Origin of the sequence: Rhodococcus marinonascens NBRC 14363 (genome assembly GCF_001894885.1) — a bacterium.
GTDB lineage: Bacteria > Actinomycetota > Actinomycetes > Mycobacteriales > Mycobacteriaceae > Rhodococcus_F > Rhodococcus_F marinonascens.
On sequence record NZ_BCXB01000021.1, the window covers coordinates 1 to 57,671 of the forward strand.

The window sequence follows — 57,671 nt, forward strand, 5'->3', positions numbered from 1 at the left end:
AGCACCGGATTCGGCGACACCTGCAGTTCGGTCGCGGTATCGGCGGTGACGTCGATGGTCTGCGGCGCGGACGTCGAGCCGTAGAATCCCCCGTCAGCGAGGAACACCGCGGTCACCTCCCGCATACCCGCGACATCGAACGTGTGCGTCAGGTTTGCCTCCTCGCCCACCACATCGACCGGGGCACCGATATCGTTCCCGCCGTCCTTGAACTGAATCCGACCGGACGCAGCGGCAGGATCAACCGTCGCAACCAACTTGATCGGAACACCGACCTCGGCGGCCGCCGGCGCGTGCAGGCTGGTCGACGTCCTCACAACCGGATCGTCCACCCGGACGAACACCCCGAAGTTCTTGCTACCCCGGTCGCCGGACCAGGTCCTGATCTCGACCAGCGCGCCGCTGTCGTACTCCCCGAAGGCCGTGTCGTCAGGGATCCGATACGTCGCCTCGAGCGTGATCACCTCGTTGTCGTTGAGGTCGAACCCGCCGACGACGAAGGTGCAGTCACTCTTGCACCTCGCGGTCACCCCGCCATCGGAGTTGTAGCTGAGATCCGCCTTGTTCCAGGAATTGTCGTACCTGACCCTGACGCTGTCACGGATCAACTCGAACCCGGCCGGCGGAACGTCCCGGATCTTGGGGACCGACAACCGGATCCCGCCGCCGCGGTGCTTGACCGTGGTCTTGTACGTGACGGTGTCACCGGGATTCACGACATTGCTGCCGACCACCTCTTTCGTCAGCTGCAGCCGACCGTCGTTGAGGGTGTTACTCGATGCCGGCGGCGGCGCCTCGGCGCCGGCCGTGCCGGAACCGACCATGATCAGTCCCGCCGCGGCGATGCCCGCAACCAGCGGTGCCGCGAATTTGCGCAGGGTTGACGAACGCAAGGGTCCTCCTCGGATTTTCGCCCCTGCGAACTTGGCAGGGCTGACGTCGATCGCGTCGCCAGGGAGAGTAATCGCTCCGAGGTCACCACCGCAGCGCTTCTGGTCGATGGTCCAGAAAAGCACTGGTCAACCGTCCAGAAATGGTTTCTCCACACATACCAAAGCCCGATTCCACCCACTCCTCGAGTGGAATCGGGCCCTGGTCCGAAAGTGCTGTGAAGACTCCCTCAGATCAACGCTGCGGTGCCGTGGTCGGCACGATCGGCGCGGGCAGCGCCGTCGAGCCCTCGAGGAACGCGTCGACAGCGGCGGCCGCAGAACGGCCCTCGGCGATCGCCCACACGATCAGAGACTGTCCACGTCCCATGTCTCCGGCCACGAATACGCCGTCGATATTGGTGGCCCACTCCGATGTTCGGGAGACGTTGCCGCGCTCGCCTAGATCGACGCCGAGATCGGTGAGCAGGCCAGGCTTCTCAGGACCGACGAAGCCCATCGCCAGCAGCACGAGATCGGCTTCGATTTCGAAGTCCGAGCCTTCCACCTTCTCGAAGCGACCTGACTTCATCTCGACCTCGTGGGCCGCGAGCGCAGTCACTTTGCCGTCAACCCCGTTGAACTGCTCCGTGTTGACGGAGAACAGTCGTTCGCCGCCTTCCTCGTGGGCAGAGGCAACGCGATACATCAGCGGGTACGTCGGCCACGGCGTCTGCTCGGCGCGGGTCTCGGGAGGCCGGGGCATGATCTCGAATTGGTGAACGCTCACCGCACCCTGACGGTGCGAGGTGCCCAGGCAGTCCGCACCGGTGTCGCCTCCGCCGATGATGACGACCTTCTTGCCCTCTGCGGTGATCGTGGGTTCCTCGAGGTCGCCGAACTGCACTCGGTTGGCGATCGGAAGGAACTCCATCGCCTGATGAATGCCGTCCAATTCGCGGCCGGGGATCGGGAGGTCACGGGCGGCGGTGGCACCGCCGGCCAGAACCACGGCGTCGAACTGCTCCCGCAATGCGTCGGCGGTGATGTCGACGCCCACGTTCACACCCGTCCGGAAGACCGTCCCCTCGGCCTCCATCTGGTCCAGACGGCGATCGATGTGGCGCTTCTCCATCTTGAACTCGGGGATGCCGTAGCGCAGCAGTCCGCCGATCCTGTCGGCACGTTCGAAGACGGTGACTATGTGGCCCGCTCGGGTAAGTTGCTGCGCTGCAGCGAGACCCGCGGGACCGGAACCGACGACGGCCACCTTCTTGCCCGTCGAGCGGGTGGGGTGCACCGGCTTGACCCAGCCCTCGTCGAAGGCGCGGTCGATCAGCTCGACCTCAACCTGCTTGATCGTGACCGGGTCCTGGTTGATACCCAGGACGCATGACGCCTCACAGGGCGCCGGACACAGACGCCCGGTGAACTCCGGGAAGTTGTTCGTGGCATGCAGACGCTCGATGCCGTCGTGCCAACGGTCCCGGTACACCAGGTCGTTCCACTCGGGAATCAGATTCCCCAGTGGACAGCCGTTGTGGCAGAAGGGGATACCGCAGTCCATGCACCGGCTGGCCTGGGCCTTCAGGGAATCCGATGGGAAATCCTCGTAGACCTCCTTCCAGTCGAGCAGGCGCAGCGGCACCGGCCGGCGAACCGGAAGTTCGCGTGACGTGTGCTTCAGAAAGCCGCTTGGATCACCCACGAGCTGCCTCCATCACTGCTTCGTCCACGTTCTTTCCATCCTTCTTCGCGGCCTCGATGGCCAAGAGCACCTTCTTGTAATCGCGGGGCATCACCTTCACGAAGTGAGTGACCTGCTGCGACCAGTCGGAGAGGATGCGCGCGGCAACCTCGGAGCCCGTCTCGTCGCGGTGACGCTCGATGGCGGACTTCAGCCAGGTGAAATCATCACCCGTGAGGTCCTCGAGATCCACCAGTTCCGTGTTGAGATTATCCTCGAACACCTTGTCCGGGTTGTAGACGTACGCGACGCCACCGGACATGCCGGCGCCGAAGTTACGTCCCGTCGCACCGAGGATGACGACCTTGCCACCCGTCATGTACTCACATCCGTGGTCGCCGACTCCCTCGACGACCGCGGTGGCGCCTGAGTTGCGAACGGCGAACCGCTCCCCCACGACACCGCGGAGCAGTGCCTCGCCGCTCGTGGCACCGAACAGGATCACGTTGCCGCCGACGATGTTGTCCTCAGCGACGAAACCAGGCGCGGTCACCAGCGGCGGACGTACCACGAGGCGCCCACCGGATAGCCCCTTGCCGACGAAGTCGTTGGCGTCGCCGTTCAGGCGAAGGGTGATGCCCTTGGGAACGAACGCACCGAAGCTGTTACCCGCCGAACCGGTGAACGTGATGTCGATCGTGTTGTCGGGCAAGCCCGCACCACCGAACGCCTTGGTCACCTCGTGGCCGAGCATGGCGCCGACCGTGCGGTTGACGTTGGTGATCGGCGACTCGAACGTGACCTTCTCGCCCTTGTCCAGAGCATTGCGGCTCGCGACGATCAGTTGCTGGTCGAGGGCCTTGTCGAGTCCGTGATCCTGAGTGCCCGTGCAGTGCAGGTCCTGATTCATGAACGCAGACTCAGGCTGGTGCAGGATCGGCGACAAGTCGAGGTTGCCCGCCTTGCTGCCCTTCCAGTGCTCGAACGCCTTCGTCGTATCGAGGACATCGGCCTGCCCGACGGCCTCGACGAGGGTGCGGAAACCCAACTCGGCCAGGAGTTCGCGGACCTCTTCGGCGATGAATAGGAAAAAGTTCTCGACGAACTCCGGCTTGCCGCTGAACCGCTTGCGCAGAACCGGGTTCTGCGTGGCGACACCCACGGGGCAGGTGTCGAGGTGGCAAACCCGCATCATGATGCAGCCCGACACGACCAGAGGGGCGGTCGCGAATCCGAACTCCTCACCACCGAGCAGTGCGGCGATGATGACATCACGACCGGTCTTGAGCTGTCCGTCCACCTGAACGACGATGCGGTCGCGCAGACCGTTGAGCAGCAGCGTCTGCTGGGTCTCGGCCAAACCGAGCTCCCAGGGAGCGCCCGCGTGCTTCATCGAGGTCAGCGGGGTGGCGCCGGTGCCGCCATCGTGACCGGAGATCAACACGACGTCGGCGTGCGCCTTGGAGACACCCGCGGCAACCGTGCCGACACCCACCTCGGAGACCAGCTTCACGTGAATGCGAGCCTCCGGATTGGCGTTCTTGAGGTCGTAGATCAGCTGCGCGAGATCCTCGATCGAGTAGATGTCGTGGTGCGGCGGCGGCGAGATCAGACCGACGCCGGGCGTGGAGTGCCGGACCTCGGCGACCCACGGGTACACCTTGTGCGCCGGCAGCTGGCCGCCCTCACCTGGCTTGGCTCCCTGCGCCATCTTGATCTGGATGTCGGTGCAGTTGGTCAGGTAGTGCGATGTGACACCGAAGCGTCCGGAGGCCACCTGCTTGATCGCCGACCGACGCCAGTCGCCATTCTCGTCCGGAGTGAAGCGTGCCGGATCCTCGCCGCCCTCACCGGAGTTGGATCGACCGCCGAGACGGTTCATGGCAATGGCGAGGGTCTCGTGCGCCTCGGCAGAGATGGAGCCGTAGCTCATCGCACCAGTCGAGAAACGCTTGACGATCTCGGTGGCAGGCTCGACTTCCTCCAGCGGGACGGGCTCGCGGACGCCCTTCCTGAACTCGAAGAGGCCGCGCAATGCTGCGAGGCGCTCGGACTGGTCGTCGACCAGCTTCGTGTACTCCTTGAACACCTCGTACTGCCCGGTGCGCGTGGAATGTTGCAGCTTGAACACCGTGTCCGGGTTGAACAGGTGGTACTCGCCCTCACGTCGCCACTGGTACTCACCGCCCACCTCCAGCTCGCGGTGCGCGCGCTCCTCGGGACGGTCCAGGTACGCGTTGGAGTGACGGACTGCGACGTCGGCGGCGATCTCGTCGAGACCGATACCGCCCAGGCTCGAGTTGAGTCCGGTGAAGTACTCGTCCACCAGTTCCTGCGACAGACCGATGACCTGGAACAGCTGTGCGCCGGTGTAGGACGCCAGGGTGGAGATGCCCATCTTGGACATCACCTTGAGCACGCCCTTGCCTGCTGCCTTGATGTAGTTCTGGATGGCCTTGTCGAGGGTGACGCCCTGCAACTCGTCGTTGCGGACGGCCTCGTCCAAGGTCTCGAACGCCATGTACGGGTTGACCGCTGCCGCACCGAAACCGATGAGGAGCGCCATGTGATGCACCTCGCGGGCATCGCCGGACTCCACGATGAGACCGACCTTGGTTCGCGTCTTCTCGCGCACCAAGTGGTGGTGCACCGCCGAGGTCAACAGCAGCGACGGGATCGGCGCGTACCTCTCGTTCGACTCACGGTCGGACAGGACGATGATGCGCGCACCGCCGGCGATGGCCTCGGACACTTGGTAACGGACGTCGTCGAGGGCCTTGCGCAGGCCCGCTCCACCCTCTGCCACCGGGTACAGACCCCGGATGATGACGCTGCGGAAGTTCGGGAATTCACCGTCGTCATTGACGTGAATGAGCTTCGACAGGTCGTCGTTGTGCAGGATCGGCTGCGGCAGGAAGATCTGCCGGCAGGATTCCGCTGAGGGTTGCAGTAGGTCGTGCTCGGGTCCGATGGTCCCGCCGAGGCTGGTGACGACCTCCTCGCGGATGGCGTCGAGCGGCGGGTTCGTGACCTGAGCGAACAGCTGGGAGAAGTAATCGAACAGCATCCGCGACCGCGCGGACAGCACGGCGATCGGGGTGTCGGTACCCATCGAACCCAGGGCCTCGGCACCGGAAGCCGCCATCGGCTTCACGAGGAGGTTGACCTCTTCGCTGGTGTACCCGAACATCTGCTGACGCAGAACGACACGTTCATGCGACATGTAGGTATACGGGCGGTCCGGCAGGTCGTCCATGTGTGTCAGCCCCTGCTCGAGCCACTCCTGGTAGGGGTGCTCGGCAGCCAACTCCGACTTGATCTCGTCGTCGCTGATGATGCGACCCTTCTCGGTGTCGACGAGGAACATGCGGCCGGGCTGCAGCCGGATCTTCCTGACGACGCTGGCCGGGTCGATCGGCAGGACGCCGACCTCGGAGGCCATGACGACGAGGCCGTCGTCGGTCACCCAGAGACGCGAAGGGCGCAGGCCGTTGCGGTCGAGTACTGCGCCGATGACGGTGCCGTCGGTGAAGCACACCGAGGCAGGTCCGTCCCACGGCTCAATGAGCGACGAGTGATACTGATAGAACGCCCGTCGCGCGGGGTCCATGCCCTCGTGACGCTCCCAAGCTTCCGGGATCATCATCAAGACTGCATGCGGCAGGCTGCGGCCGCCGAGGTGGAGCATCTCGAGCACCTCGTCGAAGCGCGCGGTGTCGCTGGCACCGTTGGTGCAGATCGGGAAGATCTTCTCCAGCCGACTGCGCCCGGGTCCACCGAAGATGTCGCTGTCGATGAGTGCTTCGCGGGCATGCATCCAGTTCTCGTTGCCGGCGGCCGTGTTGATCTCACCGTTGTGGGCCACGCGGCGGAACGGGTGGGCCAGCGGCCACGACGGGAACGTGTTGGTGGAGAAGCGTGAGTGCACCAGTCCGAGGGCCGACTCGACTCGCTCGTCCTGTAGATCCAGGTAGAAAGCCTTGAGCTGCGGGGTCGTGAGCATCCCCTTGTAGACGAAGGTCTGGCTCGACAGACTCGGGAAGTACACGGTCTCGCGACCGGGGCCGTCCTGGCCGGCACCTTCGCTGCCCAGTTCGTGCTCGGTGCGCTTACGAATGACGTAGGCGCGACGCTCGAGTTCGAGTCCGGTGAGAGCGTCGTTCTCGCTGCCGATGAAGATTTGCCGGAACGTGGGCATGGCGTCGCGAGCGAGAGCACCCAGCGACGAATCGTCGGTTCCCACCTCACGCCAACCGAGAACCTTCAGTCCCTCGTTCTCGACGATCTTCTCCACTGCGTCCGCGGCACGCTGCGAGTCGGCCTTGCTCTGCGGGAGGAACGCGATGCCGGTGACGTACGTTCCTGCAGCGGGCAGCGGGAAGTCCACCACGGCGCGGAAGAACTTGTCCGGGACCTGGAGGAGGATGCCGGCACCGTCACCCGTATTGGGTTCGGAGCCTGCGGCACCACGGTGCTCGAGGTTCACCAAAGCGGTGATCGCCTTCTCGACGATGTCTCTGCTGCTTCGGCCCTTCATGTCCACGACGAACGCGACACCACAAGAGTCGTGCTCGTTTGCGGGGTGATATAGACCCTGAGGGCCTGGAAGTTGCTTCATACCTAGCCTTCGTATGCCAAGAGATGCACCGACGACCAGCAGCGCTGATGGCCATCAACTTGCAATACAAGCACCGTCACGACGTGATCGGTACCACCGATCGGCTGTCGCCTTTTGCGACACGCTGGGTGTGGTCTCGCGCCGGGCGACGTGGCTTTTCGGTTGGGTCGGACTTTCGTGGGTCCAACGTATAGAGAAAACGATAAGTCAGAACCCCCGTGAGAACACAATTTAGGTTAACCTATCCATCTTCTGGATTGTGCAAACTCGGGCGCGGACCTCGGCCGACTTCAGTGTGTAAATGGCGAACGAGTGCGCCGAACACCGCGCTGAATCCGGAAGCCGGATCGAAGTGCTTGTCAGGCATGGCCGGTTGGCGAAGGACCACTCCGTCCAGGTAATCGGTGATTGCCGCTGCGCCGGCTGCCGGATTCCTCGATCCCACCAGTTCCAGCATGTCCGCCCCCCGCTCGACGAGCCCGGACCGGATCGAGCGGATGATCGTCTCCAGCCCGGGCGTCGACGCAACCTCCACGAAGAGTGCATACCGGGCGGTCGTCCGCACGCGGTCGAGGCCAGCACGAAAGCAACCAGTGCGTTCACCAGCTCATCTCTGTTCGCCGGCGGCGTTTTCGCCAAGATCCGCCAGTCGTCCCGGTCACGTTCACCCAATCGAGTGATCATCCGTTCATGAAACGTGTAGAAGCGTTCCCTGAGCCGGAATCTCACGGTCCCGACAGTGGGTCACCAGGGTGACCCTTCCCGTGGCGGCACCCGGTGCCCACAGTGCGGGACTGACATGGGTTTCCATCGGGCTCGTTTACCGTCACCCCGCAACTCGGGGAAGACGTTTCGACCAGCGCCGCCAGAATCCGGGCAGCACCTCGGTCGCGGTCCATGTTCAGACCGCACCCACAATCAAAGGTGCGTTCGGACAGGCGCAATTTGATTTTCACCACACCACATGCCGAACACGTTTTCGAGCGGGCCTGGCCTGACCGGAATCACCGGTGCGCGGAGATCGCGATGGCCCCGACCCGTCTGGTACTTTCCGCGGTAGTGGGACTGGAAAGACCGGGGGCGATCGTGGGGCGATCAACGATGACTGCGCCATTGCGCGGCAGAACCGACTGACCAGTGCCCCGAGTTCGGGCAGGTGGTTGGGGTGATCGCATCGCTGCAGGTGTGATTTGAATCCCTCGCGTGAGGCCAGGCCGGGGGTCGGCTCTGCGCGAGGGAGCGACGTGTGGAGGATTCAGCTGTGACAGAACCGCCGAACAGAAACGACGACAGCGCTCCCCTCGATCGCTTCTCACACTGGTTCCCACCTTTTGCTCCGGCTGCGGCACCGACGCGAGAAGCCGTGCAACACGACCTCCCGGCCACCGCGCCCCCGGTGGAAGGCCAACACGACCTCCCGGCCGCCGCGCCCCCGGCGGAACGCTACCGCGGCCTTCCGCCTCCACCAGCCCCTACATGGCTGTCGGCAGAGGACGAACCCTCTCCCGCACCACCCGTCCGCCGCGGCCGCGGCAAGAGGAAAATCGCCGTCGCCGTCGCGGCGTTCGCGGCAATCGCCCTGACCGGCGGTGGCGTCGCCTTGTTCGTTACGCAGTCTGGTAACGCGCCGTCCCCGTCCGCTGTTGCGCAGTCCACCGACGCGCAGTCCACCGACACGCCATCCACCTACGCGCCTGATGAGCCGCCCGCTGATGAAAACGCCGGTTGGTGCGTCGGGGCACGAGACGGCGCAACGGTCGTCGGAAACGGACCCGGTGGAACCACCGACGGCAGTGATGCGATCCTGGCCTTCGACTATGCGTACTACGTCGAACGAGACGGCGCGAAGGCCCGTGAAATCGCGGCGCCCGATGCACTCTTGGGGTCTGCCGAGGACATCCAGGATGGCATCGACACGCTCCCCGATGGCACCGAACACTGCCTCGAAATCACCGAGACCGAAACCGGCCGCTATGCCGTGACACTGTCGGAATTGCGACCCGGCGGGTTGAAGCAGAGATACGAGCAGGTCGTGACCACAGCCGACGTCGGCGGCCGGACCTACATCACATCCATTGGAGCCTCGAATTGACGAATGAACCGCTGCTGCAACCCCTTCCCGTGTCAACGCTCGTCCTCGGGGCCTGCGGTGGGGCGGGAGCAACCACGACAACGCTCGGCCTCGCGAATACCACTGCGGCCAGCGGAGGATCTGTCATCGCCGTCGACGCGACACCTGCCGGCGGCGATATCGCCGAACGCGGCGCCGACGACGTTCTCTCCATGAGCGGTCTCGAGCAGTTGGTGGCGTCCGCGGCAACAGGCTCGGTCGAGCCCGACATGTTCGGCGGTTTCTGCTCTCGCACGAGCGTCGGGGCCCGCATTCTGAATCGCATCGGCAATTACAGCGCCGTGGATGGCGAATACCACACTCTTGCAAGCGTCTTGCAAGCCCGCGGCGGGAGCGCCGTCCACGACATCGGTCACCGATTGCGCGCCGCCTACCTGGCACCGCTGTTATCCGCGCCGTCGCCGATCATCCTCGTGGTGCCATGCCGGGCGGACGCGTTCAACCGCCTGCGTTCCGCGCTGCAGTCGATCGGCGACACCCTCGGCCAGTCGGGCGTCGCGCGGACGGTGGTCACGGTGTCGAATCAGGATGCCACCGGTTGGCAGGTGGACGTCGATCTTCTGCGTGAGTACCTAGGCGCACAGGTGTGGGGAATCGAAACCATCCCCTATGACGAACACCTCGGCGCGGGGGTCGTCATCAGTCACGATCTGCTGGCACCGGAGACCCGAGCCGCGTACGAGCGACTCTCCGCCGCTGCAACGGCGGTCGGCGAGGGTCGGTCGGAACTGGTCTGAGCCCTGCGCCGCAGCACGATGCGCGCAAGTCCTCTGTGCAGTGCCCACGCGGGGGGTATGGACAGGACGGTGGTGACGATGAACACGCCCACCGCGGAACCCTGGAATATCCCGTAGCCGAGCATCTCCATGACGAACTCCATGACGACGAGATGCACGAGGAAGAACTCGTACGAGATCTCGCCGAGCCACACCATGGGCGCCCACGAGCACAGAGAGCCCATCGGTCCGTTTTGTGAGCCGATGACCAGCGGAGCCAGCAGGAACATCGCGAACGCGAGGTAGAGGAACGCCTTGGTGATCGCTGCCCCGCCGTCCTCAGGGACGATCGTCGCCTCACCTGCCGCCGGTGTGATGGCCAGTAGGAAGCAGACGAGGGCTCCGCCACCCGCTGCGTAGGGGTTGAAGCGACGAAGCGTCGTCGCGGCCACGGCTAGGACCATCCCACCGACGAACCACGCGAAGAAACCGGGAAACCACAGACGCGCGGTGATCGAAATCTGGGTGTCGGCGTGCGTGAACACGATCCACAGCGGGGTGGTCAACGCCAGAACGCACAACGCCGCCACCAGTCGGCCAGGTCGCCAACGCCTGCCACACACCGCGACCACCAGCCCCCAGGCGATCAACGGCAGGAGCATGTAGAAGACGACCTCCACAGCCAGAGTCCACGTCTGCGTCAGGCCGTCGTGGAGATGACCGAAGCCATAGATCTGCGTGAAGGTCATGTTCCGCAGAAACCCATCCATCCCGAGTCCGGTGTCACCGGAATCGCGGAACAGGTAGATCGTGTACGTCGCAATTACAACGATCCAATATGCGGGCAGGATTCGCCGTGCCCGATGCCGGAGGTACATGCCCACAGCCGGGCCCTCACGCCCTTCGGCCAGAGCCTTCACCCACGGTCGGAACAACAGATACCCCGACAGGACGAAGAAGATGGCCACTCCGATCTCGAGACGCGAGTACACCGCGCCCACAAGATCCGGGGTGTATTTACCGGTCCAGAAGCCTGCGTGCGCCCCCACCACGAGGAGCATCGCGAAAGCCCGCACTCCGGTGAGCGAACTGATCGTGGACCGCCGCGCACTCTTCTCGACGGAATCTGCATCCACTGCGACTGCTCCTCACTGCCGAGCGTCACGAGACGCTCGCACAGAATAGCTGTCCCAAGAAGGCTTCCAAATCATCAGCTAGGGCTCCTTGGGCGAAATAGTGCGTATGTCCCATTTTGGAGATTGCCCACAAGGTCCGATTCACCGAGGATCACGACACATCGTCTTTGGGGATTTAGCCGTTCTCGAAATTGTGTAGTTCCGTGTCTTCTTGCGGAAGATCTGCATACGAGGCGGAAGGAGTGGGCACACGGGTTTCGTACCGCACGGTGTTGAACTGGTCCGCGCCGGGAACGCTGCCGGTGCCCACCCGTCGGATTCCTCCCCGCACGATCCTGGCCGGCCCGCCGAGACGGCGTTGGCACACCTGTGGCGTACTGGCGGGTGTCTTCCTCGGATCGGGGAGCCGACCCGGAACGGCGGGCGGGCCGGGTCGCCGAGGAGGGTGCGGTAGGCCGGGGCATCACGCTGGCCCGACGGTGACCGTGGTTGGTTCGCGTTCGGAAAGGGGCACCACCCCGGGCATGCGGTTCCTCTCCGATCCGGGGGGTGACCCTCACACAGTGGATGCGTGTCAAAACTGAGGCCTGCCTCGTCGAAACATCGTCTTTATGGAATCAACTTGTGAGACATTGCGGCCTGCGGTGATCTCTGCGCTGTGGCCTGCGCCGGAGACCGTCTCATCTCCAAGGAGGTACGAAGATCCAATGCTGCCGCGCAGATACCGCGAGCGCCCGCGCCGCGCCCTAACTCGGAGGCACGTCGCGAGCGCTCATAGTTCACGACCCTGTTCGCGTCAACTGCCGAAGAGGGATCCGATTGAACCTCCGCTCGAACCGGAGCCACAAGGGTCAGGGGACGAGTCCTTTTCGATCGCCATCGAGTAGCGCCATCCTGCGGCGATGGCGGTGACGGTCTTACCTGTAAGTGCTTGGGGGACATCAACCTGCCCGTTGCCGTTGCTACCCCAGGCATGGATGACACCGTCATCGGTGAGAGCCATGGCATGCTCGGCACCTGCGGCGATAGAGACAACCTTCTTTCCTGTCAGTTCCTGCGGCACATCGGTTTGTCCGAAGTTGTTCAGGCCCCACGCATGGACGGCTCCGTCGTCGGTGAGAGCCATTCCATAACGGTCGGCGGCATCGATCGCAGTGACGGTTTTACCGTCCAACGCCTGCGGGTTGCTTGGACTCTCCCCCGAGCCGGTCCAGGAAATCACGGACCCATCGCTGGTGAGGGCCACCCACTCGCGCGTATTTGCGGCAATGGCAGTGACCGTCTTTCCCTGCAACTCGCTGGGCGTGGATCGCATGTAGCTGTAGGGGTGCCACAAATGAATGGCCCCGTCCTCGGTCAGGGCAGCCCACCGCATTCCGTACGCCGTGATGGCAGTGACTCTCTTCCCGGTCAATTCCTCGGGGATGTCGGTTTCCCCACTGCCGTTGGCTCCCCACGCATGGATGACGCCCTCGTCGGTCAGAGCAAGGAAGTAGTCGCCGGCAACATTGCCGGTGGCGATGGCGATAACCCTCTTGCCATCGAGCTCCCCTGGAGGGCTACTCGACGCCAAGACCGGGTTGTCGGTCGGCCATACATGAACGACACCGTCGTCCGTGAGCGCCATCGAGTGGCGAGAGCCCGTGGCGATGGCGGTAACGGTCCTGTCGGCCAACGTCTGCGGGATCTCGGTTCGCCCAGATGCTGCGTCATATCCCCAAGCGTGAACGGTTCCACCGTCTGATATCGCAACACCAACCGGCGCAGCAATGCCCGGAGTAGCAACGGAGGCAGCCAGCCCCAGCGCCGCGGTGAATGCGAGGAGGAGCTTGGCTACCGTCCTGTGGCGGTGTCGTCTGGTTCGTGTACTGGTCAACGCGGTTCTGCCCTATCTTCCTGTTTTGTTGAGGCGATGGCTTTACCCGAACACAGACGGCTTGCCTGTCCTGACGAAGAGTGACGTCCGGTCCCGAACGATCTATGCGAGTAAGCCGACAATCTATCTGGTCTCGACGGCGACTGTGGCGACCCGCTTGCGGTTCCGGCGTGTCACCGTCTGCGACCCGCACACGCGGGATCATCCGGCTAGGCGCCCCTTCCGAAGGAACACCTAAGTCCTGCTCCCCCGCCACCACGCGGGGATCATCCCGATAACATGCTCATCTACACGTTTCATGAGCGGTCATCGCTTGACAGATCAGGCCACACCTCCGGGGCAGTACCCTCCGGGCGGCTTTCCCCAGCACCACCGAAGGCCGGGCGAGCGCGCGAGGTCCTCGGTGGTGCTCGAGGTGGAACGCAGTGCCACGGTGACGCACCCGCCGCGGAGCCGTCACTTCCCCGGCACGGCTTCGCCGAGATGAAGGTCCGGTTCCCAGTCGTAGACGACGGCGGTCCGCAGCAGGATGTCCTGAACCGAGCGGCGTCGACGGTCGACGGCAGCCCACAGCAGCCCGAACCAGAGCATTACGCACAACACGGCGCGCAGGAAGGCCCGCAGCCAGCCGATCAACTCGCCGTTGCGGCTTACCACCCGCAACCCCATCGTCACCGCTCCGACTGTGCGTCCGCTGAGGGCCCAGCATGCAGTGAGATACAGCACCGCCACAGCGTGGAACGTGGTCACAGAGTGCAATGCATGGATGGCGGGAGCCGAAAATTCCTGCGGTGAGAACAACAACGTGGCGAGCAACACACCCACATAGATAAAGCCCATCATTGCCAATGCGACCAACAGGTCGATGCCGGCGGCAAACCCTCGGGTTATGATGCCCGCGGAATGATGTGTGGGTCCGCTCATCCTTCACCCCGTTCCACCGACTGTTCCTGAGAGCGCCCGAACAACTTGCCGACGAACCCTGATACGGCGTCGTCGGCTTGCATTCCCTGGCTCCGCACGCCGAGCACCGCCTCGCTGGACATCGACCCGGTGGACTCACGGATGATGCGCGGCAAATCCACACCCTCGATCACGGTGTCAGCGAGATCGATGAGGTCGATGCCTTCGGCGACGACGTCGAGATCGACGTGATCGCGGACGATCGCGGTGATGTCCACTTCGAGCAGCCCAACCTGCACGACCTTCCGTAGCACCGCGTGCAGCACCCGATCCGCGAGTTCGTCCGCGGTGTGCAGTGTCTCGGTGCCGCGGTCTTCAAGGGTTGCCAGCACGGGATCGACACCTGGCACACGCCGCGCCACATCGAGGCCGAACCCGATCGCGCCACGCAATCCCGCGCCCGCGGTGGCGGCGGCACCGATCACGAGGCGTACCGGATCAGAGGACTTCGCGCCGTCCATACCCTTATCCAAAACGGTTGAAGCCGCCTACGCACCAGTTTTTCGATTTTCGCCACCGGGAGGTCCACGTCGAAGTCGTTGGTCGCGCACGACCAAGGACGACCGGTTCGGTACAAACACAAAGGCCACGAACTCAACAGAGCTCGTGGCCTCGAGTCGTGACTCCTGAGAATCATTGCTGGTGGGCGAAGGGGGACTTGAACCCCCACGTCCCGAAGGACACTGGCACCTGAAGCCAGCGCGTCTGCCATTCCGCCACTCGCCCGAGCGACTGCAGAACATTATCACGGGATCCCCGAGAATTACGATTCGTACAGCTCAGACCCAAAAAGGCCACGGTCGTACCCCTCCGGGCGAAGACCGATATCATGCTGTTGCGCGGACCGGTGTCGTGACGGGTCGCAATGACAGTACCGTGGGATACACGCACGGCGGTGTCACGACACGACAGTGTCACCACGCTTAGCCGTCCGCAATACAGACATGTTTTCGACACGAACAACGCCACGACACTGGGCGTACCACACCACGACACTGGGCGTACCACACCACGGCACTGGAAGGAGGTTCCGATCGGATGGGAATTGTTCAACGCTTCGAGCGGAAGCTCCAAGGAGCCGTCGGTGATGCGTTTGCGCGGGTCTTCGGTGGCGGCGTCGTGCCGCATGAGGTGGAAGCCGCCCTGCAGCAGGAAGCCGCCGACCAGATCCAGCAGTTGGAGGGTGGCCATCTGCTCGCTCCCAACAGCTACTTGATCGCGATCAACAACTCGGACCACGATGAACTTGCCGCTGACAGAGACCTGACGGTCAGGGCCTTCGCCCGTCACCTCGAAGACTTCATTCGCGAGCAGGGATGGCAGACGTTTGGTCCCATCCAAGTCGCGTTCGAACCGTCGCCGTCAATGCACACCGGGCAGTTCCGCACCCGGGGTTCGGTGGATCCGGACGCAGGTCGCGCCGGTGCCACCACGTCGGGGCGACCCGAACCGCCACGCGGTCCCTTACCGCGACCACAGGCACCATCTGTACCCGTCACGTCGAATCCAGGAGCTGGCCCCATGACGCAGAATTCAGGCTACGACCCCAGCCGCGAACCGGCGGGCAACCGCAAGCCGAACCCACAGGACGCGCGCAACGGTCACGCCCACCCCGGCCAGGATCAGCGGTATCCCCAGGGCAACCAGAATGGCTACGACCGTGGCGGGTACCCGCCGGAGGATGCGTACCCGCAGGAGCAGGCGTACGGCCAAGCATACGACCAGGGGTCCACGGCTCGCGGTTACGACCAGCAGGGCGGGTACGACCAGCAGGGCGGGTACGACCAGCAGGGCGGGTACGACCAGCAGGGCGGGTACGACCAGCAAGCGGACGGCGGCTACCAGCAGCAGGACTACCAGGGCGGGTACGACCAGCAGGGCGGGTACGACCAGCAGGGCGGGTACGACCAGCAAGCGGCCCCCGCCCGCTACCCGGACGGCTCCTACGCCGACGGCGGCTACCAGCAGCAGGGCTACAACCAGCAGGGCGGGTACGACCAGCAGGGCGGGTACGACCAGCAGGCCTACGCCGACTACGACCAGGGCGGCTACCAGCAGCAGGGCTACAACCAGCAGGGCGGGTACGACCAGCAGGGCGGGTACGACCAGCAGGCCTACGCCGACTACGACCAGGGCGGCTACCAGCAGCCATACCCGCGCGCCGGCCAGACGTTCACCGCCACGTTGCAGCTCGAGGACGGCAGCGGGCGGCACTTCCAGCTGCGCGAGGGCAACAACGTCATAGGCCGCGGCCAGGAGGCACAATTCCGACTTCCGGACACAGGCGTGTCGCGTCGCCACATCGACATCCGCTGGGACGGGCAGGTCGCGATGCTCTCTGACCTCGGCTCCACCAACGGAACCACGGTCAACGGCGCACCCGTCCAGGATTGGCAACTTGCCGACGGAGATATCGTCCGGGCAGGTCATTCGGAGATCCTTGTCCGAATCCTTTAAGGCTCGCCCCACCAGAGGAGCCACTGGGATCAGCCACTGATTTCCCGGCCGAGACATAACCGAGACAGCTTCGGTACTGGCCGACATCGCGTCGGACGCGGAGTCGGCCGTAACCCGGTGCGGACTGAGTATCGTGGTGGGCTGCCCGTATCCTGATCGCAGGGTGCGGGTTGCCCATATAATGCTGCCAGAAACAGACCCGGGAACCTCGGATGTTCCGGCCATGAATGGAAGGAGGCGGAACTGCTGTGCAAGGTTTGATTCTGCAGCTCACACGAGCAGGCTTCCTGCTTCTGCTGTGGCTGTTCGTGTGGGCCGTCCTGCGGACATTGCGTGGCGACATCTACGCCGGCTCCGGTGTACGCGTGCCGCCTCGATATTCCCGCGGTGGCAACGTCCTGCCGTCCTTGGGTAAGGCGAAGACCGCGAAGTATCTGGTGGTCACGCAGGGCGGTCTGGCCGGTACCCGCATCACGCTCGCAACGCAGCCCGTCCTCATCGGCCGCGCCGATGACTCCACCCTCGTCCTTACTGACGACTACGCCTCCACCCGCCACGCTCGGCTCTCTCCACGAGGGGCCGACTGGTATGTCGAAGACCTCGGCTCGACCAACGGCACCTACCTGGATCGTGCCAAGGTCACCACATCTGTCCGCGTGCCGCTCGGTACTCCCGTACGCGTCGGCAAAACGGTAATCGAGTTGCGCCCGTGACCCTGGTACTCCGCTATGCCGCTCGCAGCGACCGCGGCCTCGTTCGTTCCAACAACGAAGATTCTGTCTACGCCGGTGCCCGCCTCCTGGCGCTCGCGGACGGAATGGGCGGTCACGCTGCCGGTGAGGTCGCGTCACAGTTGATGATCGCCGCACTGGCGCATCTCGACGACGACGAACCCGGCGAAGACCTCCTGGGCAAGTTGGAGGCTGCCACCCGCGAGGGCAACGACTCCATCGGCGACCACGTCGAGGAAGATCCCGAGCTCGACGGAATGGGCACCACGCTCACGGCAATCCTGTTCTCGGGCAGCAAACTCGGGCTCGTCCACATCGGCGACTCCCGTGCCTATCTGTTGCGTGACGACTCCCTCACCCAAATCACCCGGGACGATACGTTCGTGCAGTCGCTCGTCGACGAGGGACGGATCACGGCCGAGCAGGCCCACACGCATCCGCAGCGCTCGCTCATTATGCGCGCCCTCACCGGCAACGAGATCGAGCCGACGCTGACGGTCCGCGAGGCCCGCGCCGGGGATCGCTACCTGTTGTGCTCCGACGGACTGTCGGACGTGGTCAGCGACGAGACCATCGAAAACACCATGCGTGAGAGTTCTCAGGATGAATGCGCCGACCGGCTCATCGAGCTCGCCCTCCGTAGCGGCGGTCCGGACAACGTCACGGTCGTCGTCGCCGATGTCATCGACCTCGACTACGGGCAGAGCCACCCCATCGTGGCCGGCGCCGCCTCCACCGACGACGAGGAGGACGCCCCTCCACCCAACACGTCCGCCGGTCGTGCCGCCGCGATGCGTCCGCCGCGTGCCACCCCGAAACGAGTGGTTCCGCAGGCCGCGGAACCACCAACGAAGAAGCGCCATCGCATGTGGTGGGCCGCCCTCACCCTCGGCTTGATCGTCGTGGTCGCCGTCGCTGCATTCGTCGGGCAGGCTCTGATCCGCAACAACTACTACGTCGGCGCAGACAGTGAGCGCGTCACCGTGTTGCGTGGGGTTCCCGGCTCGGTGTTGGGCTACTCGCTGCAAGAGGCGAATCTCCTCGGCTGCGTCAGCGACACGGGCGACCTGAGGTTGATGTCGCCCAACGAATCAGCGAGCGGTTGCACCGTTCTCGAGGTCGATGATCTCAGGCCGTCCGCGCGCGAGCAGGTCCGTGCCGGACTGCCCTCAGGCAACCTCGACGACGCCCGCAACCAGATGGCACGGCTCGCCGAGAACGACCTGCTTCCGATCTGCGAGCCGGAATCGTCCGACGTTCCCGCGACCACTCTGGCACCCACCCCGGAGACAACGCCGCCGTTGGCACCCGTTCCCCCAGCCGAGGTGGCACCGCTACCAGCCGAGGTGGCACCGCTACCAGCCGAGGAGATACCGGCACCTGCGCAAGAGATACCCGCACCGCCCACCGACACCCCGATGCCTCCCATGACCCAGGTTCCTGGTCAGAACTGCAGGACGGCCAACTGATGTCGGTTGCCAGCCCATCACCGGGGGCGCAGTTTCCCAGTCCGCCAGGCGGGTTCGCGCCGGCTCCCGCCCAACCGACCCGACGCAACACCGAGCTGATCCTGATCGGTTTCGCAATCCTGATCACGACGATCTCGCTGGTGCTGGTCGAGGCCAGCCAGGAACAGAATCTGCGCTGGGACCTCGCAAAGTACGCTGCCGCCTACTCTGCGCTGTTCCTGATCGCGCATCTCGCAGTGCGTCGGTTCGCACCCTTCGCCGACCCACTGATCCTTCCGATCGTCGCGTTACTCAACGGGCTGGGTCTGGTACTGATCCACCGACTCGATCTCGCCGACGAGCAGTCCGCCGTCTACTTCGGCCTTCCCACCCCGTCGCCGGACGCGAACCAGCAAGTTCTGTGGACCACGCTGGCAATCGCGGGATTCGTGGCCGTACTGGTGTTGCTGAATGACTACCGTCTCCTGGCCCGCTACAGCTACACGCTGGGTCTCGCCGGGTTGGTGTTCCTCGCGATCCCTGCGGTCCTGCCGGCGAACCTCTCCGAAGTCAACGGGGCGAAAATCTGGATCAGGCTCCCCGGATTCAGCATTCAGCCCGGCGAGTTCTCGAAGATCCTGCTGATCATCTTCTTCGCTTCGATCCTCGTTGCGAAACGAGACCTGTTCACCACTGCCGGCAAGCACGTATTCGGCATCGACCTGCCCCGGGCCCGCGACCTCGGCCCGATCATCGTCGCCTGGATGGTGTCGGTGGGCGTGCTCGTGTTGGAAAAGGAACTCGGAACGTCGCTGCTGCTGTTCAGCACCGTACTGGTAATGCTCTACATCGCCACCGAACGCGTCGGATGGTTGCTGATCGGCCTGGGACTGCTGACCATCGGCTTCTTCTTCGCCTACCAAATGTTCGGCCACGTCCGCGTCCGTGTGAGCACCTGGCTCGACCCGTTGGCCGACTACAACGACACCGGCTACCAGATCTCGCAGTCGCTGTTCGGCCTCGCGACCGGCGGTGTCGCCGGCACGGGACTCGGCGGGGGCAGGCCCTCACAGGTGCCGTTCGCGAAGACCGACTTCATCGTCGCCACCGTCGGCGAGGAACTCGGGCTGATCGGTCTCGCCGCCGTGCTGATGCTCTTCCTGGTGCTCGTCATCCGCGGGTTGCGCACGGCATTGGCCGTGCGCGACAGCTTCGGCAAACTCCTCGCGGCCGGCCTGTCCTTCACCATCGCCGTCCAGGTGTTCGTGGTGGTCGGCGGCGTCACCAAGCTGATCCCCCTCACAGGTCTGACGACACCGTTCATGTCGTACGGTGGATCATCGCTGCTCGCCAACTACCTTCTGCTCGCGATCTTGATCAAGATCTCCCACGCCGCACGTGAGCCGGCCGTCCCGAAGAAGAAGGGCCCCGGGCCCATCGCCGACGCCCCAACCGAGATGATGCCTCGCTCATGAACACACCTCTGCGCCGCGTCGCGATCGCCGTCATGGCGATGGTGGTTGCCCTCCTCGCCAACGCCACCTACGTCCAGGTCATCAAGGCCGACGACTTGCGGGCCGATCCGCGGAACTCCCGCGTGCTACTCGACGAATACTCGCGTCAGCGCGGTCAGATCTCGGCGGCCGGTCAAGTGTTGGCGGCGTCCGTTCCTACCAACGACCGCTACCGGTACCTGCGTACCTACCCCGCCGGCCAGGGGACGCCGTCGAGCCCAGAGGCCAACGCGCCGGTCACGGGTTTCTATTCGATGCAATACGGCAGCACTGGGCTCGAGCGCGCCGAGGACCAGGTTCTCAACGGTTCCGACAGTCGCCTGTTCGGACGGCGATTCTTCGACCTCGTGGCCGGGCGTGACCCGCGCGGCGGCAACGTGGTGACCACCATCAATCCGGTCATGCAGCAGGTGGCCTACGACCAGTTGACGGCGAAGGGCTACACGGGTTCGGTCGTGGCGATCGAACCGAGCACCGGGCACATCCTGACGATGGTCAGTACACCGAGCTACGACCCCAATTCACTTTCCGGCCACGACGGTACCGAAACCACCCAGGCCTGGGAGATGCTGAACGACGACCCGGGAAAACCCTTGATCAACCGTGCGGTGTCGCAGACATACCCGCCCGGTTCCACCTTCAAGGTCGTGGTGGCCGCAGCCGCGCTCGCCGCCGGAACCACCCCTGACACCCAACTGACGGCGGCCCCCCAGATCACCCTTCCCGGCACGTCGACGACCCTCGAGAATTACAACGGTTCGACGTGTGGCGACGCACCCACCGCGTCGTTGCGCGAGGCCTTCGCACGGTCCTGCAACACGGCGTTCGTCGAACTGGGTATCGAAACCGGCGCCGACGCGATCCGTGACCAGTCCAGCGAACTCGGCATCGGCGGACAAATGCCCGGCGTCCCTTTCCCCGTGGCAGACAGCACTATCGGGATGATCCCCGACGAGGCAGCACTCGGCCAGAGCAGCATCGGCCAACGCGACGTCGCGCTCACTCCGCTGCAAAACGCGATGATCGCGGCCACCGTCGCGAACGGTGGAGTTCGGATGCAACCACAACTGGTATCAGACTTGCAGGCCCCAGACCTTTCCGACCTTGCCACCACCAACCCCGTGTCTGAAGGCCAGGCGATATCTCCTGAGGTAGCAGACACCCTGACCGACCTGATGATCGGTTCCGAAAACGAAACCAGCGGCGAAGGCAAGATCCCCGGCGTCCAGATTGCCTCCAAGACAGGCACCGCCGAACACGGGACCGATCCGCAGAACACGCCGCCACACGCCTGGTACATCGCATTCGCGCCCGCCGAGAACCCGACCGTGGCCATTGCAGTCATCGTCGAGAACGGCGGAGATCGTTCACTGGCCGCAACCGGCGGCTCGGTAGCCGCACCAATCGCTCGTGCCGTCATCGCAGCCGGACTCCAGGGGGGCTGAACATGGCACTGAACAACGGCGCTCTGATTGCCGATCGATACCGTCTGATCCGGCTCATCGCTACCGGCGGAATGGGACAGGTCTGGGAGGCGAACGACAGTCGACTCAACCGTCATGTCGCGGTAAAGGTACTGAAATCCGAGTTCTCGTCGGATCCAGAATTTCTCGAGCGTTTCCGGTCCGAGGCACGTACCACCGCGCAGTTGAACCACTCTGGTATCGCCGGGATCTACGACTACGGTGAGGTACGCGACAGCGACGGCGAGTCCACCGCCTACCTGGTGATGGAACTCGTCAACGGTGAACCATTGAACGCCGTTCTCGCGCGCGTGGGGCGACTCACGGTTCCGCACGCTCTGGATATGCTCGAGCAGACAGGCCGGGCGTTGCAGGTGGCGCACGACGCCGGGGTGGTGCACCGCGACGTGAAGCCGGGCAACATATTGATTACCCCCACCGGTCAGGTGAAAATCACCGACTTCGGCATCGCCAAGGCTGTGGAGAGCTCACCCATCACTCGCACCGGCATGGTAATGGGCACCGCTCAATACATCGCCCCGGAACAAGCACTGGGACAAGATGCCACCGCGGCCAGCGACGTCTACTCGCTCGGAATCGTCGGCTACGAGGCGCTGTCGGGGCGCCGCCCGTTCCTCGGCGACGGCGCGATCACCGTCGCGATGAAACACGTACAGGAGGCTCCGGCACCCTTACCTGACGACCTGCCGTCGAACATCCGCGAACTCATCGACATCACCATTTCGAAGGATCCGACCGTGCGTTATGCCAGTGGCGGAGATTTCGCCGAGGCTGTCGCAGCGGTCCGGTCCGGGCGGCGTCCACCGCCTCCCGGTCGGCCGACTGGCGGGGCGCCCCGCGTGCTGCCTCCGCCGATGGCGGGACCCACCCAGATGACGCAAAACGCATACGCGGGGCCGGTCACCGGGCCGACCCCTCCCGAAGGCTCCGATGAGGACGACGACCACAAACAGGGCGGCCTGACCAGTGGCCAGATGGCGGTGGCCTGGGGTGCAGGCGGCCTGCTCCTGCTGGCGGCGATCATCGGTGTGGCGCTCGTCCTGTTCGGCCAGAGCGATACGAATAGTCCGACGGTGCCCGTGGTGACGTCGTCGCTTCGGACGATCACGACGACACCGCACCCAACCACGGTCTTCACATTCGAGCAGCAACCCACGACGATCACCGCGCCGCCAACGATCATCGTGCCGCCAACGATCATCGAACCGCCAACGATCATCGAACCGCCACCCACCACCGAGCCGCCACCCACGACGACCACCGAGCCGCCACCCACGACGACCACCGAGCCGCCACCCACGACGACGACCGAGCCGCCACCCACGACGACCACGCCGGAGGAACCAGCTCCTCCGGCCCCACAAGGACAGCCATGACCACACCCCGTAACCTCTCCGCACGCTACGAACTGGGTGAGATTCTCGGCTTCGGTGGCATGTCCGAGGTCCATCTCGCCCGCGACGTCCGACTCAGCCGTGACGTGGCAATCAAGGTCTTGCGAGCCGATCTTGCCCGCGACCCCACGTTCTACCTGCGCTTCCGCCGCGAAGCGCAGAACGCGGCAGCACTCAACCACCCAGCGATCGTGGCCGTCTACGACACCGGCGAGGCGGAAACCGACGCCGGGCCCTTGCCCTACATTGTGATGGAGTACGTCGACGGCGACACATTGCGCGACATCGTGCGCGCAGAGGGTCCGATGTCGCCACGCCACGCGATGGAAGTCATCTCGGATGTGTGTGCAGCGCTGGACTTCAGTCATCGCAACGGCATCGTGCACCGCGATGTGAAGCCCGCCAATGTGATGATCAACCGTGCGGGCGCGGTGAAGGTGATGGACTTCGGCATCGCACGTGCGATCTCCGATGCGTCCAGCCCGATGACACAGACTGCTGCCGTAATCGGCACCGCCCAGTATCTGTCGCCCGAGCAGGCTCGTGGCGAACAGGTCGACGCCCGGTCCGACGTGTATTCGCTCGGGTGTGTGCTGTTCGAGATCCTCACCGGCCAGCCGCCGTTCAAGGGCGACTCGCCGGTTGCGGTCGCGTATCAGCACGTGCGGGAGGATCCGCAGACACCGTCCGACGTCAACCCGGATATTCCGCGCGAACTCGACTCCGTGATCCTCAAGGCAATGAGTAAGAACCCTGCCAACCGTTACCAGACCGCCGCCGACATGCGCAGCGACCTGGTCCGGGTTCTCGGTGGGCAGCGACCCGTCGCGCCGATGGTGATGAGCGACGAGGACCGCACCACCATCCTCGGGGCCGTTGACTCCGGGGCTGGGAACTACCGTCCGCCGACACCCACCAAGACCCCGGCAGAAGAAACGGACGCAACCGAACCGAACCGGAAGCGAAGTCCGATACTGATGGCATTGATGGCGCTGGGCGCCCTCATCGTCGTCGGTATCGTCACTGCGTTCCTGATTACCGCCTTGGGATTGGGGTCCGGGGCCGACCAGGTGACCCTGCCCGATGTCACGAACCAGGGCGCCGACGCCGCCGCGACCAGGCTGGAAGGCGAAGGTTTCCAAGTCGCCCGGCAGCAGAAACCCGATGTCGTCGTGGCGGCCGGTAACGTGATCACCACCCGGCCCCTCGGGGGCGTCGAGGTGGACAGGGGCAGCACCGTCACCCTCGAGGTGTCCTCGGGCCCTGCTCAAGTGAAGATTCCCCGGCTCGCCGGTCTGAACCAGCAGGAAGCCCAGCAGGAGTTGAACGCGGCCGGTCTGCGGCTCGATAGCTCCATCGAACGCGCACCTTCGGACGAGTCCGACATCGACAAGGTGATCGCACAACGGCCGTCGTCGGGTTCGAGCATCTCACCCGACTCCGAGGTCGCGATCACCTTGGGAAGCGGTCCCGAGCAGGTCCGTGTTCCGGACGTTGCGGGCCAGACGGTGGAGGTCGCCCAAGCCAACATCGAGGGCGCCGGCTTCGAGGTGACGGTCGAGAACGTCGACTCCGGCATGCAAGAGGGTCAGGTGGTCTCCACCGACCCCGCCGGAGGGTCGACCGCCGCAGAGGGTGACACCATCACGATCAAGGTCTCGAACGGCAACAACATCCAGATGCCCGACCTGACCGAAAAGACGGTGTCGCAAGCGCTCGCGTTGCTGCGCAGCGCCGGGTGGACCGGGTCTTCGAGTTCGTTGAATCAGTCCCAGACGGCCACGCTCGATCCGGACCAGGTCGGAAGGATCATCAGTCAGGAACAACCGGCGGGATCGGAAATCACCAAGACAAGCGTCATCTCGATCCGGGTCGGAACGCTGGGCATCCCGAGGTAGGCAATTGCGCTGCCGGTGAGTAGTCGACTACTCACCGGCACTACCCGCTCAATGCGATCGCCACCTCGGCCTCGAGAGTGGCTACGAGGGACTCCCGCGGGGCGTCGCCACAAATCGCGAGCCAGTTGGCGAGCACCCGGTGGCCCCCCTCGGTAAGCACGGACTCCGGATGGAACTGGACGCCGTGTATCGGGAGTTCACGGTGCCGCATCGCCATGACGATGCCGCTGTCGGTGTGGGCCGTGACCTCGAGTTCATCCGGAATAGTGTCCTCGAGCACGGTCAACGAGTGGTACCGCGTTGCAGTGAACGGTTCGGGTAGGCCCGCGAGCACACCGGCATTGTCGTGGTGGACGATGCTGGTCTTTCCGTGTAGCAGTTCGGGCGCGCGGTCGACCGTCGCGCCGAATGCAGCGCCGATCGCCTGATGTCCGAGGCACACTCCGAGCAGCGGTGTCTTCGCATCGGCAGATGCATTGACCAAGTCCATCGTCGCACCGGCGCGCGCCGGGGTGCCGGGGCCGGGGCTCAGCAGGATGCCGTCAAAATCGGCCGCGGCCGCGGCGATCGCCGCCGGCCCGGTGAGATTCGGATCGTCGTTTCGCCAGACCACCGCCTGCGTCCCCAACTGTCCGAGATACTGGACCAGGTTGAACACGAAGCTGTCGTAGTTGTCGACGACGAGAATCCTCATGGGGCCAGGATATTCTGCCGTCACAGTGTCCCGCGCGGCCGGGGACCCACCGACTCGTGTCCCGCGCGGCCGGGGACCCACCGACTCGTGTCCCGCGCGGCCGGGGACCCACCGACTCGTGTCCCGCGCGGCCGGGGACCCACCGACTCGTGTCCCGCGCGGCCGGGGACCCACCGACTCGTGTCCCGCGCGGCCGGGGACCGATCAATTCAGCCCGCGTAGCCGGGCACCCTCAATCGGGTAGATGCGGCTTCTTCGTATCCAAGTCCGAAGCGCGTTGCGTACTGCTTGAAGACCCGGATTCCGGGCTCATTGGCGAGCGCTGCTGCGAGGCGCTTGGGATCCCCGATCGCCGACATCACGTACGGCGGGCTGTAGGTGCGGCCGTGCAACAGCAGTGTGTTGCCGACGCAGCGCGGCGCCGAGGTATTGACGATCCGCTGGTCCTGCATGCTGATCGCCTCAGCACCGCCCACCCACAACGCGTTCAGCACGCTCTGGACATCCTGCTGATGGACGATGAGATCGTCCGGTGCTGCATCGACCGGATACTTGCCGTCCGCGTTGCGCGAGGCGTCGGTGAGCGTCACGGTGACCCCTGCCCCCGCCATCGGCGTGAGACCAGCGTCCGCGGCAACCGCCTTCGCGGCGGCGAGAGCCTGTGCGACTCCGCTGTCAGTTGTGGCGGCCGCCTCCTGGAGCGTTTCGACCTGGGCCGCGAGTTGATCGCGAGTATCGGAGGCCGCTTCGGTCTTGGCCTGCGCGTTGCGTACGAGGTCGGACAACCGGGTGGAGTCGCCGGCGCGAAGTTCGTTGCCGTGCGACGCCACACCTGTGGTGGACACCAGCAGTCCGGCTGCGAGACACACTCCCAGAACTGCGATCTTCCACGGGATGGATCTCGTCACCGGCGTTTCCATCCCCTCGTGCTCGCCCTGCGAATCTCACCTACGTTAGCGTGTACCCACGCAGGTATTTCGAATCTACCTGCCCACATTCCTGTAGAAACGCACGAACGAGGACGTCATGCCGAAATCGAAGATCCGAAAGAAGACCGACTACACGATCAATCCCGCAAGCCGCACCCGTGGAAGGGCGCAGGCAGGGCCCTCGAGCACCCTGTATATCTCTGTGATGCTCGGGTTCATGCTGATCGGTTTGGTATGGCTGCTCATCTACTACCTCGCCGCCGACCAGCTCGACTGGTTGAATACTCTCGGCGCCTACAATTTCCTCATCGGATTCGGCTTCATGGTGGTCGGTCTGATAATGACGATGCGCTGGCGTTGATCACCCCGGTGCGTCGACGTGGAGCGTCGCAGTCGAACCGAGGGGTATTGCACCGGTGCGGAGCGTCGCAATTACACCGATGTCATTCATCCCCATTGTTAACAACCCCTGTGGACAACTGCGGTTCGGATACTCGTGTCTGCTGACCAAGCACCACTGGAATGGTCAACGCCCCTCGGAGCCATAGTCGCTCTCACGGCAGGGGGCGTGGCGCTAGGTGTGATGGGACTCGTGATATCGACCGATCCCGCGGGTCGTGTGCTCGTCGGCGTTGCCGCCCTCGGGCTGCTCCTCACGGCGGCCTCGGCCGGCAGGCAACGCCCGCGACTAGCCGTCGACAAGGAGGCCGGGGGCATCGTCGTCAACCGTCTGACCGGTCGCCACGCGTATGCCCGGTCAGACATCGACCGAGCCCGCGTCGTTCGCTATCCTCGGTTCGGGCGCCGGGTACCGATGCTCGAGATCGACGTTCGTACCGAGGATGGCGCCGAACGCCTCCTCATCTTCGGCCGGTGGGATCTGGGCACCAACCCCGAGGATGTGTACGACGCCCTCTCGGTGCACGACCTGGTGGGTCCGAATCAGTAGCCCGGGATCAGTAGCCGATGCTCGCTCGTAACTGCAGGATCCTGACCGCGATGACGGCCAGGGGCACGAGCGCGACAACGCCGAGACAGACCCAGCCGACGGTAACGGCCTTCTCCCTATTGTTGCCGGAACCCAGCAGTTGGGGACCGTAGAGAATTCCCGCGGTCGCGGCGGCCCCGGTGACCAGACCACCGAGGTGTCCCCACAACGAGATGCCGGGAATCGTGATGCTGATGAACACATTGATGGCGATCACCGATATGACCGGGGCGGGGCTGCGGCGCAGCCGGAGAAGGATGATCGCCTGGGCGCCCATCAGCCCGAAGACGGCGCCCGACGCGCCGGCCGTGACTGCACCGAGCTGCAACAGCATCACCGCGGCGGAACCGCCAAGGATCGACGCGAGGTAGACCACGAAATAGCGGGCACGCCCGAGGATCAGTTCGGTGTCCCGACCAATGATCCACAGCGCGAACATGTTGACGGCGATGTGGATGAGGCCGAAGTGCAGGAAGCCACTGCCGACGATCCGGACGAGTTGCCCGTCCACGACGGCTGGCGGGTACAGCGCCCAGTCTTGGAAGAGCGTCGACCCCGAATAGTTCTGCATGAGGCTGCGTGACTGTGCGGCGGTGATCAGGAAGATGCCCACGTTCGCGGCCATCAAAATGTACGTCACCAGCGGAACCTGCCGCTGCGCGGTCACGGCACCGGCGACATTGCGGACCGGTCGGACGTCACGCTGCCCGGCCGCGACGCAGTCGACGCACTGGTAGCCGACAGCGGCCTCACGCAGGCACTCGGGGCACGCCGCTCGGCGGCACCGATTACAGGACAGTGCGGTAGGACGGTCCGGGTGACGAACGCACCGCGGCTGAGGCGGAATGCCCTCGTTCGCGGCACCGCCCCAGCCGGGGTTGGTCATATGCTGCGGTTCCTTACGCGATGGAAACGCTGGTGATCACGACAGACTCGAGCGGACGGTCCGCGCGATCGGTGGCCGTGGTGGAGATGGCATCGACGACCTTCTTCGAATCCTCGTCGACGACCTCACCGAAAATGGTGTGCTTACGGTTGAGGTGCGGCGTGGGGCCGGCGGTGATGAAGAACTGCGAACCATTGGTGCCCGGGCCGGCGTTGGCCATGGCCAACAGGTAAGCACGGTCGAATTGCAGTTCCGGGTGGAACTCGTCGCCGAACTTGTAGCCCGGCCCACCGGAACCCGTGCCCGTGGGGTCGCCACCCTGGACCATGAAGCCATCGATGATCCGGTGGAAGATGGCGCCGTCGTAGAACGGGCCGGAGTTGGTGCCACCCGCGTTGGCGGTGCTGTAGTCCTTCGAGCCGTCGGCGAGGCCGACGAAGTTCTCGACGGTCTTGGGGGCATGGTTGCCGAACAGCGCGATCTTGATATCGCCACGGTTGGTGTGCAGCGTTGCGGTTGCGGTCTGATGAGGTGAAGTCACACCACCATGTTGCCATTGAGCAGTTGTCGGTGGTTCAGCTGGCGTGGACTCGGCGTCTGCGGCCGGTTCCTGGTCCCGCTTCGTGGGCCCGCTCGGTGTGACAAAGTGGGAGAATGACACGACCGACGGAGTCCCTCACGAATTTGCTTTCGCCCGAGCGCGTCGAGACCGTGCAGTCGCAGGTGTCCGACGGAGTCGAGAACGCTCTGGCCCACGTCTCGGATTCGACATCCCGAGTCAAGGAATCGGAAGCGGTCAGCCACGCGCTTCGCCTCACCCGTTCAGCGGCACTGGCCGCGGCACGCGGCACCGGCCAACTCAGTCTGTTCCTGGGTCGGCAAGGGGCGGCGCTGGCTAAAAAGGGCTACGAATGCGCCCGGACCACACCGGTCCCGAAAGTCGCACACGAGATGCTGCAACCCACCACATCTGCCGCCGAATCCGTCGAGCAGAAAAAGTCACGCAAGGGCCGACGCATCGCGGTCGTCGTCCTCGTCGGCGCCGCAGTCGCGGGAGGTGCGGTGTTCGCCAAGCGCTGCCGTCGTGAGCAGCCGCCCGTTGCGTCCGCTCCCCCGAATCTCCGCGACCTCGAGGTGAACTCCGAGCAGTCCACGTCGAGCGAAGAGACGTCATCACGCACCAACTGACTATCGCGGGGTGACTTTCGTTACGCCGGTCAACGTCCCCACGGTGTAGTAGCCGCCCGGGGCCAACGACAGTTGCGCATACCAGTTGTTGAATCGAGGTTCGCCGCCTCCGACTTTGGCCGACCACAGCACCTGGCGAAGGTCCGCCGCATCCAGCGCGGTCAAATACCAACCGTCCACGCGCTTCTCGTATGTGACGATGGAATTGTCGGCGGCGTTGCCCTTCGAAACGATGGACGGCACGCTGATCGTGTGGTTGGCCGGCAGGACCTCCACCCGTCCGTCGCTCCAGACTTCGATGCCACCGAAGCCCCCGGCGGTCATCAGCGGACCTGCTGTGGACAGGACGCTTTCGTTTCCCCAGTTGTTCTCGGCGTAGATGCGCACGCTGTCGGGTGTGGAGCCTGGCAGCACGATCTCAGAGTTCTCGTCACTGACGTCGGTGCGGTCACCGAACGGCGCGGCCTGTGCGAAGAGTCGTTCCTCACCGGGCCGCAGATCCTTTTCGGCGCGGTACACCACGATGTGGGGCGTGACGGCGTTGTCGAAGATCGTCACGAATTCACGGTCGCCGATCTTGAAGAACGACGGCGACGTTCCTGAGCCCCAACTGGTCTGGCCCGGCTTCTTCCCCGTACCGCGGTCGTAGGGTGCCTTCCAGGCAATCTCCGGGCTGCCGTCCGGTGCCATGTCGAACCGATACATGAAGTAGTCAGTTTGCTGGAAGGTGGACAGCCCGGCCACCGGGTGCGATTCGGAGATCCGCTCTTGGATCGTCCCACCATTGAATTGGTTGACATTGAGGGACTTGATGCAGTCGGTCGCGCACGGTTCGGGTGCGACCGTACCCACCGAGCCCTCCGATGTGGTGAACCAGATGTAACCCTGGTCGTTCGGTACCAACGCATAGAAGTTCTCGCCGGCCAGTGGGCCACCGCTGCCCGTCACATTGATATCGCGGGCCACGACATAGTGATCGACATCGCTGACCTGGGAAGGTTGCCGCTCCCAGGCGACGATGTGCCCGTCCGGCATCCCCATGACCACGCGATAGTCATTATCTTGATAGAAGTAGCCGATGCCGCCGAACTCCGTCAGCGCAGTTCCGATATTCGTGAACGGCACCACGAAGGACTTGTAAGCGAGCAGGTTGCCGTTCGGGTCAATCGTGATGATGCTGCGGACGAAATCGTTGGTGAACGGGTTCGGATAGCCCCCGCAGACAGTCTGCAAATTTCCGGCGGCGTCATAGGTGTGAGCAGGGCACTCGCCGGTGTTCACCGAAATTTGCTGGCCGGTATCGGGATCTTGAAAGGTGTATTGCGAAAACGTCTGTACGTCGACATTCGACGACCCCACGGGACCCGGCATGCTGTACGAGTCGGTGAACGCGGCATCGTTGTGGATGTTGTTCCACGGGTTGGAAGACATCCACGGATTCTGAGACACCGCGGCGGGCACGGCGCCCGCCGCATCCGGGCCCCACACGAGTAGCGCAACCGCGCACAGTGCCAGTGTGACAAGCGATTTCGGACGGCGCGGCGCCGATAGCGCTCGAACCTCCCCGGTATTCGACGCTACTGCTCCGGCGCTCTGCATTAGGGCCCCCCAGTTCAGACCGAACTTCGGCTCCGAATTGACGCTAGCACCGGCAAACGTCACCTCACAGCAAATCACAAGAAGTCGCTATGGGTCTCACGGCAACGTGGCGGCGATCCGTGAAGTACCGTGAAAACGGCTTCACCGTAGTCGATCTTGTCGAATCCAGATTCCGGCAGTCTGCGGATTTGTGCAGTTCACCCACCCAAGTCTGGCACGCGGGAAGATCTTCCCAAGGTGACTGGGTTCCCACACCAAGAAGGCAGGGACCGACATGAAACAGCTCACCAGCATCGGCGACTGCATCGGCCCGATCACTCTCTACGACGTCGACGGAGCTCGGGTCGAGTTGGATTCGATCCTCGACACTCCGGTCGTCGTGCCTATGGTCCGGTACTACGGCTGCATGCCCTGCCGGGCATTTCTCCATGAACTCGAGGGACTTCGAGAGGACTTCGAGGCCGTCGGGTTCCGCCTCGCCGCCGTCGGTGGCGCCGCCGACTACCAGGCCCGCCACCTGATGGAACACGGAATCGGATACCCATTGCTCCTGGACCCTGACCACAGTCTCTATGGCGCCTTGGATGTGCATCGAATCCATTGGTGGATGATGCTCAACCCACGCACCTGGTGGAAGTACCTCTCGGCAGCGCGCCGAGCCAGGCAGGGTCGCATCACCGACCACCCTCTACAGGCCCCCGGTCTAGCCATCATCGATGCCGATCGCACGGTGCGACTGCTTCACCGCGGTCGCACCCTTGGTGACTACCCGCCTGCGGAGCGCGTACTAGAAGAGGCACGGCGTCTGGCCGGCAGCAATTCTTGAACTCACCGCGGCACTCGCGTGCTCCCGCGCGCTCGTTTCAGGGCCTGAACCTGGGGGTATCCCGCAAGCGGATCACCATCCGTTGAAGCCCCCTTCCGAGGAGCAGACATGACCGCACGCCTCGCCCGCCGCATCGCCGCAGTCACAATTCCGATCGCCGCCACCATGATGAGTGCCGGGAACGCATCCGCCGATCCGCCCCATCCCTTCGGCGGCCCCGCCCTCACCATCGGGTGCCCGAATCAGGGCAGTCTGGCGTCGTTGACGGCCCTCACCGGGCAGTCCGGACCTGAGACATCGCCGCCCATCGCCAAGGGCGACATCCGCTTCGAGTCCCATCCGGCCGCCCCACCGATCCCGGCAGCTGCACAGGTCACCGTGGCATGGCTCAACACCGATACAGGGCAATCAGGGATCGTCGATCTCGGCGGCGTCTACCCCGATCTGTCCGCGACCGTGACCACCGGCGTCGGGAACGTGATAGCGACCGGATTCGGTTCGATCAACATAGGCAGCAGCCCGATCTGCCAAGCCAACCCGGCGATCGGAACGTTCATCGCTTGATCGGTGTCCCTGAAGATCAAGCTTCGCGCCAGTTGGCGGGGCTCCAGATCGACATCATTGCGCGCGCCAAGGCCACCTGATGTAGCGCATCGAGTTGCTGATCTACAGACACCGCGGCGATGGCGTCGGCCAGGTCTGAAACACAGTCGGGGCTGGTCAGCAGCATTTTCTTGTCACACAGCTGAGTGAGAATCGCCGCATCTTGCTCGTCGATGATGGGGCGGACCTGACTCAGGTCGGGCCGCACCGTCGGCGCCAAGTCCGGCGCTTCGTTCCACATGGCGAACAGTGAGCGCTGGACCACCTTGTTGGCCTCGATCTGGTCCCGGAAAATCTGCTGCACCCACTCGGCACTCAGACCCGCACTCAACGCTGTCCTGGACATCGCGTCCAGAACCTCGATCTCGCGCGCCGGATCGTCGATCGGCGACGGTGTCCCCCACTTTGCCGACGCCACCACGTCCGCGGTCGCAAGTCGCAGTGAAACCGCCTCGACGATCGGTTGCAGCCGCGGAACTGGTTTTTCCGCAGTCGCGGAAGGCCAAACTGCGGTGGCCAGGAACCCGACTACCGCGGTCGCCACCGCCGTCCGACGCAGCAGGCGGGCAGACAGGTCCGAACTCACCGTGCAAGTCTATAGACGGATCATGGGTCCAGCCACCGCGATGTTGTCGCACGAGAAGCAGAGATGGAACTCGTTACCCACGAAGGGATCATGACCGATAATATTCTTCCCCACCCATGCAGTACACGTCCGGCCTAGTGCTGTTGGTGATCATCGTGCTCACAGTGCTGCCGCTAGTGAAGGCGACAACACTCGCATCCTTGAACGTCCCAAATATGTTGCAGATAGACATTTTGTGTCCTGCCCAATAGGCGAATACGACGTTGGTGAGTCGCGTCGTGGGGTGCCTACGTGCTCTTGGGTGTGTCCCCCTGCACAACTCGACTCGGCAAGTTGTCGGATCCCTCTACCTGCTGCAGATGTTCGAGCTGTGCCCCACGCCGCCAGCAGTACGTCCGCAGTACGTCCGCAGTACGTCCGCAGTACGTCCGCAGTACGTCCGCAGTACGTCCGCAGATGATCGTGGCTGTTGCCCTGGTTGGTGGTTTGAGCGTTCCCCGAAAGAGTAATGCGGCTGCTCAGCTTCCCCTACTGCGACGATGCGCAACGGCGACCGGCGGAAAGCCGACAAAACGGACAGCTTGCTAGTTCATCCATGCAAAGGGGATTCATTCGATGATGGGTATGACGATCAAGCGTGCACTCGTTGGGGCCTAGCCACGATCGCGATCGGCGTTGGGTCGGCAACTCCGGCGAGTGCTTCCACGGATTCGTTGGAGTCGATCACAGCACCGGCGCGGCCCGGGTATCGGAATTGCACTCATCACCACGTCCGGATCAACGATGTCTTCCTGATCGGGACACGAAACGCTTGGTCGCTCAAAGCGCCTTATGTCCCGATGAGATTCGATCACTCGAGCCTTCGGGAGATGCGGGCAAAATGCGGGCGCGGAACGAGAAGAGCCACCTTCCCATCCCTTGGGAAGGTGGCTTCATCTGCAGTTCTTCTTGTGGAGCGTCTACGTATCTCCGACACTATCTACCACTGACGTGGCAGGAGGTGGAGAGATACGTCCTTCACAGCTACCGTCCGCGCCTTGCGACGGCTCGGGTTCGACCGTGTCCCACACCGCCGCTCGAGGTGCAGGAGTGAACGGGATTTCGTCAGCTGCCGGCGAAGCTTCCCCAAGGGGCAGAGGGCTTGGCTGTGATGTCGACGGTGACCTCGAGGACTGCGTCATCACCGACCCCGTTGGATGATGCGGTCACCGTGAAGGTATGTGCCCCTCCAGTTGTCGGGGTGCCGGACAGGACACCCTGCTCGCTCAACGTCATCCCGTCAGGTAGGGCACCGGCGGTCACCCGCACTGTCGGTATCGGGCTGCCGGTCACCGTGAACGCGTAGTTGTACGGCTGGTCGACTACGCCGGCGGGCGGTGTTCCCGCGAGGGCGACGGGCGTCTCGATCTCCGCCTCGATTGCGACAACCGACACCGATCTAACGTTGGAATTAGCGATGTAGGCGCGGGCACCGTCCGGAGTGATCGCGATTTCGCGAGGGTCGTCCCCGACTGGGACGATGCCGGCGACCGTGTTGCTGGCGGTGTCGATCACCGACACCGATCCGCTGACCGCATTGGTGACATAGACCCGGGAGCCGTCCGGAGTCACCGCCAACCCCCGCGCGCCGATCCCGACCGGGACGGTGGCGGTGACAGAGTCGGTCGCGGTGTCGATCACCGACACCGTGTCGTCGACGTCACTGACGACGTAGACGCGGGTGCCGTCCGGAGTCACCGCCACCCTCTGTGGGTAGGTCCCGACCGGGACGATAGCCGTGACGGAGTTGCTGGTGGTGTCGATCACCGACACCGTGTTGTCGACCGCGTTGGTGACGTAGGCGCGGGTCCCGTCCGGAGTCACCGCCACCCCCCGCGCGCCGATCCCGACCGGATCGGTGGCGGTGACGGCGTTGGTGGCTGTGTCGATCACCGACACCGATGTGCTGTAAGGGTTGGTGACATAGACCCGGGAGCCGTCCGGGGTTACCGCCAACCCGATCGGCGTGCCGCCGACTGGGATGGTGGCGGAAACGGTATTGGTGGCTGTATCGATGACCGACACCGATTCGCTGTAATAGTTGGCGACGTAAGCGCGAGTTCCGTTCGGGGTGATCGCCACCCCGATTGGAGTGTTCCCGACCGACATGGTGGCGGTGACAGTGTTGGTGGCCATATCGATCACCGACACCGATTTGAAGTCATTGGTCATGTAGGCACGGGCACCGTCCGGAGTGATCGCGATTTCGCGAGGGGTCCATTCGACGCTGAAACTGGCGGTGACGGTGTCGGCAGCCGCCGAACCGACAACGAAAGTTAGAAGAGTGGCTACGGCGAGAACGGTGCCGCCGAGTGCCGCCGACACCCGCGACAATACGACGCGTGAGCGCGGCCGATCAATGGTGGTCATCAAGACGGTGTGCCCTTCCAGGAAGAATCCGCACCCACGGCACGGAGTGGCCACGGGAGGCAGCCACGCCCAAGAACATACATACCGGACATCCATCCAAAATCGCCCTCTGCCACCTACAGCGGGCGTATTCGTCGCGAGGAACGCGCACGAGACTTGGGTATCGACGTGTCGTTGCTAGTCGGTACCGTCCCAATCCTCTGGGGTCGGACACTCTCGGTAGAGCGGCGTCGCTCGCGCAACCTCGCACGACCTGGCTCACGATCACCGGTCACGAGTGGTGACTGTGCCCAAGATGTGCCCGGCAACGAGAAAGAGTCACCTTCTCAAACCCCAGAAAGTGGCACTGACCTGCAAATTAACTTGTGGAGCCTAGGAGATTCGAAGTCCTGACATCTGCCTTGCAAAGGCGTAGCAGGGTGCAGCTCATGACTACGAAACGCTATTTGACCTCATATTTTGTTCATTCGGGATAACTGGAAGTAACCGCGATTTGCGGGCAAGTGTGGGCACGAACTCGCTCGACAAGGAACCTACTTCGAATGGTCGATCATGTTGTCGAGTGATAGCGACCCGTGGGGTCATCTCAGAAGCGGAATCACCACAAGCGCTACCCGTGCTTTCCGCGCACCTCGAGAACCCGGACACCTCACTCCGAGACCACGCCGTCACCGGCTTGGCCAGACTGAACACCCCGGAGGCTCGCACGCTGCTCTGGAGAGCACGAGCGAACCGCTCTGGCTTTGCTCGTGAATTCTGACGGCGATTGTTCGCGAATGTGGACGGCGGTTGGCGGGTTTGCCTCGGGCGTGTCGTTCGCGAGTCTCGACGGCGGTATGGAAGGCATCGACGCCCCGATCGGGCGAACGCGAGTTACTGATAAGCCCTTCGCGTGCGAACGTTGGGTGAAAGAGGTCCCTTGCTGAGCAGATGGATCAGCCGCTTGCTGTGGTGAGTCCGACGTCGCGTCCCACTCCGTCGATCGAAGCCGCGGTCAAGACTGTGTCCAGAAGTCCCGGGAATCGCTGGTCGAGGTCGTGGCGGCGAAGTACGACGAAACACCGGGTGCCTTCTTGCCGGGTTCGGGTGATGCCGGCATCGCGCAGCACCCGAAGATGATGGCTCAGTGTGGATTTCGCGACCGGAACCTGCAGTTCTCCCCATCCGCGTTCGGTGTTGTCGGCCAGCTGCGAGACCACCCCGACCCGGATCGGATCGCTCAACGCGGCAAGCACGGCCGTCAGCCGGATATCGGACACCTCGGGATGTTGTGGTTCGCGCATACCGAGCATGCTACCTTGTTCGATGTTCGACGAACATAAAACAAGACAGGTGGTATGAGAATGAGTAGCTTCGACGACCAGGTCGTGATCGTGACCGGCGCGGGGACGGGGATCGGGCGGGCGACCGCGATCGCGTTCGCCCGGGCCGGCGCCCAGGTGCTCGGTGTCGGCCGCCGTCAGGCGTTGCTGGCTGACACTGCGGGCGAGCATCCGGCGATCGAGGTGGCAGCACACGACCTGCGCCTTGACGGCGAGGCCGACGCGGTGATCGGCGCGGCCGTCGCGCGGTGGGGCCGGGTGGATGTGCTGGTCAACAACGCCGGGGCGACGACGTTGATGCCATTGGCCGACGTGACCGCCGAACGTGTCGCCAACCTGTTCGCCCTCAACGTCGTTGCCCCCAGTGTGCTCGCAGGTGCGGCGTTGCCGCACCTGCGCCAGACCCACGGCAGCATCGTGAATGTGTCGAGCACCTATGGGCATCGCCCGATTCCCGGCGCCGCGCACTACGCCGCCTCCAAGGCCGCGCTGGAACAACTCACCCGCAGCTGGGCCCTCGAACTGGCCCCCGAGGGCGTGCGGGTCAACGCTGTCGCACCCGGCCCGACCGAGAGCGAGGCGCTGGCCGCCACCGGGCTCGCCGACGACATGGTCGCGCAGATCAAACGAGACGAGGCAGAACGTATCCCGTTGGGGCGCCGCGGTGTCCCGGCCGAGATCGCCGATTGGATACTTCATCTGAGTGATCCGGCCGCGTCCTGGATCACCGGTCAAGTTGTCACCGTCGACGGTGGTCTCGAGCTCGTGTAGGACCGAAACGACCCTCGTCTTGGAGTGCGGGGCACATTATCTGACGTCGACGCCGAGCAGCACGCGAATCAGGTCGGCGCGCAGGTCGGTGGCGGTATAGCTGCCGGTGGGGATGAACTGGTCGAAGCTGATGCGGGCCTGCTGGTCGGTGCTGAGCGAGTCGTGGACGAGTAGCTGGCTCGAACCCGGCCCATAAATCCTCGTGGCAAGGGTGTCATGTCTCGCTCGTCGTCGGTAGTGACCGCCATGCCCCCTCTCATACATCGATCTGTGGGAGCAGCGCGCATTAGCGCACCGCTCCCACAGATCGATCGTGGTCGTCGTGTCTCGGGCCGGGAGTCAGTCATCGGCGACGGCCTTCTCCATGGCGATGCGGGGCCATTGATCGAGGCCGGCCACCGCTTCCGTTCGCCGGGCAGCGGCGAGGCCGGGTGTCAGATGTGCTTCCGAGACGGTGCACCAGCCCATGCTCATGTAGAAGGGGCCGTTGAACGGTACGTCACGGAAGGTCGTGAGGGTCATTCGGCGATGACCCTGGGACTGGGCCAAGTCTCCGGCGGCCAGCATCAGTTTGCGACCGACTCCCTGACCGCCGTGGGTGGGCTCTACCGTCACTTGCTCGACGTGGAGAGCGTCATCGAGTTCGTCGAGTCGTACGAAGCCGACTACACGATTGGCAGCCTCAGCCACCAGAACGTGACCTCGGTGATGAGCGCGTAGGAAGCACTCGAGTTCCGGGGCCGGTCCATCGGCGACAGCTTTGCTCCACAGGCCTCACTCGAAGCTGCGGTGGACACAGCGCGAACCGCCAGCGCGGAACATGCGCGGCTCGAGGCCGAGTTCGGCGCTCTGAACTGGGACGACGTCGAACGCAAAGGACGATCGGGGCGGGTAGGTCTCACGGAAGCGCGGATAGCGAAAGCCCTCGGCGTCGAGGCCGGCACCATCGACAACCTGGCCTGGTACCTCTGGCGACGATCGTTCTCCGATGAACGCGACCATCGCGCCGGGCAGGATGCCAATGCTCAGAAGCGTGGACGGATCACACGAGAACTGAAATCGGAACTCTCCATCGCACTGGAAAAGGTTTCCCGTGGCGACGATTGAGCCCTACGAGACAAAAGCCGGCAGGCGCTACCGAGTTCGCTACCGCACGCCCGATCGTAAGTAGACGGACAAACGTGGTTTCACCAGCAAGCGGGCAGCGCAGACTTCGCCGCGACGGTAGAAGTCGAGAAGCAGACCGGGTCGAACATTCCTCCATCGGCCGGTCGCGTCGCGTTCGGTGAGTGTGCAGAGCTGTGGGTACAGGGCAAGGTCAACCTCTCCGAGTCCACACGCTCTCGCTACCGTTCTGCACTCGATGTCCACATCCTTCCCGCGTTCAAGGCCACCCCCCTGTCCGACATGAACCGCGAGAAGTTGCGACGCTGGGTTACGGCAATGTGCGCGACGACCTCGGCCGCGACGGTGCAGAAGAACGTCGGCATCTCACGGTCGGCCGGGTTGACTCGCTCGCCAGGGCGGCAGCGTCGCACTCGCTCCTGGTCCACGTCCTCGCGTACTGCGGATTACGGTTCGGCGAGGCAGCGGCATTGCAGGGCTCCGACGTGGATCTCGAGCGGCAGCGGTTTCGTATTCACAGATCAGTGACGTTGGTCGACAGCAAGCTCGTCTACTCCTCCACGAAGTCGAACAAGGGTCGTGACGTACCGATCCCCGGCTTTCTCTGCGAACTACTGGCGAATCATCTCGATGGGCATCCGGCCGATGTGCTCGCCTTCCCGGAGTCCCGCGGTGGCGCGATGCGCGCAAACAACGTCCGGAGCCGCTGGTGGAACGCGGCCGTGGAGAAGTCGACGGCACCGGAAGGGCTCACACCGCACGAGCTGCGTCATACGTGCGCGTCTTTGGCGATCACAGCGGGGGCAAACATCAAGACTCTGCAACGGATGCTCGGCCACTCCTCCGCTGCGCTGACGCTCGATCGGTACGGGCACCTGCTCGAAGACGATCTCGGAATGGTTGGCGATTAGCTCGGCAAGCTGGCTCGCCGTGAGCTTCGATCACTAGGAGTTGTCGGGTGATGTGGGCAAAATGTGGGCACGGAACGAAAAAAGCCACCTTCCCGTTTCCGAGAAAGTGGCCCTGCCCGACGAACTATCTTGTGGAGCCTAGGAGATTCGAACTCCTGACATCTGCCTTGCAAAGGCAGCGCTCTACCAACTGAGCTAAGGCCCCGTTACCTCGTGCCACACCTCGTTGCCGCGAAGCAACTTGGTCAGTCCGACTGCCACCAACACTCCGGCTCCCACGATAAGGAGAACCTTCACGCGAATGACCTTTCATCGACACCAGGAGTGGGCCTAGGAGGACTTGAACCTCCGACCTCTTCGTTATCAGCGAAGCGCTCTAACCGCCTGAGCTATAGGCCCCTGAAGTACGGAAACTCGCCTGACACAGTTCCCTGAACCGAGTCGGAAGATTACCCCACCGGACCGGCAAGTACCAAAACCGGTCCGATGAGTGCCTCTCTTCCCAGCTCAGCCCTCGTCGCTCTCTGCGTTCAGTCCCGGTCTGCGAGCGTCACTTCGACGCCCCCAACCAGATCGGAACACAGGTTGTAGATGAACGAACCAATGGTCGCGAGCGCGGTGAACAACACCATGTTTGCCAGACCGATGACGGCTGCGTACCCGAAGACCTGTCCGGCCGTCACGAGGCCTTCAGGACTCGAATCGGCGACGATATCGGTGAACGCACTGTTCAGCCGGTCCCAGACGCCCATGCCCTCCAGGACGAGATACAGCAGGCCCACGGCGACCATCCACACGAAGAACAGCGACACCGAAATGATCGACGAGATTTTCAGCGTCGACCACGGATCCAGCTTGCGGATTTGCACCGACGCCCGGAGACCGCCCTCCTCGACACGCTGCGGCGCCACGACGGCCTTCGGCTTATGATCCACCGCGGCGGCAGCCGGCAGGGGGTGCCTGGCCTCGGACAAGTCAGGCATGTCCTTGGGTAGAGCATCCCGGTTGATGTGCCGGGTGGGTCCGTCGATCGCGGACGCCTTGGCCTTCGCCGCCTCCCGCTGTGACACTGCGCCGGCCGCGGCGGTTCCTGACACTGCGCCGGCCGCGGCGGTTCCTGACACTGCGCCGGCCGCGGCGGTAGGGGCCATCGACTCCGAGTTGGGTACCGACTGTCCCTTCGTCGGAGACAGCGGGTACTGCGCAGGTGCCTGCTGGTCCCGCGCAGCCTGGGTGGGGGCACCGGGGTTCTGCGCTCGCAACCCCTGCATGCCCCGTTCCTGAATACCCTGGGTGGGGGTGGTTTGTGGGGCCGTCGACTGGGCCTGGGCGGTCTGCGGCTTCTGGGCGTCTTGACCGCCAGGCGCCTTGTTTGCAGCGGCCCTTCCCTCCGCGGCCGGGTTCGGCTGCCCCTCGGGGCGGGACGCCTGCTTGGCGCCGGCACCCTGCACGGGCCGCTTCAGATTGGTCTGCGGTTCCCGCTGCATTCCGCGCTGCCACGGCGGAACCTGATTTCCCTGACTGGACTGCGCATCGGTGCGATCACCACTTGCCGGCGCCCGGTTACCCGGAGCCTGCTGGGGTGTTCCCTGACGCGAAGGGGTTTGCTGATTCGGGGCGTGACCCTGCGGCGGAGGCGCCGGGCGATCCGGTCGGGCTTCGGGCGTCGTCGCCGCCGGTCCCGCCGAGGACGCGCCACGACCGGCGGGTGCCTGCGACGCAGACCCTTGTGGCGGACTCGAACTCGCTGACTCGTCCTCGGGGGCGTTGGAGGCCTGCTGCTCCGATCGCGCCGCACCGGCCGAACCTAGGTTCGGCCGGTCACTGCCTGGCTGGTTGGGAGTGCTCACTAGGACTCCTTAGCTCCTTTGCCGCTGCTCTCGGCGTTGTCTTCGGTCTCGTCAGGTTCATCGGCGTTGCGGGCGATCGCGAGCAGGGTGTCGCCGTCGCCGAGGTTCATCAAACGAACGCCCTTGGTCTGCCGCCCCGCCCTGCGAACCTGCTTGGCCGCGGTGCGGATGACGCCACCGACCGACGTGATCGCATACAACTCGTCGTCGTCGTTCACAATGAGCGCCCCAACCAGGGTGCCACGTTTCTTGTCGTACTGAATCGTGAGCACACCCTTGCCGCCGCGGCCCTGCGGGACGTAGTCCTCGATAGGGGTGCGCTTCGAATAACCACCGGACGTCGCCACCAACAGGTAGCCCTCGCGAACTACATTGAGCGACAGCAGTTCATCGTCGTCGTTGAAACGCATTCCCTGAACGCCGGACGTGGCGCGTCCCATCGGACGCAGCGCCTCGTCAGTGGCAGAGAACCGAATCGACTGCCCCTTGGCCGATACCAGCAGCAGATCGTCGTCGGACGAGCAGAGCACCGCGCCCACCAGTTCGTCCTCGCCTCGCAGATTCACCGCGACGATGCCTCCGCTACGGTTCGAGTCGAAATCGGTGAGCTTCGACTTCTTCACCAGACCGTTGCGGGTGGCGAGGACGAGGTAGGGCGCGTCCTCGTACGTCTTGATCTGGATGATGCTCTGGATACGCTCGTCGGGCTGGAACGCGAGCAGATTGGCAACGTGCTGCCCCCGGGCCGTGCGGCTCGCCTCCGGCAGTTCGTACGCCTTTGCCCGGTACACGCGGCCCTTCGTCGTGAAGAACAGCAACCAGTCGTGCGTCGAGCTGACGAAGAAGTGCGAAACGATGTCGTCCTGCTTGAGGCCCGCACCCTGCACCCCCTTGCCGCCCCGCTTCTGAGAGCGGTACAGGTCGGTCTTGGTGCGCTTGGCGTAACCGGTTTCGGTGATCGTGACAACAACGTCCTCGCGTGCGATCAGATCCTCGTCAGCAACGTCGCCGTCCGCCGCGATGATCCGGGTTCGCCGGTCGTCGCCGTGCTTGTCGACGATCTCCTTCAGTTCTTCGCGGACGATCGCGCGCTGCCGCTCCGGCTTCGCGAGGATGTCCTCGAGGTCCGCGATCTCATGTTCGATCTCGGCGAGTTCGCCGATGATCTTCTGCCGTTCCAGGGCTGCGAGCTTGCGCAGCTGCATGTCGAGGATGGCCTGTGCCTGGATCTCGTCGACGGTGAGCAGATCCATCAGGCCTGTGCGCGCGGCATCGACGGTCTGCGACGCCCGGATCAGCGCGATGACCTCGTCGAGGGCGTCAAGAGCCTTGACGAGTCCGCGCAGGATGTGGGCGCGTTCCTGGGCCTTGCGGAGCTGGTATTCGGTGCGCCTGCGGATGACCTCGACCTGGTGGGCGACGTAGAGGCGGATCATCTGATCCAGTCGCAGCGTGCGGGGCACGCCGTCGACGATCGAGAGCATGTTGCAGCCGAAGCTCGTCTGCAACTGGGTGTGCTTGTACAGGTTGTTGAGGACGACCTTCGCTACCGCATCCCGCTTGACGGTGACGATGATGCGCATGCCGGCACGGTCCGAGGACTCGTCGTGGATGTCGGAGATGCCGGCGATCTTGGCGTCGCGCACCTGCTCGGCGATGGACGTGATGAGGTTGTCCGGGTTCACCTGGTACGGCAGTTCGGTGATTACAATTATGGTGCGCCCCTTGGCATCCTCCTCGATCTCCACCACTCCGCGCATGCGGACCGAACCCCGGCCGGTGGTGTAGGCGTCGTGGATACCCTGGCCGCCGACGATCAGACCGTGTGTCGGAAAGTCCGGTCCCTTAACCAATTCCATGACGGCCGCGAGGGTGGCCTCCTCGCCGGCTTCCCAATTCTCGAGTGCCCAGTAGACGGCGTCGGCGACCTCGCGAAGATTGTGCGGCGGAATGTTTGTCGCCATACCGACCGCGATGCCGCCGGAACCATTGATCAACAGGTTGGGGATACGGCTGGGGAGAACTGTCGGCTCTTGGGTACGGCCGTCATAGTTCGGGGCGAAATCGACTGTTTCCTGGTCGATTTCGCGGAGCATATCCATGGCGAGCGGAGTCAGCCTGCACTCGGTGTACCTCATCGCGGCGGCGCCGTCGTTGCCACGGGAACCGAAGTTCCCCTGTCCGTCGACGAGCGGGTACCGCAGCGACCACGGCTGCGCCATGCGGACGAGGGTGTCGTAGATCGAGGAGTCACCGTGGGGGTGATAGTTACCCATCGTCTCGGCGACCGGCCGCGCAGACTTCACGTAGCCGCGAGCGGGCGTGTAGCTGTTGTCGTACATCGCGTACAGAACACGACGATGCACCGGCTTGAGGCCGTCCCGCACGTCGGGCAGCGCACGACCGACGATCACGCTCATCGCGTAATCGATGTAGCTACTCTGCATCTCCTGCTGAATGTCGACGGGCTCGACGCGGTCGTGCCCCGGTCCCTCCGGCGGCAACGTTGTGTCAGTCATGAGCTCCTTCTTCTACTCGGCTTGACGTCTCCTCGCGGACGGGCGGTCCGGCACGACGTCGCGCAACCACCCGAGTCTATAGGTGCAGGTCAGCTGTCAGGGTGAAGGACTCGGATGTGCCGTGGATCGACGCAACCGGAGTCGTCCGATCCAGTCGAGTTCGGGCTCTCAGACGCGGGATTCGCCGGTAGGCGATTCGGCAGCGAGCGATTCGGCAGCGAGCATGTCTGCCTCCAGTTCGAACTCCGCAGCGACCCGGTCGGGCGCCATGAGCAGCGCGGTGATCGGAACGGTGACCAGCAGCATGCCCAGCACGAACACAGGAAACAGGATCGAGAACACCTCGAGCCCATCCGGGCGCGCCGTCGTCGGGTCGACGGTGGCAGTCAGGCCCCACACACCGGTGTAATGCATGGCCACCACGGCCACGGCCACGGCCACGGCCGCCACGAGTCGCAGCGTGCGGGAGTCGAGGGAGGATATGGACCAGATAATTCCGGCGCCGACCAAGAATCCGATTACGGCGGCCGCGGCGATCAGCACGGGGTTGGAGTCCACCGAGCCCTGGATCTCGACGGAGTACACGATCGCTAGCTGCATTCCGATGAAGCCGACACCGAGGAGTGCTGCGCCCGCGGCGAGTCGGCCGATCTCGACCGATGCGCTCGACCTCCGGTGCTTCGTCGGCGGCGGGCTGACGATCAGCAACGCTATGGATGTAGCCGCGACAGGGACCACGAACGAGATCACGATCCAGAGGACGTCGTATCGCACCATGCTGCCGTAGACGTCGAACCCGACCATCGCAATGTAATGCGGCAACCAGGCGCCGATCCCGCCGATGGACAGTGCCCCCCACGCCAGCCAAAGCATCCGCTGCCGAGGGATCGGCGTGGTCGTCGCCTTGCGGGCACTGGCGACACCGACGAAGATGCCGACGAACGCCGTGATCGAGGCGAGGGCGATGATCCAGGTACCCATAGAGAACTGCTGCAAGCCATCCGACATTTTCCGAGTCCTCAGTGCGCGGCCGTGTGAAGCTTGGTCAGTGCGTATTCGGTGATCTCGACCAGCGCGCGTTTCGCCGATTCCCTGTCACGGGCGTCGATCGGGATGATCGGTACGTCCTCAGAGATCGCTAGAGCCCCGCGAATATCCTCGACGGGGTAGCGCGGGGCGTCGTCGAACTCGTTGATTGCGACGAGAAACGGCAGTTGACGGGCCTCGAAGAAGTCGACCGCGGCAAAACTCTCGTCCAACCGCCGGGTGTCGATCAAGACAATCGCACCGATCGCACCGCGGATCAGGTCGTCCCACATGAACCAGAAGCGGTGCTGACCGGGCGTGCCGAAGAGGTACAGCACCAAGTCGTCGGCCAGGCTGATACGACCGAAGTCCATCGCGACGGTGGTCGTGCCCTTCTGTGGCGTGGCAGCGAGGTTGTCGACGCCGTCGCTGGCGTTGGTCACAAGCGCCTCGGTACGCAGCGGAACGATCTCCGAGACCGCCCCCACCAGCGTGGTCTTGCCGACGCCAAACCCGCCGGCGATCACGATCTTGGTCGAGGTCACCCGGTTGCCGGGATCAGATTTCGCGAAGTCCACTGAGGACCCTTTCGATGAGTTCACTACGTTCGGAGTCGGTCGAGTCTTCCTTCAGGGTGGCCAGGATCTGCAAATGACCAGACTCGACCAGGTCGGCCACCAGGACGCGCGCCACACCGAGTGGCAAAATCACCCGGGCGGCGATCTCGGCAACGGACGGCGACTGCTGGCACAACACGACGATCGCCGCGTTGATGTCGTCGAGTTCCCATTGCCGGTCCACCGACTGCGGGAGCGCCTGGATCAATGCCTCGAGCGCCAGTTCGACGGCAGGCCGGGTTCGACCCGACGTCAGCGAGTACGGGCGCACGATGTTCGGGCCGCGCGGCTCCGAATACTGGTCGTCCACGGGAGGCCTGATCAGAGGCCCTGCGGGGTGCGAGCGGTGGCCTCCACAGATGCACCGACACGGTCGACCAGGATCGCCATCTCGTAGCCGACCTGTCCGATGTCGCACTCCGCGTCGGTCAGAGTCGCGAGGTGCGAGCCGTCACCGACACTCATGAGCAGCAGGTAGCCGTGCTGCATCTCGACCACCGACTGAAGCACCCCACCACCCTCGAACAGGCGGGACACTCCCGCCGACAAGCTCGCAAGTCCGGACGTGACGGCGGCCAACTGCTCGGCCCGGTCGATAGGGAGGTGGGCACTGGCCGCCATCAAGAGGCCATCGGCGGACACCAGCACGGCATGCGAGACGCCCGGTATGTCACTGGCGAAATTCGACACCAACCAGTCGAGGGGTCGCGTGACGTCGGGTCCTTGGGCGGTATTCATCGATCTCCTTCAATACTGTTGTGCTCCGCGAGCCTTGTGGCCCTGCCGTTTCGGACGCCGAGTTGGTGCCGACTGAGGTTCGCGCGAATTGTCTCAGGGTCACGCACGCGGCGCAGTGTCGCCGTATTGTGAGCACCTTCGACAGTGCCGGGAAGCAGGCGCTCACCGGGGCTCCGTTTCGGCAAACCGATTTCGGGATCGGCCTCGACAGGCGTCGAGCTGACCCGGTCGGCCTCGGACCACCCGGCGTCACCAGCCGAGTGCCAGACGCCGGGAGCACCTTCTTCGCCGGTCGGGTCGGTCAGCCAATCCGACATCATGTCGGCGAAAATCGGAGTGCCACCGGGACGTTGCGACACCTCCGCGGCTGGCGGATCGACACGCGACTGGAAGAACGACGCGGTCTTCACCGGGTTGGTGCGGTAGCGGTGCCGCACCGACACCTGATCGTCGCCGTTCGAGGAAGCTGACGTCGGCGCGGGCTGATCCGGGGCGCGCTCCGCTTCAGCACGGTTCTCGATCCGCGGCTCCGGTGCGGCGGGTGTCGCCTGCGGCTCCGGTGCGGCGGGTGTCGCCTGCGGCTCCGGTGCGGCGGGTGCCGGCTGCGGCTCGGCCGTGACTGCTTCCGGCACGGCTGCTCTTGGTGTGACCGACTGCCGCCGCCGCACAGGCAGCTTTGGCATCGCACCGGACCCGCGGACGTTCACAACGTCATTCGGCTGAGCGGTCGCCGGGCGGGCCGAGGGTCCGGCACCGGCCGCGATGCCGCTGGCGCCGGGCTGACGCTGGGGCAGGATGCTGTTCGACGCCACCGTGACAGAGCGTGCAGGTGTCGAGGGAAGTGACGGCGGGGCCTGGTGTGTTTGCGGAGCCGGGTGTGTTTGCGGAGCACGGACCGGCAGACCGTTTTTGGTCGCCGGCTGACGTCCCGTCTCCCGTGGCAGTGAGGGCGCCGGAATGGGGGTCCGGGCGGGTGGAACGGGGATCCTGCGCAGCGGGCCGGTCTCCTGACGACCCTCATACGAAACGATCAGCGCATTCGGGATGTGGATGCTGGCCGTCACGCCCGGGTTGCGTGCAGTATCGAAAGTTGACCGCAGACGCACAGTGAGACCGTGCCGCTTCGCGAGCCGGCTCACCACGAACAAACCCATGTGGCGCGCAGTCTCGGTACCGACCTCACCACCCGACGCGAGACGCTCATTGATTGCGCGCAACTCATCGGACGGGATGCCGATTCCGCGGTCCGCGACCTCGAGCAGCACACCGCCGTCCACGGCGCGGGCGAAGCTGAACGTCACCACGGTGTCAGGCGGTGAAGCGCGCAGCGAGTTGTCGACGAGTTCGGCGAGGAGGTGCACGACATCGGTGACGACGGCACCGCTGAGGGCACCTTCCGGGGTCGCGCCCACCTGCACACGCTGGTAGTCCTCCACCTCGGAGATTGCGGCACGCAGCACATCACCGAGGGCGATCGGCGCCGACTGCGAACGGCGCACCCGGGTTCCAGCCAGAATCAGAAGATTCTCACCGTTCCGGCGCATTCGCGCCGCAAGGTGATCGAGCCGGAAAAGGCTTTCGAGTCGCTTCGGATCCTTCTCATCGAATTCGAGATTCTCGATGAGGCCAAGCTGCTGGTCTATGAGCGATTTGCTTCGCCGCGCCAGCGTTTCGAACATGTCGTTGATCCGGAGCCGTAACTGTGCCTGCTCGCCGGCGAGCCTAAGTGCCTGTCCGTGAATGTCGTCCACGGCTCTGGCGAGCTGGCCGATCTCCTCGGACGAGTGCACGGCCACCGGTTCGAACGACAGCGCCCGCGGATCGTCGCTTGCCTTGATCTGTTCGATCGACTTCGGAAGGTCGCGGCGCGCGGCCTTGAGCGCACCGTGCCGCAACCGACGGATCGGGCCGATCAGCGAACGCGACACAAGAAGCGCGAGAACGAGGGCGGTGAGCAGCGTCCCGAGAACGATCGCCGTGTCGCGCAGTGCGGCGGACCGGGTCTCTGCCGCGCGAGTCTGCACAGTGGACGCGATGTTCTGCGCCGCCTCGCTGGTCAGTTCGTGGTAGATGTCACGGCTGGCGATCAGGGAGGACCGCGCCTGCAGAACCGGGAGCGAACCGCCGCGCGCGACGTCCTTCAGGCCTTGGTCCAAGAGGGCGTTTCGGTCGACGATGTTCTTCCGCAGTGCCTCGAGACGAGGGTCGTCCGGCGGGTAGTACGGGTCGAGGACATCCAACAGACCCGATTCTGCACCGGAAGCGGCGACGATCGCTGTGGTGGGAAGGTCGCCGGCCTGTGCCCTCTCACGGCCATCCGGAGCCACGTAGGCCTCGAGTACGGCGACGTTACCCATGGCTTGCTCGAACAGTCGCCGCTGCGCTTGCCAGGCATTGCTCAACAAGTACCCCTTGTCGATGACATCGCTGTCGTCGATCTGACGCACGATGTCGTCGACCTCACGGGTGAGGCCTCTGGAGAACGCGCGGTGTCGTTGCGCGAGAAGGTCTGTGGCGGCGCCTGGAGAATCCATTAGAGCTAAGAGGGCACGGCCATCCGCGACGGTCTGGTTGATGGCGCTGGCAATTTCAGGGTTCAGTGCGGGGTTACCAGTATGTTCAGACACTTTGTCCATCAAGGCTGCCGCGGCCTCCCGGTCATCCGCCGGGAGAGTTTTCGACGTATAGCCACTGATCACGGTACCCATTGCGGCCTCAAGAGCCACGATGTCCGGAACGCCGGCGATCCTGTCTGCCGCTTCGGTGAAGTGAACGGCGTTGCTCAACTCGGCCTGCACACGGAGTCCGCCGAGCACCATGGCGACGGTGACGGGAACCGCAAGAACCGCAGTGACCTTCCACCGCAGTCCCCAACCCGCGATATCCCAGAACTTTGCCCGGGGCGGCGACTCCTCGCTCATCCCACGCTTCCTTTCCACCCAGTCATAGCTCACCGATCTGTGCTCGTGACTACGCCCGCGGCGCGGTACCCGTATCGGCCAGGCGAGCTTCGGAAGGGAGTGATCGCACCACTGCGCGATGTGCCGCCCCCGACTCGCCTGGTTCCGAATGTAACGAATTCATCACATCGTCATGCGCAAGATTCTTACCACAGAGATCCGTGAATTATGTACTTCTCAGTAACATCCACCCCGAAGGTCGCTCCCCCCACAGCCCTCTGCCTTTCGATCAGCGGCCCACGCTACACAGACTCCCAATCTGCAGCCGAGGCCGGAGCCCGCATCTCGCCCCTCACTCGCCCCACAAGACGCGTACAGTCACCGGTGCCTTCCGGTCACCGGTGACTGTTGGAACTCCGCAATCTTTGTCCCCACGCCTCAGACGTCGAGGAAGCGGACGTCCTTCGCGTTGCGGGTGATGAAGCTTCGGCGGGCCTCGACGTCCTCACCCATGAGCACGCTGAACAGTTCGTCTGCAGCGGCCGCGTCGTCGAGCGTCACCAGGCGCAGGACACGGACCGACGGATCCATCGTGGTCTCCCACAATTCCTTGGCGTTCATCTCGCCCAGACCCTTGTAACGCTGGATGCCGTCGTCCTTGTTGATCTTCCTGCCCGCCTCCGTGCCAGCCGAAACCAGCGCATCGCGCTCACGGTCCGAGTAGGCGAACTCGGGTTCACTGCGCTGCCACTTGAGCTTGTACAACGGCGGCTGAGCGAGGTACACGTGCCCGTGTTCGACGAGGGGCCGCATGAAGCGGAACAGCAGCGTGAGCAGCAGTGTCGCGATGTGCTGACCATCGACGTCGGCGTCGGCCATCAGCACGATCTTGTGATAGCGCAGCTTGGCAATATCAAACTCGTCGTGAATGCCCGTACCGAACGCGGTGATGATCGACTGGACTTCGGTGTTCTTCAATACGCGGTCGATCCGAGCCTTCTCGACGTTGATGATCTTGCCGCGCAACGGCAGGATCGCCTGGTACATCGAGTCACGACCCGACTTCGCCGAGCCGCCCGCGGAATCGCCCTCCACGATATAGATCTCGGACTTGCTCGGGTCGTTGGACCGGCAGTCCGCGAGCTTGCCCGGCAGCCCCCCGAGGTCGGTAGCGCTCTTACGGCGGACGAGTTCACGCGCCTTCCGTGCGGCGACACGAGCCTGTGCCGATGACACGGCCTTGTTCACGATCGTCTTGGCATCGGCAGGATTGGCCTCGAACCAGTGCGACAGGTGCTCATTGCTCGCCTTTTGGACGAACGAGCGGACCTCGGTGTTCCCGAGTTTCGTCTTGGTTTGACCCTCGAACTGTGGTTCGCCCACCTTGACGGAGATGATCGCCGCGAGACCCTCGCGGATGTCGTCGCCGGTGAGCTTTGGGTCTTTGTCCTTGAGGAGCTTCTTGTCGAGGGCATACTTGTTGACCGTGGCGGTCAGAGCGGAGCGGAAGCCCTCCTCGTGGGTACCGCCCTCGTGCGTGTTGATGGTGTTGGCGAACGTGTGCACCGACTCCGAGTAGCCGGAGTTCCACTGCATCGCGACCTCGAGTTCGTGCCCGGTGCCCTTCGCTGTGAAGCCAACCACGGAGTTGTGGATCGGCTGCTTGGTGCGGTTTATGTGCCGGACGTAGTCCTCGAGCCCGCCCGGGTAGTGATAGACACGGGTCTTTACCTTGTGCACGGTCGGCGCAGCTGCCTGCGCCGACTCGTCCTCTGCGGTCTTGGGTGCGTCGGCGACCTGGCTGACCACATCCTCGGTGACCTCTGCTGCGCTGACGCGCTCGTCGGTCAGGGTGATAGTGAGGCCCTTATTCAGGAAGGCCATCTCCTGAAGCCGCCGGGCCACCGTCTCGAAGCTGTAGACCGTGGTCTCGAAGATGTCGGGATCGGACCAGAATCGGACCGTTGATCCCGTTTCCCTCGTGGCGTCACCCTTGACGAGTTCACCTGGCTTGGAATAGGTGTAGGTCTGAGTCCACCGATACCCGTCGCGCTTGATGTCGACCTCGAGTCGGCTGGACAACGCGTTGACGACGGAGATGCCGACACCGTGCAGGCCGCCGGAGATGGCGTAGGAGTCGGAGTCGAACTTGCCGCCTGCGTGAAGCTGGGTGAGAACGACCTCGAGGGTGGGGACACCGGAGGCGTGCATACCTACCGGGATACCTCGGCCGTCGTCGACGACCTGGACGCCACCGTCTTCGAGAAGGGTGATCTCGACCTTGCTGGCGTGGCCGGCCATCGCCTCGTCGACGGAGTTGTCGACGACTTCCCAGATCAGGTGATGCAGACCGCGTTCACCGGTGGACCCGATGTACATGCCCGGTCGCTTACGAACGGCTTCGAGTCCTTCGAGGACCGTGATGGACGAAGCGCCGTAGTCCTTGCTGGAGGTGCTGATGTCTGACTTCTGGGCAGCCACGGGTGGGTAGCTCTCCTTCTCCGTCCAATGCCCGAAACAGGCGCCTGCCGCCCTTGCCGGGCCTCAGGAGACGAGAATCGGGAATCTTGCCGCTAGTTACCTCGGCCATCCTACTGGTACGTCAGCCGCAGGAGCGCTATCCGACACCCCTGAGTGCCCTGTAGGCGAATTTTCTGGGCACCTGCGGAGTGAAAACCTAGGACGGTGCACTCCTGGACTCGAGTCCGGGGGACTCCCGATCCCGTCTAGCCATAGGTGTCGCGGGGTCCGCGCCCACGAATGTGACGTTCCCCCTTGCGCCAACTCGGAGCGGTCGGACCGGTGACCCGTAGCGACTTCACCACCCCGTTCCCGACGGCCGCAGCGATCTTCGCGAGGATCTGCGGCTGCATCATCCGAAGCTGCGTAGCCCACGCCGTCGACTCCGCGGAGATACTCAGGACCCCGTCCCGAAGCCCGGTCGGTTCGGCGTGTGCAGCGATTTCCTCACCGACCACCTGCACCCACCGGCCCAGGACTGTCCCCTCGGAGACCTTGGGAGACCAACCGCGTTGCTTAGCCAGTGCACTGGTCAGAGCGCCGAACGGCTGTGGATCGCGGTCGTCCGGGCCCGGACCCGACCAACCCCGTCTGCCCCGGGTGCGCAGGCTCCGCGCCCCTGATCCGGATCGACGGCCCTGGCCCACGGATTTTCCGCTCGCCTTCGCTGCCGCACGAGCCTCTTCGAGCGCTCGACGCGCAAGGTCGATCCCCTTCACCTCGGGTTCGCGGACTTCCTTGGGTGTGGTGGGTTCGGAATCATCCGTCATGACCGGCTTCCCCTGTCTCTTCTGCGATGCGCGAGATCCGTCCGTGGTCGGTGTCGTGGGCCTCGACGCCGAAGCCGACGGCGTCGAGTTCCTTCGGAACATCTTCCGCCACCGCCGCAGTAATCAATACCTGTTCCGCGTCCACGGCGATCTCGGCCAGTGCCCGCCGACGGCGACGGTCGAGTTCGGCGAATACGTCGTCCAGCATGAGCACCGGGTCGCTGCCGTCTGACCGCAGCAAGGCGAATGCGGCCAGTCGCAGCGACAGCGCGACTGACCAGGACTCCCCGTGACTTGCGAATCCCTTGGCCGGAGTGTCACCGAGGTGCAGTTCGAGATCGTCGCGATGAGGTCCGACGAGGCACACACCGCGGTCGATCTCCTTAGACCGCATCACGGACAGTTCGTGCAGGAATCGCTTCTCGAGAAACGCGATGTCACCCGCCTCCGGCTGCCGCGCAGGTTCGACGAACTCCGGTGGCAGCGAATCGCCCAGACTCGAGCGGTAGCGGATACCTGCGGGCCTCGATTCAGGGGCCAGCGAATGATACGACTGGGCGAGATGCGGCGCGAGATCGTGGACGAGGTGGAGCCGTCCGGCGAGGAGTTGGGCGCCGTGGGCGGCGAGGTGCCCGTCCCATACTTCCAGTGTTGCAAGAGCACTCGCTCCTTCCTCTGTCGATCTATCACTCTTGCGCGACACGCGCCGTAGCGCCCCGCCCGCGGTCTTGAGCAACGCCGAGCGCTGCCGCAGCACACGGTCGTAGTCCGCCCGCACCGCAGCCATCCGAGGGATGCGCGAGGTGAGTAGTTCGTCGAGGTAGCGGCGCCTATCGCCGGGGTCGCCGCGCACGAGTGACAAGTCTTCCGGCGCGAACAACACCGTCTGAAGAATCCCCAGAATCTCCCGCGGACGCCGGGTGGGCGACTGGTTGATCCGAGCCCTATTGGATTTGCCCTCGTTCAATTCGACATCGACGGTCAGTTCTCTGCCGACGTTGACGACTGTCGCACCGGTGAACGCCCGACCGGTTCCCGATCTCATCAACGGAGCATCCGAACTCACCCGATGCGAAGAGAGCGCGGATAGGTAGCCAAGCGCCTCCAGAATATTCGTCTTACCGTGACCGTTGGGTCCCACAAAGACGGTGCAACCCGGACGCAGGTCGAGAACGAGTGCGTCCCAGGAACGGAAGTCTCTGAGCGAGAGTGCGCGAACGAACACCTATTTTCCAGAACCGGCTTCTTCGTCGCCGGCCGCCTTGTGCACAGCGTGCCCACCGAACTGGTTACGCAACGCCGACACGGCCTTCATTGCGGGGGAATCGCCCTGACGGGACGCGAACCGCGCGAACAGGGCTGCGGAGATTACCGGTGCCGGAACGGCGTGTTTGATCGCTTCCTCTACAGTCCACCGGCCCTCACCGGAATCCGCTGTATACCCGGAGATCTCGGTGAAGTCGGGATCGTCCGCGAGAGCCTTCACGAGTAGTTCCAACAGCCACGACCGGACCACGGTCCCCTTCGTCCACGCACGGAGTACACCGTGGACATTCGTTACGAGATCCTCTGCTTCGAGGAGTTCGTAGCCTTCGGCATAGGCCTGCATCAATCCGTACTCGATGCCGTTGTGGATCATCTTCGCGTAGTGCCCTGCTCCGATCGGGCCGGCGTGGACGAACCCGTCCGCACGCTCGCCCTCGGGGCGCAGAGCGTCGAAGATCGGGAGCGCACGCTCGACATCTGCTTCCGATCCACCGACCATCAACCCGTAGCCGTTGTCGAGTCCCCAGACACCGCCGGACACTCCACAGTCGAGGTAGCCGATTCCACGCGAACCGAGCATCTCGCCATGCATACGGTCGTCGGTGTATCTCGAGTTACCTCCGTCGATCACGAGGTCGCCGGACTCGAGTACCGACGACAACTCCGTCACGGTGTCCTGGGTGATCTTTCCTGCCGGCACCATTACCCAGACGACCCGGGGAGCCTCGAGTCGCTGCGCGAGTTCGGATAGGGAGGCCACATCGGTGACTTCGGGGCGGGGGTCGAAGCCGAACACCTCGTGTCCATGCGCACGCAGCCGCTCGCGCATGTTGAATCCCATCTTTCCGAGCCCGACCAACCCGATCTTCATCGTGATCTCCGTCCACTCGCTGAGATTTCCTCCGCCGGTACCTCAGTCGCCGACTTTGCAGGTCAGCCGGGGAGTCGGACTGGCATCAGTAGGTAGGTGTATGCGCTGGCCGGAGCCGTGAAGTTGCCGGAATCGTTGGGTTCGATCGCGTCCTCGGTGACCGGACGCAGTACTGCGGGGCGACTGGGTGTCGTGAAACCGAACAGCACCTCCTCGCTGTGCAGCGAGGACAGCCCGTCGAGTAGGTAGCCCGGATTGAAGGCAATCGTGAGCGGTTCGCCTTGGAAGAAGGCGTTCAATCCTTCCTCAGCGCGGCCCGCGTCGTCCCCACCGGCGGAGAGCAAGAGTCCCTCGGTCGAGAACTGGAGTCGAACCTGCGCACCACGCTCGGCGACCAACGCCACACGCTTGATGGCCTCGACGAGCGGAGCGACCTCGACCGTGGCCATCGCTGCGTGCTCGGACGGCAAGAGTTGCCGGAATTTTGGAAATTCGGCATCGAGCAGGCGGGTGGTGTTGCGCCGCCCGCCGTTCACGATGCCGAGCAGTCCGTCGTTGCCGACCGACGAGCCCGAACCGAGAGCCAGCTCGACCGGAGAAGTGCCATCTCCGGTAAGAGTTTTCGCCGCCTCGGAGAGTGTCTTCGCCGGCACCAGGATCGCAGCGGTCGTGTCTGAGCCGGTCGGCGACCACTCGAGTTCGCGGACCGCAAGACGAAACCGATCCGTGGCGGCGAGGACGATCGCATTGTCCTCGATCTCAACCCGGATGCCCGTAAGCATGGGGAGGGTGTCATCCCTTCCTGCCGCGACGGCCACCTGACTGATGGCCTCGGAAAATAGGTCGACCGGGATGGAGCCGGTCTGCTCCGGTAACTGGGGTAGTTGGGGATAGTCCTCGACCGGCATGGTCGGGAGGGAAAACTTGGCGCTTCCGCAGGTGATCAAGACGCGACTGCCCTCGAGCGTCACGTCGACCGGCTTGTTCGGGAGCGACTTGGTGATATCGGCGAGCAGTTTGCCCGACACCAGAACCTGGCCGACGCTCTCGACCTCCGCAGCAACCCGAACCTGGGCGGACACCTCGTAGTCGAATCCGGAAACCGTCAACCCTTGTTCGGTCGCGTCCAGGAGAACCCCGCCGAGGACCGGGACCGGGGGGCGCGACGGCAGAGTACGAGCGACCCACGTCACTGAATCAGCGAATTCTTCCCGGGAGACACGAAACTTCAGGCTTCCAAGCTCCATCGCCGGGTTGTTCCTCTCGGTAGGCACGGTTGTTCGCCACGGTCGGGCCGTGACCGAAGCACTGCAGTCTTACACAGAGCGACGATGCATAACCGTATGCCCTCGAGGACGAACTTGAAAGTGGAACGGTCTCGTCCTCGAGTCTCTCATGGAGGCCTGTGAACTGACACAATCCCCAACCCTGTTTTGAAAGAGTTTCCTAGAAGGATTAATCAGAAGTACTATTAGGTCCTGTGGAATCTGTGGACGAACAGTCGTAGACGCTGGTGGGTTCAGGTTCCCGTGTGTGGAATTCTCGAGGACAAACTCGAGGACCAATCCGGTACCCGTGTGGACTACTCGAGGTTGTAAAAAGTTCTTCACCTTCTGTCCACAGAGATTCCACCTAATCCCCACACTTATCCACAGGTGTGAATGTTCCAAATCCAGGTCACAGCGTCGGCGTGTTGCCTCGGTGTGTCCGATGCCCACCCGGTCCACCAAACCTCGAGGATCGCTCGAGCAGACCCTCGAGGCACCCCTCGAGTAGACCCTCGAGGGGTGCCTCGAGTGATCTTGGCGCGGAGTCGCAGCCCGGAGAGTCCAGAAACGACCTGTGCCCCCGGTAGGGCTACCGGGGGCACAGGAACGGCAATCGTCGGATCTACCTCTTGGACCGCTGCTTGATCCGGGCGGTGAGTTCCTGGACCTGGTCGTAGACCTTCCGACGCTCCGTCATTTCCTTGCGAATTTTCTTGTCCGCGTACATGACGGTGGTGTGGTCGCGCCCGAACGTCTGGCCGATCTTAGGCAGAGACAGGTCGGTGAGTTCACGACACAGGTACATAGAGATCTGCCGTGCCGACGCGAGCGGCCGGGCCTTTCCGGGGCCGCAGAGGTCGTCGATGGACATGTTGAAGTACTCCGCGGTGACCGCCATGATTGTGGCTGCGTTGATCTCGAGGCTTGACGAATCGGGCATGAGATCGCGCAGAACCACTTCGGCAAGGGTTAGGTCGAGGGGTTGACGGTTGAGAGAGGCGAATGCCGTCACGCGGATGAGAGCACCCTCGAGTTCCCGGATGTTGCGTTCGATCCGGGAGGCGATCAACTCGAGGACGTCGTAAGGCACCTCGAGCCGGTCCATTCGGGCCTTCTTGCTGAGGATCGCGATGCGGGTCTCGAGTTCCGGCGGCTGAACATCAGTGATCAGACCCCATTCGAAGCGAGTCCTGAGGCGTTCCTCGAGAGTGGCCAACTGCTTCGGCGGACGGTCGGAAGACACGACGATCTGCTTGTTCGCGTTGTGCAGGGTGTTGAAGGTATGGAAGAACTCTTCCTGAATACCTTCTTTGCCCTCGATGAACTGGATATCGTCCACCAATAGCACGTCGGTCTCGCGGTAGCGGCGCTTGAACGCCACTTTGCGGTCGTCGCGGAGGCTGTTGATGAAGTCGTTGGTGAACTCTTCGGTGGAGACATACTTGACCCGCATACCGGGGAACAACCGTTGGGCGTAGTGGCCGGCTGCGTGCAGAAGGTGGGTTTTGCCGAGTCCGGAGGCTCCCCAGATGAACAGTGGGTTGTACGCCCTTGCCGGGGCCTCCGC

General features: G+C 64.0%; 48 protein-coding genes, 3 tRNA genes and 2 pseudogenes (1 of these 53 running past the window's edge). 18 read left to right on the forward strand and 35 right to left on the reverse strand.

Translation table 11 applies throughout. From position 1 onward, the window contains the following. The 5 genes and pseudogenes from RM2_RS15250 to RM2_RS15275 all read right to left on the reverse strand — a co-directional run. Positions 1 to 1,016: Ig-like domain repeat protein (locus RM2_RS15250; RefSeq protein ID WP_174553863.1), on the reverse strand; the 1,016-nt coding region annotated here is incomplete at its 3' end. A 109-nt stretch (positions 1,017 to 1,125) separates the two neighbouring features. Continuing rightward, entirely contained in the window at positions 1,126 to 2,577 is a 1,452-nt protein-coding gene (locus tag RM2_RS15255; protein WP_072690421.1) for a glutamate synthase subunit beta, read from the reverse strand. Continuing rightward, entirely contained in the window at positions 2,570 to 7,174 is a 4,605-nt protein-coding gene (gene gltB, locus RM2_RS15260; RefSeq protein ID WP_072690422.1) for a glutamate synthase large subunit, read from the reverse strand. The genes RM2_RS15255 and gltB overlap by 8 nt, the downstream gene beginning before the upstream one ends. Positions 7,175 to 7,415: 241 nt before the next feature. After that, positions 7,416 to 7,739 (reverse strand): ABC-F family ATP-binding cassette domain-containing protein, encoded by a 324-nt coding sequence (locus RM2_RS15270; protein ID WP_072690423.1) that lies wholly within the window; start codon positions 7,737 to 7,739, stop codon positions 7,416 to 7,418. A 160-nt stretch (positions 7,740 to 7,899) separates the two neighbouring features. Then, positions 7,900 to 8,145, reverse strand: a pseudogene (locus tag RM2_RS15275) (hypothetical protein); the annotation flags it as partial. A gap of 290 nt (positions 8,146 to 8,435) precedes the next feature. Here RM2_RS15275 and RM2_RS15280 point away from each other — a divergent pair. Both RM2_RS15280 and RM2_RS15285 read left to right on the forward strand, forming a co-directional pair. Next, positions 8,436 to 9,266 carry a DUF8176 domain-containing protein gene (locus RM2_RS15280; RefSeq protein ID WP_445009100.1) on the forward strand — a complete coding sequence of 277 codons (831 nt, stop codon included), beginning with the start codon at positions 8,436 to 8,438 and terminating at the stop codon, positions 9,264 to 9,266. Then, a complete protein-coding gene (locus RM2_RS15285; protein ID WP_072690426.1) occupies positions 9,263 to 10,042 on the forward strand; it encodes a hypothetical protein in 780 nt (259 codons plus the stop codon). Before RM2_RS15280 ends, RM2_RS15285 begins: the two co-directional genes overlap by 4 nt. Here the strand turns inward: RM2_RS15285 and RM2_RS15290 are convergent. From RM2_RS15290 to RM2_RS15310, 5 genes are all read right to left on the reverse strand, one after another. Next, positions 9,949 to 11,157 carry an acyltransferase family protein gene (locus tag RM2_RS15290; RefSeq protein WP_072690427.1) on the reverse strand — a complete coding sequence of 403 codons (1,209 nt, stop codon included), beginning with the start codon at positions 11,155 to 11,157 and terminating at the stop codon, positions 9,949 to 9,951. The genes RM2_RS15285 and RM2_RS15290 overlap by 94 nt on opposite strands. A gap of 796 nt (positions 11,158 to 11,953) precedes the next feature. After that, positions 11,954 to 12,832, reverse strand: a complete 879-nt coding sequence (locus tag RM2_RS15295; RefSeq protein ID WP_084721823.1) for an RCC1 domain-containing protein — start codon at positions 12,830 to 12,832, stop codon at positions 11,954 to 11,956. 657 nt (positions 12,833 to 13,489) lie between these two features. Continuing rightward, on the reverse strand, positions 13,490 to 13,957 hold the full coding sequence (locus tag RM2_RS15300) for an RDD family protein (RefSeq protein ID WP_072690429.1): 468 nt from the start codon (positions 13,955 to 13,957) through the stop codon (positions 13,490 to 13,492). Further along, the gene (locus RM2_RS15305) at positions 13,954 to 14,457 is read right to left on the reverse strand and encodes a hypothetical protein (RefSeq protein WP_072690430.1); all 504 of its coding nucleotides are present in this window, start codon (positions 14,455 to 14,457) and stop codon (positions 13,954 to 13,956) included. The genes RM2_RS15300 and RM2_RS15305 overlap by 4 nt, the downstream gene beginning before the upstream one ends. A gap of 179 nt (positions 14,458 to 14,636) precedes the next feature. Beyond that, positions 14,637 to 14,722 (reverse strand) — tRNA-Leu (locus RM2_RS15310). Positions 14,723 to 15,034: 312 nt separating this feature from the next. On the opposite strand from RM2_RS15310, the gene RM2_RS15315 reads away from it, so the two are divergent. The 7 genes from RM2_RS15315 (at position 15,035) to pknB (ending at position 24,922) form a co-directional block, all read left to right on the forward strand. Then, entirely contained in the window at positions 15,035 to 16,453 is a 1,419-nt protein-coding gene (locus tag RM2_RS15315) for an FHA domain-containing protein (protein WP_072690431.1), read from the forward strand. Between the two features lie 248 nt (positions 16,454 to 16,701). Then, positions 16,702 to 17,166 carry an FHA domain-containing protein FhaB/FipA gene (locus tag RM2_RS15325; protein WP_072690432.1) on the forward strand — a complete coding sequence of 155 codons (465 nt, stop codon included), beginning with the start codon at positions 16,702 to 16,704 and terminating at the stop codon, positions 17,164 to 17,166. After that, positions 17,163 to 18,653 carry a protein phosphatase 2C domain-containing protein gene (locus RM2_RS15330; RefSeq protein WP_072690433.1) on the forward strand — a complete coding sequence of 497 codons (1,491 nt, stop codon included), beginning with the start codon at positions 17,163 to 17,165 and terminating at the stop codon, positions 18,651 to 18,653. The genes RM2_RS15325 and RM2_RS15330 overlap by 4 nt, the downstream gene beginning before the upstream one ends. After that, positions 18,653 to 20,107, forward strand: a complete 1,455-nt coding sequence (locus tag RM2_RS15335; protein WP_072690434.1) for an FtsW/RodA/SpoVE family cell cycle protein — start codon at positions 18,653 to 18,655, stop codon at positions 20,105 to 20,107. The genes RM2_RS15330 and RM2_RS15335 overlap by 1 nt, the downstream gene beginning before the upstream one ends. Continuing rightward, positions 20,104 to 21,591 (forward strand): peptidoglycan D,D-transpeptidase FtsI family protein, encoded by a 1,488-nt coding sequence (locus RM2_RS15340; RefSeq protein ID WP_072690435.1) that lies wholly within the window; start codon positions 20,104 to 20,106, stop codon positions 21,589 to 21,591. The genes RM2_RS15335 and RM2_RS15340 overlap by 4 nt, the downstream gene beginning before the upstream one ends. A 2-nt stretch (positions 21,592 to 21,593) precedes the next feature. Next, positions 21,594 to 23,006, forward strand: coding sequence for a serine/threonine-protein kinase (locus tag RM2_RS15345; RefSeq protein ID WP_072690436.1), 1,413 nt, complete (start codon positions 21,594 to 21,596; stop codon positions 23,004 to 23,006). Further along, positions 23,003 to 24,922, forward strand: coding sequence for a Stk1 family PASTA domain-containing Ser/Thr kinase (pknB, locus tag RM2_RS15350; RefSeq protein WP_072690437.1), 1,920 nt, complete (start codon positions 23,003 to 23,005; stop codon positions 24,920 to 24,922). Before RM2_RS15345 ends, pknB begins: the two co-directional genes overlap by 4 nt. Before the next feature lie 40 nt (positions 24,923 to 24,962). Here the strand turns inward: pknB and RM2_RS15355 are convergent, their stop codons facing one another. After that, entirely contained in the window at positions 24,963 to 25,616 is a 654-nt protein-coding gene (locus tag RM2_RS15355) for an aminodeoxychorismate/anthranilate synthase component II (RefSeq protein ID WP_072690486.1), read from the reverse strand. Positions 25,617 to 25,825: 209 nt separating this feature from the next. Then, positions 25,826 to 26,524: a DUF881 domain-containing protein gene (locus RM2_RS15360; RefSeq protein ID WP_084721831.1), complete on the reverse strand. Its 699-nt coding sequence runs from the start codon at positions 26,522 to 26,524 to the stop codon at positions 25,826 to 25,828. Between the two features lie 118 nt (positions 26,525 to 26,642). Between RM2_RS15360 and crgA the strand changes: the two genes are divergently transcribed. Together crgA and RM2_RS15370 are read left to right on the forward strand one after the other, a co-directional pair. Further along, positions 26,643 to 26,906, forward strand: coding sequence for a cell division protein CrgA (gene crgA / locus RM2_RS15365; protein ID WP_072690439.1), 264 nt, complete (start codon positions 26,643 to 26,645; stop codon positions 26,904 to 26,906). 129 nt (positions 26,907 to 27,035) lie between these two features. Further along, positions 27,036 to 27,494 carry a PH domain-containing protein gene (locus RM2_RS15370; RefSeq protein ID WP_072690440.1) on the forward strand — a complete coding sequence of 153 codons (459 nt, stop codon included), beginning with the start codon at positions 27,036 to 27,038 and terminating at the stop codon, positions 27,492 to 27,494. A 7-nt stretch (positions 27,495 to 27,501) separates the two neighbouring features. Here RM2_RS15370 and RM2_RS15375 read toward each other — a convergent pair whose 3' ends face one another. After that, positions 27,502 to 28,419, reverse strand: a complete 918-nt coding sequence (locus tag RM2_RS15375; RefSeq protein ID WP_072690441.1) for a rhomboid family intramembrane serine protease — start codon at positions 28,417 to 28,419, stop codon at positions 27,502 to 27,504. Positions 28,420 to 28,432: 13 nt separating this feature from the next. Further along, complete coding sequence (locus RM2_RS15380) at positions 28,433 to 28,960, reverse strand: peptidylprolyl isomerase (RefSeq protein ID WP_072690442.1); 528 nt, start codon at positions 28,958 to 28,960, stop codon at positions 28,433 to 28,435. Between the two features lie 113 nt (positions 28,961 to 29,073). On the opposite strand from RM2_RS15380, the gene RM2_RS15385 reads away from it, so the two are divergent. After that, positions 29,074 to 29,607, forward strand: a complete 534-nt coding sequence (locus tag RM2_RS15385; protein WP_072690443.1) for a hypothetical protein — start codon at positions 29,074 to 29,076, stop codon at positions 29,605 to 29,607. Here RM2_RS15385 and RM2_RS15390 read toward each other — a convergent pair whose 3' ends face one another. Then, on the reverse strand, positions 29,608 to 31,206 hold the full coding sequence (locus RM2_RS15390; protein WP_072690444.1) for a hypothetical protein: 1,599 nt from the start codon (positions 31,204 to 31,206) through the stop codon (positions 29,608 to 29,610). A gap of 274 nt (positions 31,207 to 31,480) precedes the next feature. Between RM2_RS15390 and RM2_RS15395 the strand changes: the two genes are divergently transcribed. Both RM2_RS15395 and RM2_RS15400 read left to right on the forward strand, forming a co-directional pair. Beyond that, positions 31,481 to 32,032 (forward strand): redoxin domain-containing protein, encoded by a 552-nt coding sequence (locus RM2_RS15395; RefSeq protein WP_072690445.1) that lies wholly within the window; start codon positions 31,481 to 31,483, stop codon positions 32,030 to 32,032. A gap of 108 nt (positions 32,033 to 32,140) precedes the next feature. Continuing rightward, on the forward strand, positions 32,141 to 32,596 hold the full coding sequence (locus RM2_RS15400) for a hypothetical protein (RefSeq protein WP_072690446.1): 456 nt from the start codon (positions 32,141 to 32,143) through the stop codon (positions 32,594 to 32,596). Between the two features lie 16 nt (positions 32,597 to 32,612). Here RM2_RS15400 and RM2_RS15405 read toward each other — a convergent pair whose 3' ends face one another. From RM2_RS15405 to RM2_RS15415, 3 genes are all read right to left on the reverse strand, one after another. Beyond that, the gene (locus RM2_RS15405; RefSeq protein WP_245813976.1) at positions 32,613 to 33,221 is read right to left on the reverse strand and encodes a chorismate mutase; all 609 of its coding nucleotides are present in this window, start codon (positions 33,219 to 33,221) and stop codon (positions 32,613 to 32,615) included. 1,104 nt (positions 33,222 to 34,325) lie between these two features. After that, positions 34,326 to 35,630, reverse strand: coding sequence for a beta-propeller fold lactonase family protein (locus tag RM2_RS15410; RefSeq protein ID WP_084721824.1), 1,305 nt, complete (start codon positions 35,628 to 35,630; stop codon positions 34,326 to 34,328). Between the two features lie 935 nt (positions 35,631 to 36,565). Continuing rightward, positions 36,566 to 36,913, reverse strand: a complete 348-nt coding sequence (locus RM2_RS15415) for an ArsR/SmtB family transcription factor (protein WP_218017232.1) — start codon at positions 36,911 to 36,913, stop codon at positions 36,566 to 36,568. Between the two features lie 60 nt (positions 36,914 to 36,973). On the opposite strand from RM2_RS15415, the gene RM2_RS15420 reads away from it, so the two are divergent. Continuing rightward, a complete protein-coding gene (locus RM2_RS15420; RefSeq protein ID WP_084721825.1) occupies positions 36,974 to 37,723 on the forward strand; it encodes an SDR family NAD(P)-dependent oxidoreductase in 750 nt (249 codons plus the stop codon). 36 nt (positions 37,724 to 37,759) lie between these two features. Here RM2_RS15420 and RM2_RS24010 read toward each other — a convergent pair whose 3' ends face one another. Then, on the reverse strand, positions 37,760 to 37,987 hold the full coding sequence (locus RM2_RS24010) for a hypothetical protein (protein WP_139277795.1): 228 nt from the start codon (positions 37,985 to 37,987) through the stop codon (positions 37,760 to 37,762). A gap of 75 nt (positions 37,988 to 38,062) precedes the next feature. Further along, entirely contained in the window at positions 38,063 to 38,413 is a 351-nt protein-coding gene (locus RM2_RS15425; RefSeq protein WP_245813977.1) for a GNAT family N-acetyltransferase, read from the reverse strand. 99 nt (positions 38,414 to 38,512) lie between these two features. Here RM2_RS15425 and RM2_RS23525 point away from each other — a divergent pair, with 99 nt between their 5' ends. The 3 genes and pseudogenes from RM2_RS23525 (at position 38,513) to RM2_RS15435 (ending at position 39,759) form a co-directional block, all read left to right on the forward strand. Next, positions 38,513 to 38,830, forward strand: a complete 318-nt coding sequence (locus RM2_RS23525; RefSeq protein ID WP_084721827.1) for a hypothetical protein — start codon at positions 38,513 to 38,515, stop codon at positions 38,828 to 38,830. Between the two features lie 147 nt (positions 38,831 to 38,977). After that, positions 38,978 to 39,154 (forward strand): annotated as a pseudogene (locus RM2_RS25950) (tyrosine-type recombinase/integrase); the annotation flags it as partial. Between the two features lie 14 nt (positions 39,155 to 39,168). Next, on the forward strand, positions 39,169 to 39,759 hold the full coding sequence (locus RM2_RS15435) for a site-specific integrase (RefSeq protein ID WP_072690449.1): 591 nt from the start codon (positions 39,169 to 39,171) through the stop codon (positions 39,757 to 39,759). 132 nt (positions 39,760 to 39,891) lie between these two features. Here RM2_RS15435 and RM2_RS15440 read toward each other — a convergent pair. From RM2_RS15440 to dnaA, 15 genes are all read right to left on the reverse strand, one after another. Beyond that, a tRNA-Ala gene (locus tag RM2_RS15440) sits at positions 39,892 to 39,964 on the reverse strand. Positions 39,965 to 40,084: 120 nt separating this feature from the next. Further along, a tRNA-Ile gene (locus RM2_RS15445) sits at positions 40,085 to 40,158 on the reverse strand. A gap of 131 nt (positions 40,159 to 40,289) precedes the next feature. Then, positions 40,290 to 41,609, reverse strand: a complete 1,320-nt coding sequence (locus RM2_RS15450) for a DUF3566 domain-containing protein (RefSeq protein ID WP_072690450.1) — start codon at positions 41,607 to 41,609, stop codon at positions 40,290 to 40,292. Next, the gene (gyrA, locus tag RM2_RS15455) at positions 41,609 to 44,128 is read right to left on the reverse strand and encodes a DNA gyrase subunit A (protein WP_072690451.1); all 2,520 of its coding nucleotides are present in this window, start codon (positions 44,126 to 44,128) and stop codon (positions 41,609 to 41,611) included. Before gyrA ends, RM2_RS15450 begins: the two co-directional genes overlap by 1 nt. Before the next feature lie 168 nt (positions 44,129 to 44,296). Further along, the gene (locus RM2_RS15460; protein WP_072690452.1) at positions 44,297 to 45,136 is read right to left on the reverse strand and encodes an MHYT domain-containing protein; all 840 of its coding nucleotides are present in this window, start codon (positions 45,134 to 45,136) and stop codon (positions 44,297 to 44,299) included. Between the two features lie 11 nt (positions 45,137 to 45,147). Beyond that, positions 45,148 to 45,699, reverse strand: a complete 552-nt coding sequence (locus RM2_RS15465) for a GTP-binding protein (RefSeq protein ID WP_072690489.1) — start codon at positions 45,697 to 45,699, stop codon at positions 45,148 to 45,150. A gap of 13 nt (positions 45,700 to 45,712) precedes the next feature. Next, positions 45,713 to 46,081, reverse strand: a complete 369-nt coding sequence (locus RM2_RS15470) for a DUF742 domain-containing protein (protein ID WP_072690453.1) — start codon at positions 46,079 to 46,081, stop codon at positions 45,713 to 45,715. A gap of 11 nt (positions 46,082 to 46,092) precedes the next feature. Beyond that, positions 46,093 to 46,509 (reverse strand): roadblock/LC7 domain-containing protein, encoded by a 417-nt coding sequence (locus RM2_RS15475; protein ID WP_072690454.1) that lies wholly within the window; start codon positions 46,507 to 46,509, stop codon positions 46,093 to 46,095. Next, positions 46,506 to 49,430 (reverse strand): sensor histidine kinase, encoded by a 2,925-nt coding sequence (locus RM2_RS15480; RefSeq protein ID WP_072690455.1) that lies wholly within the window; start codon positions 49,428 to 49,430, stop codon positions 46,506 to 46,508. Before RM2_RS15480 ends, RM2_RS15475 begins: the two co-directional genes overlap by 4 nt. Positions 49,431 to 49,847: 417 nt before the next feature. Then, positions 49,848 to 51,890: a DNA topoisomerase (ATP-hydrolyzing) subunit B gene (gyrB, locus tag RM2_RS15485; RefSeq protein ID WP_072690456.1), complete on the reverse strand. Its 2,043-nt coding sequence runs from the start codon at positions 51,888 to 51,890 to the stop codon at positions 49,848 to 49,850. 245 nt (positions 51,891 to 52,135) lie between these two features. After that, entirely contained in the window at positions 52,136 to 52,699 is a 564-nt protein-coding gene (locus RM2_RS15490) for a DUF721 family protein (RefSeq protein WP_072690457.1), read from the reverse strand. Beyond that, a complete protein-coding gene (gene recF / locus RM2_RS15495; RefSeq protein ID WP_072690458.1) occupies positions 52,689 to 53,924 on the reverse strand; it encodes a DNA replication/repair protein RecF in 1,236 nt (411 codons plus the stop codon). The genes RM2_RS15490 and recF overlap by 11 nt, the downstream gene beginning before the upstream one ends. Further along, entirely contained in the window at positions 53,925 to 54,836 is a 912-nt protein-coding gene (gene gnd, locus RM2_RS15500; protein ID WP_072690459.1) for a phosphogluconate dehydrogenase (NAD(+)-dependent, decarboxylating), read from the reverse strand. A gap of 62 nt (positions 54,837 to 54,898) precedes the next feature. Then, on the reverse strand, positions 54,899 to 56,083 hold the full coding sequence (gene dnaN / locus RM2_RS15505) for a DNA polymerase III subunit beta (protein WP_072690460.1): 1,185 nt from the start codon (positions 56,081 to 56,083) through the stop codon (positions 54,899 to 54,901). A 643-nt stretch (positions 56,084 to 56,726) separates the two neighbouring features. Next, positions 56,727 to 57,671, reverse strand: partial view of a chromosomal replication initiator protein DnaA gene (gene dnaA / locus RM2_RS15510; RefSeq protein WP_072690461.1) — the 3' portion only. It continues 654 nt past the right edge of the window; only the last 945 of its 1,599 coding nucleotides appear in the window; its start codon lies off the right edge, out of view; it ends in the stop codon at positions 56,727 to 56,729.

Coding starts and splice junctions, on each gene's coding strand:
- gltB (WP_072690422.1), bottom strand. CDS start 7,174: ATGAAGCAACTTCCAGGCCCTCAGGGTCTATATCACCCCGCAAACGAG.
- RM2_RS15300 (WP_072690429.1), bottom strand. CDS start 13,957: ATGAGCGGACCCACACATCATTCCGCGGGCATCATAACCCGAGGGTTT.
- RM2_RS15305 (WP_072690430.1), bottom strand. CDS start 14,457: ATGGACGGCGCGAAGTCCTCTGATCCGGTACGCCTCGTGATCGGTGCC.
- RM2_RS15315 (WP_072690431.1), top strand. CDS start 15,035: ATGGGAATTGTTCAACGCTTCGAGCGGAAGCTCCAAGGAGCCGTCGGT.
- RM2_RS15335 (WP_072690434.1), top strand. CDS start 18,653: ATGTCGGTTGCCAGCCCATCACCGGGGGCGCAGTTTCCCAGTCCGCCA.
- RM2_RS15340 (WP_072690435.1), top strand. CDS start 20,104: ATGAACACACCTCTGCGCCGCGTCGCGATCGCCGTCATGGCGATGGTG.
- RM2_RS15345 (WP_072690436.1), top strand. CDS start 21,594: ATGGCACTGAACAACGGCGCTCTGATTGCCGATCGATACCGTCTGATC.
- pknB (WP_072690437.1), top strand. CDS start 23,003: ATGACCACACCCCGTAACCTCTCCGCACGCTACGAACTGGGTGAGATT.
- RM2_RS15355 (WP_072690486.1), bottom strand. CDS start 25,616: ATGAGGATTCTCGTCGTCGACAACTACGACAGCTTCGTGTTCAACCTG.
- crgA (WP_072690439.1), top strand. CDS start 26,643: ATGCCGAAATCGAAGATCCGAAAGAAGACCGACTACACGATCAATCCC.
- RM2_RS15375 (WP_072690441.1), bottom strand. CDS start 28,419: ATGACCAACCCCGGCTGGGGCGGTGCCGCGAACGAGGGCATTCCGCCT.
- RM2_RS15385 (WP_072690443.1), top strand. CDS start 29,074: ATGACACGACCGACGGAGTCCCTCACGAATTTGCTTTCGCCCGAGCGC.
- RM2_RS15390 (WP_072690444.1), bottom strand. CDS start 31,206: ATGCAGAGCGCCGGAGCAGTAGCGTCGAATACCGGGGAGGTTCGAGCG.
- RM2_RS15395 (WP_072690445.1), top strand. CDS start 31,481: ATGAAACAGCTCACCAGCATCGGCGACTGCATCGGCCCGATCACTCTC.
- RM2_RS15400 (WP_072690446.1), top strand. CDS start 32,141: ATGACCGCACGCCTCGCCCGCCGCATCGCCGCAGTCACAATTCCGATC.
- RM2_RS15410 (WP_084721824.1), bottom strand. CDS start 35,630: ATGACCACCATTGATCGGCCGCGCTCACGCGTCGTATTGTCGCGGGTG.
- RM2_RS15415 (WP_218017232.1), bottom strand. CDS start 36,913: ATGCGCGAACCACAACATCCCGAGGTGTCCGATATCCGGCTGACGGCC.
- RM2_RS15420 (WP_084721825.1), top strand. CDS start 36,974: ATGAGTAGCTTCGACGACCAGGTCGTGATCGTGACCGGCGCGGGGACG.
- RM2_RS24010 (WP_139277795.1), bottom strand. CDS start 37,987: ATGTATGAGAGGGGGCATGGCGGTCACTACCGACGACGAGCGAGACAT.
- gyrA (WP_072690451.1), bottom strand. CDS start 44,128: ATGACTGACACAACGTTGCCGCCGGAGGGACCGGGGCACGACCGCGTC.
- RM2_RS15460 (WP_072690452.1), bottom strand. CDS start 45,136: ATGTCGGATGGCTTGCAGCAGTTCTCTATGGGTACCTGGATCATCGCC.
- RM2_RS15475 (WP_072690454.1), bottom strand. CDS start 46,509: ATGAATACCGCCCAAGGACCCGACGTCACGCGACCCCTCGACTGGTTG.
- RM2_RS15480 (WP_072690455.1), bottom strand. CDS start 49,430: ATGAGCGAGGAGTCGCCGCCCCGGGCAAAGTTCTGGGATATCGCGGGT.
- RM2_RS15490 (WP_072690457.1), bottom strand. CDS start 52,699: ATGACGGATGATTCCGAACCCACCACACCCAAGGAAGTCCGCGAACCC.
- gnd (WP_072690459.1), bottom strand. CDS start 54,836: ATGAAGATCGGGTTGGTCGGGCTCGGAAAGATGGGATTCAACATGCGC.
- dnaN (WP_072690460.1), bottom strand. CDS start 56,083: ATGGAGCTTGGAAGCCTGAAGTTTCGTGTCTCCCGGGAAGAATTCGCT.